This window comes from Gluconobacter albidus (genome assembly GCF_002723915.1).
Lineage (GTDB): Bacteria > Pseudomonadota > Alphaproteobacteria > Acetobacterales > Acetobacteraceae > Gluconobacter > Gluconobacter albidus.
Genome location: NZ_BEWL01000007.1, coordinates 1 through 57,671, shown reverse-complemented (window position 1 = coordinate 57,671; position 57,671 = coordinate 1). Strand labels below are relative to the sequence as shown.

Below are 57,671 nucleotides of genomic sequence, written 5' to 3'. Positions count from 1 at the left end.
CCGAAAATGAAGTCGCAGGCCTCAAGGAAGGTATGGCGACCATTTCAGGCCGCTCGGTTTTTGCCCGTCTGAAGTACGAATCCGGTGTGCATCGCGTTCAGCGTGTTCCGGCAACGGAAAGTCAGGGCCGCATCCATACCTCGACCGTGACTGTCGCCGTGCTGCCGGAAGCCGAAGATGTCGATGTCACGATCAATGACGACGATCTGCGGATTGACGTTTATCGCGCCTCTGGTGCCGGTGGTCAGCACGTTAACAAGACCGAGAGCGCGGTGCGCGTGACCCACATGCCCAGCGGCATTGTGGTGGCGATGCAGGAAGAGAAGAGCCAGCACAAAAACAAGGCCAAGGCCATGAAGATCCTGCGCGCCCGGCTCTATGAGCGCGAACGCGCGCAGCTCCATGCCACGCGGGCGGCGGACCGGAAATCACAGGTCGGGACCGGCGACCGTTCGGAGCGCATCCGGACGTATAACTTCCCACAGGGCCGCGTGACGGACCACCGGATCAACCTGACGCTCTATAAGATCGACCGGATCATGGGCGGCGAATTCGACGAGATCATCGACGCCCTGACGCGGGAAGAGCAGACCGAACTGCTCGCCGCTGCAGGGTTCTGAAACTCAGGTGTTCGGTGTGGCGCAGACGGCAGCGCGCCCATGCCGGTGCGTTGCAACGGCGGCATCGTCATAATCGACCAGAAAGAAATCGGTGAAATTGTTAGTCCCCACGGCATCAAGCGAATGGCCTTCCGGGTGGTGAAGCTGGCCTTCGCTGCTCACCTGATGGGTTTCCTGATGGCCGTTTCGCACAATGGTGATTTCCCCGCACAGGGCGTAATCCACATCTGAGCGGCCGACCGGAAGCGCAATCGTCTGCGTCTCATGTGCCTTGGCTAACCCGAGTCTGAACGTTGCAACCAGATTGCCATCCAGATAGAGGCGCGAGACTTCTGAAATTTCTTCAGGCGCACGCTCGTCCGTTACCGTAAAAGACGGGGGTAGTTCCTGCGACAGGTCTGACTGTGCCTGAACGGGTGTGAGGGTGCAGCCAAGCAGCAGAGCGGAAAAGAGGAGCGCACGTTTGGACTTCATGACACCAACTATAGCAGGTTCGCTTTAAGATGATGCCCAAAGATGATCTTTTGCGCGAGGCCTCACAGGCACTGGAGAAGGCCGGGATCGAAGATGCGCGCCGCGAGGCGCGGCTTCTGCTGGGCTGGGCGACAGGCCGGGATCTGGGCGGACTACTGTCTCTGGATGCTGTGGATGCGTCACAGAAAGCGCGATTCGCAGACGCTCTGAGGCGCAGACTGGGGCGGGAACCGCTGGCGTTCATCACGGGCGAGACAGGGTTCTGGACGCTGGATCTGGAGACGGGGCGTGACACTCTGATCCCCCGCGCCGACAGCGAGGCGCTGATCGAAGCGCTGCTGGATATCAGGCTAGATCGCAAGGCGCCGCTGTCCGTTCTGGATCTGGGGACCGGAACGGGCTGTCTGCTGCTAGCAGCCCTGTCTGAATATCCGCAGGCGACAGGCGTAGGTGTCGATCTTTCTCCTCAGGCCGCGGCTCTGGCGCGGCGGAACTCCGGGCGTACGGGGCTTGGGGGCCGGAGTGTCTTTCTGGCCGGAAGCTGGGCAGACGCGCTGAACGCCCGGTTCGATATCGTGTTGTCCAACCCGCCTTATATTGAGAGCGGAGATCTGTCGGGACTGATGCCTGAAGTCGTGCGCTATGAACCGGCGCGGGCCCTGGATGGTGGGGTGGACGGGCTTGAAGCGTATCGTGTCCTGTGCGCCGCCCTGCCGGATCTTCTGGTGCCGGGAGGTTATGCGATCCTTGAGATGGGGATCGGACAGATCGACGACGTCTCCGCACTGGGAGTGCAGAACGGTCTGCGGGAAGTGGCGCGCCGGAAGGATCTTGGCGGCGTGGAAAGAGCGCTCGTCCTGCAATTACCTAGATAAGGACGCAGTCAGGAGCGTCAGATGACGAAAAACCGTTGGCTTGACTGACGGAACTTGGTATGGCTAAAGCCAATGCATGCGATTTGAAAGTGCTTTACAGGCACTCTCAGGCGTATCTTTGCCCATCGTTCATGTCATCCTGCACTGACGATGGAAGACTGGCTGAGCCGGGTTCAGCCATAGCGGAACAGACAGACGTCTTTTTCGATAGCGGCGGTCGGAACTTTCTGCGGTTGCAGAACGGTCCACGTCATCATGAAAGTGCATCACGGGTCGATGAATATGAAGCGCATAAGAGGCCGGCATCATCGTGCGGGCAGTGGGCCGTCACGCAGCAGCAGTGCCCAGACACCTCTGAACCGCAACCATGTGTTTGACAGTAACGGGCCTGATCTGAGGGTCCGTGGTACGGCGCAGCAGCTGTTCGAGAAGTATCTCCAGCTCGGCCGCGACGCAACCGGAACTGGCGACCGCATTCTTGCAGAAGCCTATTTCCAGCACGCGGAGCATTATTTCCGTATTCTCAACGCCATGAATCAGGCGGCCGAGAAAAGCCAGCAGGAACGCACCGAGCGTCAGCAGCAGCGGCAGCGGGCCTATGAGGACCGTCGTGAACCGCGCGGTGAACGGGGCGAGGATGAGGCTCCGTCATCCGAGCAGGAGGCGGACTATGCTTCGGAGCGCCCCTCCGAGGAAAGCCACGATCGCCGTGCAGCGGAAGTGGAAGCAGAGTAAGGCTTTCAGTTTTCAGCGCATAAAAAAACCGGCCCTACAAGGAGCCGGTTTTTTTTATGCCTCAGACACGCGCCACAAAGCGGTCGGGCAGGCGCCAGAGCTCTGTCCCGCTCAGATGCAGGTCAAGGCGGTAGAGGTCGTGCAGGCGTGTCTGGGCGCTGTCCTCAACCTGCTGGCGCCAGTGCGTGAGGCGCTCGTCCCGGTTGTCGAGCGTGCTTTCCGTTCTGGGCAGCCCCGCCATTGCGAGCAGCATGTTTTTCCAGTCCATATTTTCGAGACGCTGATGGCGTCCGACATCTTCCGAGACCCAGGGCTGCCTGCGGGTCCGCTCCAGCCGTGCTAGGCCAGAGCCCAGATCGGCATAACGCAGATGGAAGAGAAAAAGGGGAGCGGCAAGACTGGGAACGGCTTCTTCGCAGCAGTGGAAACCGGGAGCCCAGGTGATGGGAATTCGGGTCAGGACCGGTTTGCACATCGCGCTCGAAAAGCGGAGATGGCGGCGCTGCAGGGAGAAGGGGCGGCTGTAGTCGAACGGGCCTTCCTCATCTGGAAGGTGGATGACGTCAAAGCCGGTCGCCGTGACTACGGTTCAGCAGCGCGAATTCCGTCAGGGACGGGACGAATGCCGGGTCCGCGAGGAGAATTTCGTCCACATCCGTATAGATGACGCTGTCATACCATTCGAGCAGACTGTCGCAGAATTTCCCGATGGCCCGGGTGCGGCGCTCATCGTCCTGGGGGGAGCGGGGAATCCGGACGACACTCACCTGTCCCAGATGGGCCGTACACCCGTCATCTGAGCCGTGATCAATGACGTAACAGGCGCTTTCCCCAACCTGTGCGCCATAATGACGCCGCCAGACCTGAAGATGCTCGGGCTCGTTGTAAACCATGGTCACGACGGCGAGGGGCTTTTTGATCATACCCCGCAGAATACAGGAAACAGACCTGCACAATAGAGACCGGTCACGACGATTTTTTATTTTTGGAAGAAAGAATGGTAGCGGTGGACGGATTTGAACCGCCGACCAAGGGATTATGATTCCCCTGCTCTACCACTGAGCTACACCGCCATCCTGCCGGTCGAACCGGCGTTGTGGCGGGGTTTTAAGGGGGATCTTTCCGGGTGTCAACACGTTAGGTTCAGGAAAATAGGACGTAAAATAAGATGTTTTTTACGGGTCGCATTCCTGCGGCTGCCCGTGGCATTTGAGGTATCACGGTTTTCCAATCAATCCGGCCTTCGGGGCGTTCTCAATTTCTCTCAATGCAAGGAGTCTTTCATCTGGTGACGCAACACTTCGTCAGCACCCTGTTTGCCATAAGATCCTATTTCACCTGGCTTCCGGCTTCTGTCGTCTCGGTGCTGATGCTTGTGATGGTGGGGGTGCTGGCGTTCTATTGCGGCAATCTTGTCACGACACAGCTTCTGAAAATTCCGGGATCGCGCAAGGCCGCGCTGATCCGGCGCATCGTCTCGTCCCTGCGCAGGCCAACGCGGCTGATGGTCGCTTTGCTGGCCATGCTGTCCGCAATCCCGGCGGCGACGGGTTTTACGGCGACGCAGGAAGAGGATCTTCAGCTTTTCTTCCTGTTCCTGCTGATCCTGACATTCGGATTTTCAGCGATCATGGTCTTTCGGATCATGACGGAGGTTTATCTCAACCGTCTGGCTGCGAGGGAAGAGACCGACGACATCATGATCCGTTCGCACCAGACGCAGATCCGTGTTCTGCGGCGTCTGACGGAGATCCTGGTGGGGATCGTGACGGTGGCATCGGCCCTGATGCTGTTCCCGTCCGTCAAGCAATACGGACTGTCACTGTTCGCTTCGGCGGGAGCGGCGTCCCTGATCGTCGGCCTGTCGGCACGTGGACTTCTGACGAACCTGATCGCAGGCGTACAGATCGCACTGACACAGCCGATCCGCATGGAGGACCTGATCATCATCAATGGTGACTGGTGCTGGGTGGAGGAAATCAACGCGACCTATGTGGTGCTGCGCGTCTGGGACTGGCGGCGGCATATCGTACCGATCTCGTATTTTCTGGAGAACCAGTTCGAGAACTGGACGCATAATTCCGCAGCCATCATCGGCGTTGTGTTTCTATGGGTCGATTATCAGGCGTCGATGGACAAGATCCGCGAGATGCTGAATGAGATCGTAAGGGGCTGTCCGTTATGGGACGGACGCGTGTTTGATGTGCAGGTGGCAGACTGCGACGCGCATGTCATGTCCATCCGTATCATCGCGAGTGCGCGGACGGCGCTTCAGAGCTGGGATTTGCGGTGCGATATCCGGGAGAAAATTATTGCACGGATCCGTGATGAGTGCCCCGAAGCATTGCCGCGTTCGCGTTTTTCCATGATGCCTCCAGGCGCAGGTGGTCAGGAACCGTGGGAGCGGATGGCGCCTCCGATCGGGCGCCCGCCACCGGGAAGCTATATGGGCCCGAGTGTGGGGCCAGGAATGGGACCCGGTAGTGCGTCAATGTCCTCAGACTGAGGGCAGCTCCGGGCGCATTTTCGAGTGCCTGCGTCCATAAAAAACGTAAGTGGCGATCCCGAGCGTCAGATAGGTCACCAGAAGGATGAGCGGAACAGGGTTTCCGCTGCTGACGGCATGGATCATGTCCGAAACCAGTGGAATGGTCATGACCAGACAGAACAGGATCCCAAGCGCAGGCGTGGTGCCGATCCAGATTCCCCGGATACGGATGCCGCCCAGTGGAACGCTGAAAGGACGGACGATATCGGGGCGTGTGTTGCGCTGCCAGATGACCGTGAAACAGACAATTCCGAAAGCAGCGGCCGTACCGATAGAAACGAGGTCGCTGATGATGTCGATCGGCAGTGTCGCAGTGATGAGCGCCACCACAAGGCCGAGCACGATCGTGCCGATCCACGGTGTGCGGAATTGCGGATGAATGACGCAGAACATCTGCGGGATCAGGCCGTCACGACTGATGGTCAACAGAACGCGCGACTGGGCGTACATCAGGCCCATGAGAACAGAGCAGAGGCCAATTGTCGCACCGACATTAACCAGCAGAGCCAGCCAAGGCGTATGCATGATTTTCACGGCAATGGCGAGCGGGTCGGGAACATCCAGTTCGCGATAGGGCACGATGCCGAGCAGGACAGTCGCGACGATCATGTAAACGACCGTGCAGATCACCAGACTGCCGATGATGCCGATCGGGACGTCGCGCGTTGGGTTGCGGGCTTCCGCAGAGGCCGTGGAGACGGCTTCGAACCCGACATAGGCAAAGAAGATAACCGATGCCGCACGGAAGATGCCGCGCACGCCATAATGAAATCCGCCTTCGCTGGGAGGAATGAACGGATGCCAGTTTGCCGGATTGATGGCACCGATACCGAACGCCACGAAGACGAACAGAACGCCGACCTTGAGTGCCACGATCATGGTGTTGATGCGCGCGGATTCCTCAACGCCACGGACCAGCAGTGCGGTTACAAGCAGTGTTGCTACAAAACCGATCAGGTCAAACCGCCACCCGGCACTGATCTGTGCACCGGCCGTGCCCGCGACAGGCTGGAGTGTGGCGTGGGTCAGGGCCGCAGGGATGTGCAGTCCGGTGATGCCCAGAAGGGAACTGGCATAGCCCGAAAGACCGGCGGCAACGGCGGAACATGAGATGCCGTACTCCAGAAGCAGCAGCCAGCCCACCATCCATGCCACTTTCTCGCCCATCGAGATATAGGCGTAGGAGTAGGCCGATCCCGAGACAGGCAGGGTCGAAGACAGCTCGCCGTAGGAAAACGCCGTGAACAGGCAGGCGAGGGCGGCGATGATGAAAGAGATCAGGACGGACGGACCGGCATATTCGGCAGCGGCCGTGCCGGTCATGACATAGATGCCAGCGCCGATCGTGGATCCGACGCCAAGAATGACCAGTTGGGTCGCCGTCAGGCTGCGCTTGAGGCCGTTCGTATCGTTTTCGAACAGGACCTGTTCAAGGGTCTTCCGGCGACCTGATCCGGAAACGTCAGGAGGAGATTGTATCGAAGCTGGCATGATCCGCAATGTGCCGCGAAAAACGGCGGCTGGAAAGTTCAGAGAAGGATGACGGCTGCGGAAAACGCCCCGGCCACGATGCAGTAGACGCCGAACGGTGTGAGCGCCCAGCCGTCATGGTTGCGGAAGAAACGCAGCATGAGGAGCGAGCAGATCAGCGCGGTTATCCCCGCGACGATGGCGCCTGCAACGCACTGCACCATGACATCATGTGAGATCGTCATGTGACGCATCTGCCAGGCTTCCCGGACCGTTGCGGCCAGCACAATCGGCTGGGCCATCAGTAGGGAGAAGCGCGCGGCCGTTTCATGGTCCAGCCCCCGCAGGAGACCGCCATTCATGGTGGCGCCGGAGCGCGACAGGCCGGGCAGAAGGGCAAGGCACTGCCAGACACCGATGATGGCAGCATCTTTCGGAGCGAGTGTCGAAATGGGTCGATGGTCGCGCTGGCCTTTCTGGCGGCGGAGCCACTCGGTAGCCATCAACAGGAATCCGTTGAGAATCAGGAAACCCGCCACCGCGATGGGAGAGCCGAAAACATTCCGCAGACGATGCTCCAGAAGCCAGCCGACCAGCACGGCGGGAATGGTGGCGATGACGAGGAGCACAAAGACCCGAATCGCATCCATCTGGGCGTGGCGGCCATGACGGCCCATCATTCCGGTCAGAATAGCTACCCAGTCTTTCCAGAACACACCCGCCAGTGCGACCAGCGTTCCGACGTGAAGCATGGTCAGGAACGGCAGGAACATCGGTGCGTGCTCATCCAGATCCCAGTGCAGAAGCGCGGGAAGGAGAACGGCATGACCAAGGCTGCTTACCGGAAAGGGTTCGGTAATTCCTTGGACGACGGCGAGAATGAGGGCTTGAAGAAGCGTCATGGAGCCTGTCTCGGTGAAGGCCTTCGTTTGCAAAGGCGGAAAAGAAATCACTTGCCCGATGGTTACAATCGACGCAACCACGGATGTAGCCTTGACCGGTCGGTCATGGGAGGACTAACTCCCGGTCTGTTCAAGATTTTCCGGAAGGCGAGGCTGGCATGCAGTCAACATTGAGCGGCCGCGGGGGCGCCATCCTAGCCAGTGGTCTGGTGCTGGCGATTGCCGGAACGTTCCTCGCCTACGGCAATGCCCTGCGCAAGGGGCCGGATTTTCAGGGCTCCGTCCTGCATGCTGCCTTTAATTCCGCGAACGGGCTTCATGCGGGGGCGAATGTCGATCTCGCGGGTGTTCCAGTCGGGCGCGTCGTGTCCATCACGCTCGACCCCAGAACGCAGATGGCGGATGTCGCCTTTACGGTGGACCAGCGCCTGCATCTTCCGGTGGATACGGCTGTGGGAATCGGTGCCCCGACCATGACGGCCGACAACGCCCTGCAGATCCAGCCGGGTCATTCCCGCACGACGCTCTCCAGCGAGGGCAAGATCACCGATACGCAGGATCAGCTCTCGCTAGAGCAGCAGGTCAGCAATTATATTTTCGGTGGTGGCAAGCTGGGCCAGTAAGGCCCGCGGCCCTTCAGTCGTTGAGCGGATAGGACGCCAGCAGGCGACGCTGTTTGCGCCAGGAATGCAGCATCGAGAACGCGCCTGACGTTTTCCAGCCCCGCGCCCGGTTGGCGGCACCGATCAGGAACGTCTGCCGGTAATGGGAGAACTGGGCGCGATAGGCTTCCCAGAGCGTCGTCCGCCGGTCCCAGATATGGGTGGCTTCAGACCCGACGCCGTTGATTTCAATAATCCGTAAATTCTCGCCACGCCGCAGATCCTCGATGGAGGCGGCTTTCACGTCCACGCGCCCGAAATGGAAATCCGGAATATCCTGCATGATGGCGTCCAGACGAGCCGTCAGCGCGTCGGTCGTATCGGCGTGGCCATCCCGGAAGACGGACCCCTTGCAGTGATTGCCCGCGAAGACCAGCGACATCTCTTCTCCCTTGGCAAGTATGTTCTTTTCCCGCCCGGCAAGGCGGGGCAGATAGATCTGCGGGACGAGACTCATGCGCGCGTCCCTCAGGACCAGTTCCTCGATTGTGGAAACGCCATCACCTGTCAGGACCGGTGCTTCCTTGTAGGTAATGGAGGTGATGCGGCCATGCGGTTCATCGGGGTGGCGGATGTAGAACAGTCCGGCCTCGACGGGATAGGTGATGAGTTCCTGCACCAGCATGTCCACGTCATCAGGAAACTGGGGCAGAACCGTTTCAAGTTGCTCACGGGAGTGGACGAGTTTCACGCCAGTCCCATTACAGCCGATATCGGGCTTGATGACGACGGGAAAGGACAGGCCCTTGCGCGTCATGGCATCCAGCGCACGGTGGTCCGCCCCTTTGCCGCTGCGGAAGACGGCATAGGGCGCGATAAAGGACTGTGCCGTGGCGCCTCCCATGTCGAGAATGGACGATTTGCTCTCACCACACAGGCCACCCGTTTCGATGCGCGGATTGGCGGCGGTCGAGATGCTGAGATCACGGTATTTGATCCCCATGACGATCCAGTACAGGACGATGGGCGTGTAGAAGATGGAACCGGGCCAGAACTCGAAGAGGGAAAGCGGGTTCTGATCGGCTTCTGGCTTGGACATTGCTGTTATTGGCTCACGGTCTGGAGACGGGCGATCAGACGCCCGACGACGACGATACACAGGACAAAACCCGCCAGTCCGGCCCAGCGCCAGCCGCCCTGATGGGCAAGAAGCCAGCCGCCGACCCGCATGGCGAGCAGAAAAAGACATGTCGTCCACACCAGCGTAGCCAGAACTGCCGTCAGGGCAAAGCGCAGGAAGGGCGCGCGGAAAAAACCGCAGGCCGTATAGAGCGGAAGCCGGGCACCGGGCACGAAGCGGGAGATGGCGACGATGCGGATGACATTGGCGCTGAACCAGTCCTGTGTGCGTTCGCGCTTGGGGAGCGTCAGGAAGCGCCTGAGGTAAGGCCAGCGTGCACCGGCGGCCCCAAGGCCGTACAGGCCAAGGTCTCCGACCGCCACGCCGAAATAGAGCGCCATCAGAGCCAGCGGAATACTGACCTCGCCGGCACGGGCCGCGACAGCGGAAAGCACTGTGGCCACGTCTTCAAGGATGAAGGTGCCCACAATGATGGTGGCTGCCTTCAGCCATGCTGGCTGCGAGGCCATGGCGGGGCCGATGGCGATCACGAGTGGGGAGGGTCCATGAACATTCAGTCGCCGGTTTCGCACGCCAGCGCGCCCGCGACAATCTTGCCGTGCCATATTTCGGCGCGAATGCTCTGCCAAGGTCCTGAGAGAGTTCTGGCGAGGCTGGCGGTCCGGGCTGCGGATTGCTAGCGTGTGCCCTATCATTTCTCCCTGCAAGGGACTGGTCCTGACCGTGCTTCAAAGACGTCATCTGCTTGCCACCCTGACCTCCGTTGCCGGTTCGGCCGCAATGGGGCTTTCCTCTGCCAGAGCGCAGGCTGCGGCCCAGACTTCGGCGCAGAGTTACGCAGCTTTTCTCGACAGCGTCCGGACGCAGGCTCTGACACAGGGGATTGTGCCGTCGATTGTCTCACAGGCGCTCGCTCTGACCCGCACCCCCAATGCCTCCGTCCTCAAGCTGGACCGCCACCAGCCGGAGTTCACCCTGACCTGGGCGCAGTACCGGGACCGCGTCCTGCCGGAGTCGCGTTTTGCGAAGGGGCGGAGTGTCTATGGCGCCCAGCAGTCCGTGATGTCTCCCGTAAGTGCGCGCTTTGGATGCGACGACCGTGCCGTCATGGGGATCTGGGGGCTCGAGTCGGGTTTTGGCGCCCATGACGGGACATATTCCGTCATCGATGCGCTTGCGACGCTGGCTTATGACGGACGACGCTCGGCATTTTTCCGCAACGAGCTCATGAAAGCGCTCCAGATCCTCAATGACGGCGATATCGCGCCTGCGGCCATGATCGGCAGCTATGCCGGGGCCATGGGGCAGGCGCAGTTCATGCCCAGCGCCTATCTGCGCTATGCGGCGGACGGAGACGGAGACGGCAAGCGCAATATCTGGACGTCGGAAGCAGATGTGTTCGCATCCATCGCCAATTATCTCGGCAAGTGCGGCTGGCAGGTCAACGAACCCTGGGGGCAGGAAATCACTCTCGCCAAAACACTCGACAAGACCGAGATCGGCCGGACCCGTCAGCGGACGCTGGCTGAATGGATGGCGCTGGGCGTGCGCCGTGCGGACGGGACGGCGTTCTCGCGCCGGGACGTGAAGGGCGCTGTCGTGCAGCCCGATGGTCCGGGAACGCAGGCGTTCATGGTTTATCACAACTTCAACGTGATCCGCCGGTACAACCCGTCGGACTACTATGCTCTGGGCGTCGGACTTCTGGGGACGGGCATTGTTTCTGCGTAACTGCGGGGCCGTTCTGGCCCTTCTGCCGGTTCTGGGCGCGTGTCATCGCGATGAACCCGCGCCTGTTGCACATCCGCATTACGAACTGGGCGCTGCTTGGCATGGCGCACAGGGATGGTTCTACCCCGGCGAGCAGTTTGACTACCGCATGACAGGCCTGGCAACGCGTCAAAACGCGCCTGCCTCGGGCCTGACCGCCGATGGGGAGATCTGGTCCGCAGAGGGAATGACTGGCGCACACCAGACGCTCCAGCTTCCGGCGATCGTTAGCGTCCGCAATCTGCTGAACGGGCGGATCGTGCGCATCCGCCTGACGGATCGTGGACCACAGGGGCAGGGGCGCATCATCGCACTTTCCCCAAAAGCGGCTGACCTGCTGGGTATGACGGCAGACACGCCTGTCGAAGTCATGGAAGACGAGGTTGCCAGTCGTACACTGGCGGAAGGACTGGGTGGCAGACCCGCCGCACAGAGCATTTCTGCCGCTCCGGTGGGCGAAGTGCGCGAAACATCGCTGAGTGACGGGTCCTCGCACGTCTATGGCAACGACTCGTCCGCTGCGGCGACGTCCGTGGCCGTAGGGCCATTGCCCGTAACATGGATGCAGGGCAGTCCGGGGCCAGCGGGGCTGTATGTGCTGATGGGAATATTTTCCGGTCATGCGGCGGCGGCAGGTGTCGCCCTGCGCTGTAGCGGTACGGTTCTGCATGCCTCCGAAGGTGCTGGACTTGAGTGGCGTGTTCTTGGTGGACCCTTTGCTGACATCGCACAGGCGGATGCGGCACTGGACCACACCCGCCTGTGCGGGGTAGAGGGCGCGCGGATCATTGTGGAATGACGGCCCGTTGTCTGAAGGCCGTGGAACTGGGGACGAACGTGCGGACTAGACGCTCTCTTTTCGGTGGGGTGGCAGGCATTGCGGCCTGTGCTTCTTTTGCGGGACCCCTGAAGGCGTTTGCCCGCCCGCACCACCATGCGGCCCACGCCGCGAAAGCTGCTGCGGCTCCTGCGGCAGACGCGCCGGCTGGAACGCCCGCGAACACGCCGATCGGCCCGTTCGATACCGTGGCGCGTTGGGCCTATGTCGTGGATTATGACACGGGCGCCGTCCTGCTCGACAAGGCGTCTGACGAGCGTATGGCTCCGTCTTCGCTTACGAAGATGATGACGGCCTATATCGTGTTCGGCATGCTGGCGACGGGCCGTATCCGTCTGGAACAGAGCCTGCCGGTCAGCGAGAAGGCCTGGCGTACGCAGGGCTCCAAGATGTTCGTGCCGCTGGGCCAGAGCGTTCTGGTGTCCGACCTGATCCAGGGTATGCTGATCCAGTCCGGCAATGATGCCTGCATTGTGCTCGCCGAAGGCATCGCCGGGTCCGAAGAGCGCTTCGTCGCGATGATGAACGAGGAAGCGCCGAAGCTCGGCATGATGAACTCGCACTTCCTCAACGTGACGGGCCTTCCGGCGGACGGGCACTACATGACGGCCCGCGATGTCGCGACCGTGGCCTCGCATCTGATCCGCGATTTCCCGCAGTACTACCATTACTTCGGCGAACTTGAGTTCACCTACAATCACATCCGTCAGGGCAACCGGAACGTCCTGGTGGACAAGGGCCTTGCTGACGGCCTGAAGACCGGTCACACCGATGCGGGCGGTTTTGGTCTCTGTGCCAGTTCCAAGCGCAACGGCAACCGCGTGATCGTCGTCATCAACGGCACGGCGTCGAGCAACGAGCGCGCCCATGAAGGCGAGCGTCTGATGTCCTGGGCGTTTGCGAATTTCGAGAACGCCACGGTGTTCCGTCGCGGGCAGGTCGTGGACTCCGTACCTGTGTGGATGGGCGAACACCGTCAGGTTCCGCTGGTTGCCGGGGCCGATATCGTCATGACTCTGCCCGTCGGCTGGCAGCAGCGCTCTCATATCGCCGTGGATTACGCGTCGCCGGTTATCGCACCGGTGACGAAGGGGCAGGTTTGTGGAGCTCTCGTGATTTCCGCGCCGAACATGGCCGATATCCGTGTGCCGCTTGAAGCCGGCGAATCGGTTGCGAAACTTGGACTGGTCGCCCGTGCCATGACCCGTCTGGGCCATGGCCCCGCGCAGTAAGGGCATGGCTGGAACAGGACTGTTCATTACGCTTGAAGGCGGCGAGGGCGCCGGGAAATCAACCCAGGCCCGCCTTCTGGCCGAAGCCCTGCGTGCGGAGGGACACGATGTCCTTCTGACGCGGGAACCCGGTGGCACGCAGGGCGCGGAAGAAATCCGCAACCTGCTGCTGTTCGGGAAGGTCGATCTCTCTTGGCGGGCGGAAATCCTGATGCATATGGCTGCCCGGTCGGACAATCTGGACAATGCCATTCTTCCGGCACTGAGGCGTGGTGAGATCGTAGTGTGCGATCGCTTCCATGATTCGACGCTGGCCTATCAGGGCCATGGTGTCGGTCAGGGTGCACCTGAGGTTCTGGCGTTCCTGAATGGTGCGCGCAAACTCGTGAATTTCGAGCCCGATCTGACACTCATGCTGGAACTCCCCCGGACGCAGGCGCTTGCGCGTCTTAACGCCCGCGGCGGTCAGACGGACCGTTACGAAGGTCAGGCGGAAGCGTTTCACGAGCGCGTTCTGGCCGGGTTCGAGGCCATTGCATCTTCTGACCCGGCGCGTGTGAAACGCGTGGATGCGGGACAGACGCCGGAAGCCGTCAGTGCAGCTCTTCTGCGGGCGGTGCAGAACCACCTGACGGTTCAGGGCGTGTGAGCGATCCGCGTCATACTCTGGGTCTGTACGGTCACGGCGAAGCAGAAGCGACGTTCCGGCAGGCTCTGGCCGGCGGCAAGCTCCATCATGCCTGGCTGATCTGCGGTCCGGCGGGAATTGGCAAAGCGACGCTGGCCTTCCGTCTGGCCCGACTGCTGCTGAATGCGGAAAATCCGGACTTGGCGCAGGCACGGCGCATTGCGGCGGGCACGCACGGGGACCTGCTGGAAATTTCGCGGGCCGTTGACGAGAAAAAAGGCCGTCTGCGTGGGGAGATCACGGCGGCGGATGTCCGCCCGGTGCAAACCTTCCTGCATCACACGGCGACCGAAGGCGGTTGGCGCGTGGTGATCGTGGACGGGGCGGAATATCTGAACCGGTTCGCAGCTAACGCCCTGCTCAAGATCCTTGAAGAGCCCCCCCCACGCTGCGTCCTGCTGCTGACGACGTCTTCTCCGGGCGCGCTCCTGCCCACGATCCGCAGCCGGTGCCGGATGCTCACGCTGTCCGCGCTTTCGGATGCGGATATGCGGGCTGCACTGCCCGGCATCTCTGCGGATGTGCTGGCACGGGCCCACGGATCGCCGGGCCGGGCACTCTTTCTCTCGCATGACAGGGATGGTGCGATTGCGTCATTTGTGGCGGAAATCCTTGGCGGACAGGTGCGTGCTTCGGAAACCATGGCCCTGAGCGAACGTATTGCGAGAGAGGCTGAAGGTTTCGCATTGCTCTGCGATTTGCTAGGCGAGGGACTGGCAGACCGTGCGCGCTCGGCAGCGCGGCGCGGGGATCTTGCAAAGGCCGATCTGGCGGCGCGGCAGTGTTCCGAACTGGACACGCTGAGGCGTCAGACCGAAGGCTTAAACCTGGATAAGGCCCAGGCCATCCGTCAGGCAGCGGAACTCGCTGTCGGCAGCTGAGATGGTCCGGGCGTTATGAAACGAGTGGACATGACGCGGCGCTTCACCATCACGACCCCGATCTTCTATGTGAACGGCGCTCCGCATATCGGGCATGCCTATACCTCCATCGCGGCCGACGTTCTGGCCCGCTTCCATCGCCTGAACGGCGAAGAGGTCCTGTTCGTCAGCGGGACGGATGAGCATGGCCAGAAGGTCGAGCAGACCGCCGTCGCCAAGGGCATGGACCCGCAGGCCTACGCCGATGAGGTTTCGGCCTCCTTCCGCCAGATGCAGAAGGATATGGCGATTTCGACCGACGAGTTCATCCGCACCACCGAGGAGCGCCACAAGGGCGCGGCCAAAGCACTGTGGGAGAAGGTTGCGGCAAACGGGCATATCTATCTGGGCGCCTATGAGGGCTGGTATTCCACGCGCGATGAAGCGTTCATCGGCGAGGACGAACTGGTCAAGAAGCCCGACGGAACGTTCGTGGCCCCGTCCGGTGCGCCGGTCGAACGCGTCAAGGAGCCGTCCTACTTCTTCCGTCTGTCCGATTTTCAGGACCGGCTCCTGAAGCTGTACGAAGACAATTCCGACTTCATCGGCCCCGTCGGCCCGCGTCGTGAGATCGAAAGCTTCGTGCGTCAGGGTCTGCGCGACCTGTCCGTCAGTCGCACGAGCTTCAAATGGGGCGTACCGGTTCCAAACGATCCGGACCATGTCATGTATGTTTGGTTCGATGCACTGGCGAACTATCTAACGGCCGTGGGCTACCCCGATCTCAACGATCCGCGGGCGAAGTTCTGGCCGGCGGATGTGCATGTCGTGGGCAAGGAAATCGCACGCTTCCACTGCGTGTACTGGCCAGCGTTCCTGATGGCGGCGGGCATTGATCTGCCGAAGAGCGTGTTTGCCCATGGTTGGTGGACGGTCGAGGGCGAGAAGATGAGCAAGTCTCTCGGCAATGTCCTTGATCCGAAGGCGTTGGCCGACGAATTCGGGCTGGATGCGCTGCGCTTCTTCCTGATGCGCGAAGTGCCGTTCGGCGGCGATTCCAATTTCAGCCGCCGCTCCATGATCACGCGCACGAATGTCGAGCTGGCGAATGATCTCGGCAATCTGTGCCAGCGTACGCTGAGCCAGGTGGCCCGTAATCTGGGCGGCGTTCTGCCCGAGCGTGGCACGCTGACCGAAGACGATCAAGCCATGCTGGCGATGGTGACGCTGCTGCCGACGATCATGTCCGAACAGATCGAGCGCAAGGCGATTACCGATGCGCTGGAAGAAGTCTGGAAGGTCATTCGCGCCGCCAATTCCTATATCGACCGTCAGGCCCCTTGGGCGCTGAAAAAGACCGATCCGGAGCGGATGGCGGATGTGCTGCGGGTTCTCGTGGATATGATCCGCGGGATCGCAACCATGCTTCAGCCTTTCATGCCGGACACAATGGACAAGATGCTGGTCCAGCTCGGTGTGCAGGACGACGAACGGACATTCGCCGCTCTTGAAACCCTGCTTCCGGCTGGCCGGACGCTCCCCAAACCCGAAGGCCTGTTTCCCCGCTTTGTCGAGGAAGAGGCATGACAGGATTGATTGACACGCACTGTCATCTGGACAAGTTCGACGACCTTGCGCCCGCTTTCGCGCAGGCGCGGGAAGCGGGTCTGTCCGGAATGATCACGATCGGGACACGGTTTTCAAAAGCAGATACGCAGATTGCCCTGACGCAGCATGACACGCCGGATCTTCGGATCTGGTGTGCAATCGGCATTCACCCGGATTATGCGAGTGAGGAGCGCCTACCATCGGTTGAAGAGCTTGTTGCCAAGACCGCAGCGCCTTCCGTCGTGGCGATTGGGGAAACGGGGCTGGATTATTTCCATAGCGGCGATAAGGCTAAACCGGCCCAGCATGCTGCGTTTCGCACCCATATCGCGGCTGCGCGCCAGACGGACCTGCCAATCGTCATCCACACACGCAATGCCGATGACGACATGATAGCCATCCTGCGCGAAGAGCATGCGAAGGGCGCGTTTCCGTTCCTGATCCACTGCTTCGCATCTGGTCCGAAACTGGCAGAAGCCGCTCTGGAACTGGGGGGTTATATCAGCTTCTCTGGCCTGCTGACCTTTCCGAAATGCGAGGAAATCCGCGAAGTCGCAAGGATGGTGCCGGAAGATCGTCTTCTGGTTGAGACGGACAGCCCGTATCTTGCGCCTGTCCCGAAACGCGGAAAGCCCAACACGCCGGGTTACGTCGCCCATACGGCGGCACGTCTGGCAGAGGAGCGCGGCGTTTCTCTCGACGAGATCACACGGATCACGACCGAAAATGCCCGACGTCTCTTCACGAGGATCGCTGCATGAAGGTGACGATCCTTGGATGTGGAGGTTCCGCTGGGGTTCCCATGATCGGGGGCGAAGAGGGACCACAGACGGGGATCTGGGGTGCGTGTGATCCTACGGAGCCGCGTAACCGTCGGACGCGCTCCTCAGTTGTGATCGAAGGCGAGGGCGGCTTTCGGCTTCTGGTAGATTCAGGGCCGGATTTCCGCGATCAGATGCTGAACTGTGGCCTGAGTCACGTTCATGCGGTCCTCTACACGCATCCGCATAGCGATCATATTGGTGGTCTGGATGAATTGCGGGCCATCAACCGCGTGATCGGAACGCCACTGCCACTTCTCGGCACGCAGGACGTGCTTGAGGAACTACGCTTGCGCTATGCCTATGCGTTCGCGCCCTGGAAAGGCCCGGACTTCTATCGGCCGGTTTTTGATGAACGGATCGTGCAGACTGGGGAGACAGTTTTGTTCCCCGGATTGAATGCTCAGATTTTCGAACAGCGCCACGGGCGGATCACATCTCTGGGCGTACGGTGCGGAAACTTTGCCTACAGCACAGATGTCGAAACGCTTTCAGATGAGGCGCTGTTGCTGCTCGAAGGGGTTCAGACCTGGATTGTGGACTGCTTCCAGTATGATCCTCACCCCGCCCATGCCTGGCTCGAACGCGTGCTGGAATGGCGCAAGCGTCTTGGCGTGAAGCATGTGATTCTGACCCATATGGGCCCGGACATGGATTACCAGACCTTGTGCAAGACGCTGCCCGAGGGTGTTGAGCCTGCCTATGACGGGATGGTTCTCAAGATTTAAATGATGGGAAAAAGGATTGAAATGAGCTCTGGAAGTCTTCCTTTTGATCCTGAAACCCTCCGGTATTATGCAGAATCGTCCCCGTCCTATGTCGCAAGCGGGAAGGGTGGTCAGAACCGCTATCTAGACCGTTTTCTGCAAAAGCTTGAATCCGGCGCGCATATTCTCGATCTGGGATGTGGCGGCGCGATTGATGCGCGTGCCATGCTGGAGCAGGGATTTTCAGTGGAGGCCGTTGAAGCCTCACCGTCTCTGGCTGCGAATGCCGCACAGATGCTCGGGAAACCGGTTCAGGTCATCCGGTTTGACGAATTGCAGGCTGCTGATGCTTACGATGCTGTCTGGGCAAGCGCGAGCCTGATCCATGTTCCAAGGGCTGCCCTGTCAGGCATTCTTGCAAAGGTCCATGCGGCGCTCAAACCGGGGGGGGTGGCACCTCGCAACTTACAAATCGGGTGGCCAGGAAGGCCGCGATAGCGTCGGACGATATTACAATTACCCGTCTGCCGAAGAAATCCGGAACTTCTACGAGTTGGCCGCATGTTGGAGAGCCATCTCGGTCGAATGCTATACCGGCGGCGGCTTTGAAAACGGGCAGGGACCGTGGGTCATGGTTGAGGTCCGGCGTTAGCGCACGCCCTAATCTGAAAGCCCAGACAGGGTTAAAGACCTGTCTGGGATGGGAATCGATATCAGAACGTCATCATCGCACCGGCCGACATCGTGTGGTCGCTCTCATGAGCAATCCCGTGGGCATCGGATTCCGTATGAGCGTATTCGCCCACGAGCGTGAACCAGTCCGTCAGGTTGTAATAGATTGCTCCGACTTCTGACTGGTTGCGGCGAACCATGGATGGATTGTCTTCACCCGGTGCCTGATAGAGATTGCTGACACCATAGCTTCCGACAATCTTGAGCCTTGGCAGGATCTTGTAGGCCGCCTGAACATAGTAGCCTTCCGAATTGCGCTTGCGCCCTTCGGCGGAAACGCCATCAAAAAACAGACCCGTCGTGCCGAGGCCACTGCCGTAATAGTAATAGGCCACGCCTTCAAACGGTCCGCGCGAAAGCTTTACGCCTACATCTCCGGCTTCAACGGTCGTACCTTTACGGCTGCTACTACCCAGGGTTGCACTGGTCAGGTTCTGCTGGTGCTGAACGAGGAAGCTGCTCCAGAAGCGTGTCGTGAAGCCCGCGATATTGCCATCATACGTGACCTTGCCCTGAAGCATGGGAGAACTGTGCTGGGTGGTGGTCGCAGAAAGTCCGCCGCCTGCGAAGTTAAATTCGTCAAGCGGTGTCATGACACCGACCGAGGCCTGAAAGCCTTTCCACTTCGGCGAGATATAGGTGATCTGCGGAAGCCAGTCAGTATAGACGTAACCGACGCCGATACGGCCCAGAGACGTATTGGCGGGATTGGCGTTGCTTCCGGTGCTGCCAACGCTGAGAAGCGTGGCGTCGTTGAGGATGGCATCCGAAGCAAACAGCGCGATATCGCGACCGAGCTTGACCGTACCGAGTTCGTCGGTTCCCGCAGTCATGAAGACCTGACGGAAATCGAGGCCAGCGGTTCCGAGACCCACCGGGCTGCCGCCGGAATTGGCATTGAAAGTGCTGGGATCGTTGTTGTTGATGCCAGGATACATCCCAAAGACGGCACCCAGTTTGATTCCTTCCTGCACCGTATTCAGTTTGAGGATCAGACCACCCGGCAGAAGGCCGTTACGGACGGACGAGGAATCGAATCCGCTGCTGCCGGTCGAAACGCCGCCTGCGACAGGGCGACCGCCGCTGGGGCTGTTATAGGTGTAATAGGCGTTCACGAAGCCCGAGATGTTGATGTCGATCTGGCCTGCCTGGATCGTAACGCCTTTGCCCGCAACATAGGGCTTCACGCGCACGATACTGTCCGGATTATACGTCCTGCGTGCTTCCATCAGGGAATTGCGAGCATCCTGTGCGCTCGCCGAGGCTTCCATTGCAGCGCGGCGCGCTGCGGAAACAGCGGCAATCGTCGTTACGTCCGGAGGAGCATCGAGGCTGCTGCCTTCGTTCTGGGGCCCATAGCGCATGTAACGGTTGCGATGGCGTGCGGGTGCCGGGGATGTCCCGTCGTCGTCACGTTGCAGCGAGGGGTGCGCGTGATGCTGGTGATGTGACAGCAGTACGTTGTATTCCGAACGGCTCAGGCTGCCTTTGGCGCGAAGGATGTCGAGCAGTTCCGTATAATCATCAGCCCGTGCGATGGTCGGGAGGGCGGAGAGAACAGCAACGCAGAATGTGCTTCCCAGAAGACTCAGGCGGCACAGGGACATAGATGACATATAAACAGCCGCTCCCGCGGATATACCGGTGATCGAGTATGTGCTCTCACCGGCAGAATGGACTACACCGCTTTTCCTAGCGCGAATGGAGACATTCTTCGCAACAATAGGATGTGTTCTCACAAAAAAGTCAGAAATTTAGAGTTTTCGAGCCCATAAGTTGGCATAATATATCTTATACGACATACGTGTGCTCGAGATCCCGCTTCTTATCCATGTCCGGATCCTCAAAATGTGGCATTTTGCCATGTTTAAGGATTTATCCCGGTTTTCGGCTCTTTTGAGCCGGATTTTGAGTCGTAGATCACACGTCAGATGATAAATTCAGACCTGTGGCAAAATGCCATGACTACGGTGATTGGCATTTTGCCATACTCATCTCTCCCCTTTACCCCTGTGGGTTTCTGCCGTTACGCAGGATCTTCCTCCCCTGCGTCACTGAGGCTGCATGACCGAGATCCTTCCTACTTCCCCCCTCATCGAACCGTTTGTCTCCACAAAGCAGCGTGAACTCTGGGGGCATCCCATCGGGTTGTGGGTTCTAACGCTGACGGAAGGCTGGGTCGGGTTTTCTCTTTATGGCATGCAGGCCATCCTCGCGCTTTATCTGACCGACCATCTGCTCCAGCCGGACCATTCCGGGCATGTATTTGGGCTGGCACCGCTAGAGACGTTTGTTTCGGCTTTGTATGCGCCGGTTGGGCCGAGGGCCATGGCCGGCGCCATTACGGGGCTGTTTCTGGCCTTGATCTATGCCACCCCTCTCCTCGGCGGTTTCTTGGCAGACCGCGTGCTCGGCCAGACAAGAACCATTCTGCTCGGGGCTGTTCTGATGACGGCAGGCCACTTCCTGCTGTCATTTGACTGGAGTTTCGTGCTGGCGCTGGGGTTCCTGCTGGCAGGTCTGGGCATGGCAGGAGGATTGCGGGCGCAGGTTGGTGCACTCTATGCCCTGGGCGACCGAAGACGTTCGGATGCCTACCAGATTTACATGATGGGGCTTCAGGTTGCTGTCATCGTATCTCCGGTGCTGTGTGGAAGTCTTGCGCAGATCGACTGGCACTGGGGATTTCTGGCTGCTGGCGTCGGCATGCTGATCGGGCTTGTCGTCTATCTTTTCGGGCGCCGCTGGCTTCCTGCATCAGAAATGGCAGTGCGTGAGACGCCGGATGCCCTGGACGTTTTAAAGCCCACGCGCCCTGCCCTGACATCTCAGGAAAAAAAGACGATCCTGCTCCTTCTGGCGCTTGTTCCGGTCATGGCTGTTGGCGCTATCCCGAATTCGGAAATTTTTGACGGGTATCTGCTCTGGGGGCGCGAGCATTTCCAGCTTCGTCTTCTGGGACACGAGATGCCAGTGAGCGACCTGATCTCCCTGGACGGTTTCATCAGCACCCTGTGTGCCGTGGCAGTCCTCTGGTTTTGGAAGGCCTATTCCCGACGGCGGCAGGATCTTTCCGAAATTGCCAAGGTCGCACTGGGAACGTTTATCGCGGCGTTTGGCCCCCTGATGCTGGCTTTGGGGTCATGGATCAGCCCGGGGCCGCATGAGGTCAGCCTGCTCTGGGGGCTGGCGTTTCACATCATCAATGACATCGGGTTTGCGATGAATTACGCGATCGGAATGGCGCTTTTCTCACGGGCCGCTCCTGTGAGCGTCAATACCATTCTCGTGGCCTGCTTTTCACTGCATCTGTTCCTCTCCAATCTGCTGATTGGAAAGCTTGCGACGCTTCTGGGGCGTATTTCCGATGTTTCGTTCTGGCTGCTGCACTCGGAAGCGGCGCTGCTGGCGGCGGCCATTCTTTGTTTTTGTGCGCTCCGATTCCGCGGCCTGCTTGCTCCCGAAAAAGAGACATCGTCTCCAGATCTTTAAGGAGGCGAAACCAGATGGCGCATCTCTGAGGCGGAAGCCGTGGAGACGGCGTCCCCGTCCAACGTGCGAACCGTGACAGGCATCAGCAGCCCATCCGCTCTTTTCTGGCTACGCTGAATAATCAGACGCTGAACGATCGGGTAATCCCGGATCAGCTTCTCGAAAACCGGTCGCGGAATGGCCAGTAAATGGCTGAACTGAAGGGAGCGGACGGTGCCGGGCATCGTGTCGTTGCGGATGACGGACGCCGCACCGATCAGATCCCCGCTCCCGAACAGGATTTCCTGCTCGGCCAGATTGACCTCAGCCAGTCCCGCGACCTGGGCATACACGACACGGACGCGCTGTCCGCGTTTGAACAGCACCTCTCCCGGAGAAACGAAATGCATCGAAACCTTGGCTGACAGTTTTTGCAATACAGTGTCGGGAACGCCGTTGAATGCAGGGAACGCTCGGAGACGCTGTTCGATGCCACTCTTGAGATTGAAGCGTAGCGGAGCGTCCAGCCGGGCACGCTGGCGTTCGATCTCACGGTGCAGTTCGCGATGAAGCTCTTCGGAAATCAGGCTGTCGGCTTCAAGGGCATCGTATTCCTCGTCCTCAAGACGCAGGGCGATCTGCCGCAGGATGCGACTTTCCAGAGCTTCGGAATAACCTGAATAATGCAGGCGAAGAGTCTCCAGCGCATCGTCCAGCAGCTTGCGCTGGCGGCCGAGCACTTCCGACACGATTTCCGTGATGCGCGGGCCAAGCGTAGGTTCCATACGCTGGCGAACAAAGCGCTGAAGCGAAAGCGAGACGAGATGCGCGATGATGAGCATCTCAAAGCGCTCCATCATGCAGTTCGTCAGGGGCTCATCAATATGCAGGCGGCTGTGAAGTTCCTGCGCGATGCGAAATCGCAGGGAGGGTTGAAGGCGCCGCTTGAGCGCGCGCACATAGCCGTAGCGCCCTTCCAGTCTGGCACCATCCGCCATGGATTCCGCTGTTCTCAGCAGTGTTTCCATCACACGCCGTGACAGTCCCTGAATTCGGAACAGGTCCAGCAGGAGGGAGCGTTCCTGATTGGCGATGGTAATCAGGGCGATGTTGACGCGGTTACGGTCGCTCAGGGCAGATTCGAAATTATTGGCCGCCCTCTCCTTCTCGGCGCGACGCTCGAGACGGCTGATGACACCCGCACGGGTCTGCTCGCTGAAGCCAAGCTCTTCGGACAGTTCCCGCGTTCGTTCGGCAACCTCACCCAATCCAATTCCCACGATCTGCTGGCGGATGGCCTGATCAATGGGCGAAAGCTGATCCAGCTTGAAAAACAGGACCAGAGCCCGCAGCGTCGTGCCGTTGATCAGAAGCGTGATGAGCACGAAGCCGGTGGCGATGATACCGACGAAATGGGCTACAGGGCTTGAAACGCTCTGGTTCTCTGTTACCGCAAGGGCAAGAGCAAGCGTGATGGCGCCGCGGATGCCACCCCAGGCCATCGTGGCCTTAAAGGGGTTGGGAACAGGCGGCGACAGTTTCGTGATGGCCAGAAGAGGCAGCATGCCGAAAATCACGGCCGAGCGCGCGATCAGACCAGCCACACTTGCGATCAGGATCAGCACGAAATCCCATTTCGTCATGCCGATCAGCAGGCGCGGAACCAGCATGGCCGCCAGAAGAAACACGAGCGAACCGGCCCAGAAAACGAGCTGCTCCCACATCTCGTTCAGAAAACGCCAGACCTGTGGGCGGAAGGTTGAGGGCCCGTAAGCGGAAACGGTCAGACCCGCAGCAGCCGTCGCAACTACTCCCGAAAAGCCGAGCATCTCATCACACAGGATATAAACGGCATAGGGGAGCGCCAGCGTCAGTGTGACTTCCGAAGCAGCAGACCCGCCCAAGCCCGCAATCAGCAGCAATGTCAGTCGCGCCAGACAGACGCCAACCACAATGGCCCCGATGAAGGCCGTCAGAAAGTCCATCAGGGCTTCGGTGGGGTGGATCTGATGATGGGATGTGACGGCGGCGAGCAGGATTGAGAAGATCGAAATGGCCGCGGCATCGTTCAGGAGTGCCTCTCCCTCGACGAGGCGTGTCAGGCGTGACGCCGCGCCGATCTCGCGGAAAATTCCGGCCACGGCGGATGGATCGGTCGTGGCGACGATGGAGCCCAGAAGAAGGCAGACGACAAGGCTCTGTTTGGCAAAAGGATAAAGCGCAAAGCCGATTGTTGCCGTGGACACAATGACCGCCACGACCGCCAGAAGAAGGACCGTCGCCGTCTCATGGGCCAGACGGCGCACATCAATGGCCATTGCGCCCTGGAAAACCAGCACGGGCAGAAAAATCAGCAGAAAGGCTTCGCTGTTAACTGGAAAATAGATCAGCGCTTCCGCCGCGCCGTCCAGAAGATCGGTCGCAGACGACCGGACGATCAGAGACGCAACCAGCCCCAGCCCGATCCCGGTCAGGGCCAGCAGGACAGCCTCTGAAATTTCAAGACGTTTCGCGAGAGGCTGAATGATGCTGACAAGCGTGAGCAGGAACGCGAGCGCTAGGAGTACGGCTGCAAGTCCTGTCACCATCATCGTTGTCTCGGCTCTTTCATCAGATCGTCCGCAGACGAGGTGGCATGTTTCAAGTTGGTGTGGCTTCTTCGGAAGTGGCGTTCATCCAGCGCTGGACCTGTCCTTCCGGATCGGAATGGGCGATGAAATCGCTCATCACAGCCACCGTATCCGCTCCGGCTTCAAGGCACTCCGACAGCCGCGGCACCGTAATGCCACCGATCGCTACGAGCGGAACATCGCCGCACAGCTCCCGCCACTCCGCCAGCTGCTTCAGGCCCCTGCCCGTCAGCTTTACGCCCCGAAGCTCCGTGGACCAGACAGGACCAAAGGAAATATAATCCGGCTTGCAGGCCAAAGCCGTTTCCAGCTCCTGCCGGGTATGGGTCGAGATACCAAATCTGATACCTGCGGTCCGGATGGCCTCCAGATCAGCGGTTTCCAGATCTTCCGGACCAAGGTGCAACCACTCATAGCCCAGTTCGATGGCAGTTTGCCAGTAGCGGTTCAGGGCGAGTGACACATTGAAACGGACCGCAAGTTCCTGAGCCAGGAGAGCCTGCGCACGGACGTCCTCTTCAGACAGATCCCGGAGATACAATTCGATGAAGCGCAGTCCGGCTCCACCAAGCCGCTCCACCCATCGGGGCTGGTCAACAACGGCGTAGATCCGGGATGGAAGGGACGACATGACGTTCATACTCCACAGGGCCCGCAGGCAAGGCCGTACCTCTTGAGATCGGGCAACACTGTTACAGTTTGGACCCTACGCGTCCAGAGGCGTGACATCGTTATCAACGCCCTGTTTTCACAAGCGTTCCTGCAAAACGGAAATCAGTGTTTCTGCGGGATGGGACGGACGGATTCCGGCCATGCGCTCGGTCTGGCAGCGGCAGGAAAAACCGGTCGCAAGAACCGGCATCTCAACTTTTCTGGCCCAGTTCTGCTCAAACATATCTCGCGACATCTTGGCATGTTCCGTCTGATGACCGAACAGCCCGGCCATTCCGCAGCAGCCTGCTTTCCCGGCATCTGCCGGAACGCCAAAGTGTCGGAGAATAAAGGCCCAGTCCCCTGCACTCTCCGGTCGGGCAGCCTGTTCCGTACAATGCGAAATCACAGTCATGCCAGAATTTTCGCTGCTGGCCGAAACAGGTTGGAGCGTTCCCTTGACAATCTGCTGCCGGAGAAAAGTCTCCAGTGGAAGAACTGCCGGTATGGGCTGAGCGCCTGCTATGTCCCGGTATTCCTGCGTGAACATGAGGCCGGTGGCGGCATCCAGAGAAACAACAGGAATATCGAACGCGGCCAGTGCCCTGAGTTTCTTCAGGGTTAAGCGTGCCGTCACCCCAAAGCCTTTGCGAAATCCAAGAACATGGCGCGCCTTGCCGTTGTCCCAGACTGGGGTGAGTTTTGCATCGAACCCAAGCTGCGTCAGAAGCGCATGAATCTTCTCGACAAGAACACCATCAAAACTGCCGGTGAAGGAGTCCTGAACCACAATAACAGCGCGGGAATTGCCGCGGTTGCGGCGCAGCCATGAACGGCTGACCTGACTGCCCGTTTTCAGTCGCGCCGGTCTCAGATGCGGCAGATCCACCAGCCCCAGACGGGAGAGAATGGCTTGCGATGCAGGACTGTGCATCAGGAGATTGGCGAGCTTGGGGGCCAATCGCCCTGCCGCCAGAAGCGGTTCCAGCCAGTAGACAAGGTAATCCCTGACAGGCCTGCGGTTCTCACGAAAGTATGTTGAAAGAAATTTGGAACGCATGGACGGAATATCCACGCGGATCGGACATTGCGTGGCGCAGGCTTTGCACGACAGACACGTATCCAGCGAGGCCTTGAGTTCTTCTGTCAGAACGGGAAGCATAGCCCGGTCTGGAGCATCTTCCGGCAGGGAGCGCAGTCTGGTCCAGCTTCGAAGCAGCAGGGCGCGGCCTTTCGGAGACTGCGAGCGGTCTTTTGTGACCTTGTAAGACGGGCACATGGCCATGTCCGGCTCACGATTGAAACAGGCACCGTTGCCGTTGCAACTTACGGACCGGCCGTAAGGTTCACGCAGTGCCGGTGTGATCTCTTCGTCGAACTCGCCCTTAAAAGGGATGCCATCAATCCGGTCAACCGAATAACCCGCACCACCTGGAGCCAGTTTGCCACGATTGAAAATATCTTTGGGATCAAAGACATCCTTGATCCGGCAAAGCTCTGCAAAAAGCGTTTCTCCAAAAAACAGTGGCGAAAACTCCCCGCGGAATCCCCGACCGTGTTCCCCCCAGAGCAGACCGCCATGACGCTTCGTCAACTCAGCCACCGCGTCTGAGATTGGACGGATCAGCGACCGGTCTTCGGCCTTCAGCATGTCCAGAAATGGGCGCACATGCAGGCACCCGACATCCGCATGACCGAACATGCCGTAGGACAGCCCGTAACCGTCCAGAATGTTACGGAACTCGCTGACATATTCTGGCAGGACTTCAGGAGGGACAGCCGTATCTTCTACGAAGGGAACACCCTGCCTGTGACCGTCCGGACGCCCGAGCAGCCCTACGGATTTTTCCCGGAGCGTCCAGAGATTCGCAATGATTTCCGGATCAGAAACTGCTTTATGATCAATGGGTTTGTGAGAGGAGCTCTCAAGGAGCATGATAGCATGAGCCATCTGCACCTTCAGGATTTCCAGATTGTCTCCCACGAACTCGACGAAGCTCATTCCCTTGACCGGAAGGGCTGACGTGTTGCCCAGGACGCGTTCAAGAGCATGCCATGTCACGTCCTGCTGGGCCTTGGCGAGTACTCGGTCATCCAGCACTTCAACGGCTGAAGGGTTGGCAGGCAGAAGTGTCTGGACGTCCTGAAGAGTATCATTGAAGCTGGCATAGCGGACGACGATAAGCTGACGGTATTTCGGTAATCGTCTGACGCGCAGAACGACTTTTTTGGTCAGGGCAAGCGTGCCTTCCGATCCCGCCAGCAGTCGTGCGAGATGAAAGCTTCCGTCTTCGAGCAGGACATTCTGCAGATTGTATCCGGTCAGACCACGGTTCATGTCCGGGAAAACGCGCCGGATTTCGTCCGCACGTTCCGTAACAACCCGGTGGACCTCGCGGTAGGCCTGTGCTGCAAGCCCCGCCCCGTTCATCGCTTCTTTCAGTTTTTCAGCAGTCAGTTGGCCGACTGAAAGATCGCTTCCATCCGCAAGAACGACATCCAGCGTCTCGATATAATCGGATGTCCTTCCATAGATCCGGGACCCTTTGCCTGAGGCATCCGTCGCAATCATGCCTCCGATCGTCGCTCGGGTGGCGGTTGAGACGGTTGGCGGGAAGAAAAAACCATGTGGCTTCAGAAAGGCGTTGAGTCGGGCCAGAATAACGCCCGGCTCAACGGTGACTGTGCCTGTTTCGGCATCGAAATCGAGGATCCGGTCCAGATGGCGTGAGACGTCAACCACGACGCCATCGGTCAGGGACTGGCCGTTGGTGCCTGTTCCACCGCCCCGGATTGCGAGCGTCAGATCACCTTCAGAAGCCGCTTGCACGGCCCGGTTGAGGTCTTCGCCAGTGCGGGGATGAATGACGGCAGCCGGGAGGCGCTGGTAAATGCTGTTATCGGTAGAAGAAACCAGCCGCGAGGAGACCCGCAGGTCGATATCACCTTCAAAGCCCTGCTCGTTCAGCCTTCTGACGAAAGCTTCGCGCAGGACGATTTCGGGGGCGCTGGGGGAAAGGCCTGAATTTCCGGCTGGTGTTCCGGATATTGCGTCTCCACCCATCTCTACGTCCCTTTTAGTGTTTCATGGTCCATACCGTGATAATGAATGAAAAATAAGCTTTCCGGACAGGAAAATTCTTCACTCGACCGTCACGGATTTCGCAAGATTGCGCGGCTGATCCACATCCGTGCCTTTCAGAAGGGCAACTTCATAGGCCAGCATCTGAACGGGAATGGCGTAAAGGATCGGCACGACGAAAGCGTCCACATCAGGCATGATGACGATCTGTTCCGCCACGCCTTCCAGACGTTTGGCCCCTGCGGTATCCGTGAAAACAAGGATGCGCCCGCCACGCGCTTTTGCTTCCTGAAGATTGGACAGGGTCTTGTCGAACAGGATCGTGGAGGGTGCAATGGCGACGACCGGAACGGTCTGGTCAATCAGGCTGATCGGTCCATGCTTCAGCTCACCCGCAGCATAAGCTTCCGCATGGATGTAGCTGATTTCCTTTAATTTTAATGCACCTTCAAAGGCAATCGGCGTGCAGATTCCGCGCCCCAGATACAGGACGTCGCGCGCCTGCGCCACGACGCCAGCCATGGCTTGAATATCCTTGGTCCGGGTGAAGACTTCCGCTGCACGGGACGGCAGATCCAGTAGGCTGGCTGTCAGACGTTCTTCGTGGGCCTGATCCATGGTCCCGCGGGCACGGGCGAATTCGATCGCCAGCGCCGCCAGAACAGAGAGTTGCGCAGTGAAGGCCTTGGTGGAGGCAACGGAAATTTCCGGTCCTGCATCCATGCCCAGTACGAGATCGCTCTCCCGCCCGATTGTGGAGTGTTCGACATTCAGGACCGAGACGATGCTCTGACCGGCCTTTTTGAGGCTGCGCAGAACACCCAGCGTATCCGCAGTCTCGCCGGACTGTGAAATCAGCAGCGCCATACCTTTGTCCGGCTGGGGCGGCTCGCGGTAGCGCATTTCGGATGCGACGTCGATTTCAACCGGAATGCGCGCCAGGGATTCCAGCCAGTACCGCCCAACCATCCCGGCATAATAGGCGGACCCGCAGGCCGTGATCGTGACACGCGGAACCTGTGCCAGATCGAAAGGCATGGGTGGCAGCGTGATGCGCTTTGATGCGGGATCGGTGATCCGCTTCAGCGTCTGGCCGATAGCGACCGGATGTTCATGGAGTTCCTTCTCCATGTAGTGCCGGTAGCCATCCTTGCCGACCTGCCCTGCCATGAAGGTAAGATCCTGAACTGGACGGCTGACTTCAGCACCGGTCATGTCGAAAATTCTGACATTATCGGTCGTGAGTTCGCACCAGTCCCCGTCTTCGAGATAGGTCATTTTCCGGGCCATGGGCGCCAGTGCAATGCTGTCTGAGCCCAGGAACATCTCGCCATTGCCGTAACCGACAGCAAGCGGCGCGCCATGACGGGCGCCAATCAGCAGACCTTCATGATCCTTGAAGATCATGGCGATTGCATAGGCCCCTTCCAGCCGCTTGATGGCCGCAAACGCCGCCTCCCGCGGGTCCAGCCCCTGTCCCAGATAGTCATCGACCAGATGGGCGACGGTTTCTGAATCCGTTTCGGTCCGAAACACGCGGCCTTTCGCTTCCAGCTCTTCCTTGAGGGCCGAGAAGTTTTCGATAATCCCATTATGGACGATTGCGACACGCCCGGCTTCGTGGGGGTGAGCATTGTTTTCAGTGGGAGCACCATGCGTCGCCCAACGGGTGTGCCCGATGGCCGTGGTGCCGTGTAGCGGATGCTCTTTGAGAACGCGCTCCAGATTGTCGAGCTTTCCGGCAGCTCGGCGGCGTTCGATATCGCCGGACGCCGTCAGGGTTGCGATCCCGGCAGAATCATATCCCCGATACTCCAGGCGTCGCAGCGCCTCGAATGCGATCGGGCTGGCAGGCTTGTGTCCGACAATACCGCAGATACCGCACATCAGCCCTGTTCCTTCCGAGCTTTGAGAGACTGTTTGATCTGAAGGCCGCGTCCGGATTTCAGTGTTTGGCGCGTCCGGCCCAGAGCCAGGTCACCGGCAGGCACATCATCCGTAATCACACTGCCCGCGGCCACGAGCGCATCGTCTCCGATGGTCACAGGTGCCACGAGAATGGCGTCTGACCCGACGAAAACCCGCTCCCCGATGACAGTCCGGTGTTTGAAAACGCCATCATAATTGCAGGTGATTGTCCCTGCCCCGACATTGGTGCCGCGTCCGACCGAAGCGTCGCCCAGATAGGTCAGATGGTTGGCCTTTGCGCCCTCGCCCAACTCCACGTTCTTGAGCTCGACGAAATTGCCAACATGCGTGTGTGCAGCACAGACCGTTCCGGGACGGAGCCTGGCATAGGGGCCGATCATCGCGCCTTCACCCACCGTGCAACCTTCAAGATGCGAAAAAGCGCGGATCAGTGCGCCTGAATGGACTGTCACACCCGGCCCGAAAAAGACGTTCGGTTCGACTGTTACATCCGCTTCAAGGACAGTGTCTGTGCTGAAAAAGACGGTGTCCGGTGCAACGAGCGTCACTCCGGCATCCATCGCCGCGTTTCGCAGGCGCGTCTGGAGGGTCGCTTCAGCACGCGCGAGTTCAGAGCGGGAATTGACGCCAGCCAGTTCGTCTTCAGGTGCTTCCACGCAAACAACCGAACCGGCTTTAGCTGCCATTTCAACGACGTCCGTCAAGTAATATTCGCCCTGGGCGTTTTCGTTGCGAACTTCTTCCAGCCAGTTGCGGAAGTCCTCTGCTCCGGCGCACATGACGCCGGCATTGCACAGCGTGATGCCGCGTTCGTCTTCGCTTGCGTCCTTGAACTCGACGATTTTCACAACCTTGCCGTGATCTTCGATAATCCTGCCATAACGTCCCGGTACAGCCGGACGCATTCCCAGCAACGCCAGACTGGCCCCCTGTCTGCGGGCCGCGAGCAGGCGTTCCATGGTCTCTGCGGTAATCAGCGGATTATCGGCATAAAGAACAGCGATATCCCCATCCCCAAACAGGTCCCGCGCTGCATTGGCCGCATGGGCCGTGCCGAGCCGTTGAGTCTGCGTGGCAGTCCTGAACGGACGAACAGCCTGTTCGAGTTCCGGCATGTCCGGTCCCGTGACGACGACCACATCGTCGAAGACCTGCCGGGCGGTTGTGATGAGATGGTTGATCATGGGCTGGTTGCCCAGACGATGAAGTGCCTTTGGCAGGCTGGATTTCATGCGTGTGCCGAGGCCCGCAGCAAGAATGATGGCGGTGGTGCAATGGGTTGTGTCGGTCATGTCCTGCCCGGGGTATCCAAACCACGGGTTCGCGTCAAATGAAGCCCGCAGACTGTGTCATCACTTCGAATTGCCGATTATTGCAATTCGTTCGAGTACTCGCTCACGGAGCCACGGCATGCTGCATGACGACCATGACGTGACCGAGTTTGGGATGATTGAACTCGATCCGCACCGGAACAATTCCCAGACCGTCGATCTTTCTGAACCAGACAGCACCTGGCTGGGGAGCAGCCAGTTTTTCCCTGTTCGGAGAGTCCTTGATGAACCCTGCAACCTGGCGACCAACGAAATCGCACCGCATGGCCTGACCGGAATAGGCTTCGTCCTGACCCTGCGGGATATCGACCATGACGGGGCCGTGCACCACCATCTGTGTCAGTCGGAGGCCATCGAAAATGACCTGCGAGCCATCGCATTTTCCTGTTGTCGCAAGGGAATGTAGCAGATGCGCCATGCCGCTCAAGGTATCGACCGTGTGAGGCAGCAAATCTGCAGGAATAGGTTCGCGATCGGTTTCCGGTGGCTGGAGGTCCACCACCTTCGGAGTATCGTTCGAGAACTCCAGCCGGACATGCCTGTTTTTGCCGCGCGAAATGCCACCGCTGTCAAACAGCACCGGTTGCACATTGCCGTCCGGAATGAATTGCCCCTGCACATGCGACGTCACATCCATCGTTACGAACCAGCTGATCAGGCCTGCCGGCTTGATCTGGGTGCTGCCGCCATAGCCCCAAGGCTGGAGCTGATAGGACGTCTTGGCGTTCAGAACGTGAAAGCCCTTGATATAGACAGCATAAGTCGCGTTGACCTGCGGCTCAGCTCGGGCTGAACCACAAGCCAGTCCCGTCATCAGGGCAAGGCTGACTGCGACTGCAAAAGCCTTAAACGTCAAGATTGGCAACTTTCAGGGCATTACCGACGATAAAGTCCCTGCGCGGCTCCACGACATCCCCCATCAGCGTCGAGAAAACCTGACCGGCATCTTCGACATCCCCGATCCTGACCTGCAACAGGGTCCGCGTCGAAGGATCGAGCGTTGTGTGCCACAGCTGCTCGTCATTCATCTCGCCCAGTCCCTTGAACCGGTTGATGGTCAGTCCGCGACGTCCCTGAAGCAAAATACGCTCCATGACAGCTGCGGGACCGAACAGTTCGTAGGACGTGGGATCAAGTGTCAGGGTGACGGGTTTTGCAAAATCACGGGCCAGACGCTCCCATTCCGAAACCAGCCAGCGGGATTCCACCGAGCGCAGGAGCGAAGGCTCGATGCGGTACACTTCGCCCACGCCGCGGACGGAACGCGCGCATTCCAGGCCGGTTTCTGAAATGGAGACTTTCCAGCCGCGTTCGTTGGGCAGTGAGGCACCATCAAGCCGCTGCTGGAATTCCGCCATGCGCGAGGTCGCCACAGCGATATTGCTGTCCAAAACGCCGGAAATGGCTGCCTGCTCCATGACCCAGACCGGCACCTTGGAGGCAATGCTCTGAAGGCGACGGGCCGCAGTCGACATGAATGTGATTTCTTCGGCCAGCGCCTCGCCCGTAAGTTCCCGACCGACAGCAAAACGCAAGGTTGCATTCGTCAGCGCCTTGTCCAGAAGGTACTGTTCAAGAGCGGCGTCATCCTTGAGGTAGCGCTCTTCCTGACCACGCTTGGCGCGATAGAGCGGTGGCTGGGCAATGTAGAGATAGCCCTGCTCGATCAGTTCCGGCATCTGGCGGAAGAAGAACGTCAGCAGCAGTGTACGGATATGCGAGCCGTCGACGTCAGCATCGGTCATGATAACGATCTTGTGGTAACGCAGCTTTTCGGCCGAGAAACCACCCTGATCAACTTCACCGCGGCCAATGCCGGTGCCAAGAGCCGTAATCAGCGTACCGATTTCCGCAGAGCCCAGCATCCGGTCAAAGCGCGCGCGTTCTACGTTCAGGATCTTGCCACGCAGCGGCAGGATGGCCTGGAAGCGACGGTCCCGGCCCTGCTTGGCCGTGCCGCCTGCAGAGTCACCCTCGACGATGAAGATTTCAGCCTTGGACGCATCGCGCTCCTGACAGTCCGCGAGCTTTCCCGGAAGCGACGAAACATCCAGCACGCCCTTGCGGCGCGTCAGTTCACGCGCACGACGGGCGGCCTCACGGGCGCTGGCGGCGTCGATGATTTTGGCGACGATCGCCTTGGCTTCCTTGGGATGGGTCTCGAACCAGTGAGAGATCGCATCCGAGGCAGCTGCGTGCACAACGGGCTGGACTTCGGACGAGACCAGCTTGTCCTTCGTCTGGGACGAGAACTTCGGATCCGGTACCTTGACGGACAGCACGGCTGTCATGCCTTCACGCATGTCTTCGCCCGTCAGCGAGCCCGCCTCACGCTTGGCCACCCCTTCGGCATACTTGCCCACAACGCGGGTCAGAGCCTGACGGAAGCCCGCCAGATGCGTACCGCCATCGCGCTGTGGGATGTTGTTCGTGAAGCACAGCATCGTCTCGTGATAGCTGTCGTTCCAGGTTAGTGCGAACTCGACGCGAATGCCGCTTTCCGGATTGTCGATCTCGCCCACGATCGGTGGCGTGACGATGGAAGTTTTTGAAGAATCAAGCCATTCCGCGAAAGCGCTCAGGCCGCCTTCATAATGAAAACGCAGTTCCTTTGGCTCTGCATGACGCTCATCGCGCAGGATGATCAGCATGCCGGAGTTCAGGAACGCCAGTTCGCGGACACGGCGTTCAAGAATGGAGAGTTCGAAATCGACCTTCGTAAAGGTCTGCTTGCTGGGTTTGAACGTGACCAGAGTGCCACGGTCTTCCGTGGACGGACCGATGACGTGCAGGGCTTCATCGCGTTCGCCATGCTGAAAGCGGATCTTGTGCTCCAGACCATTGCGCCAGATGAGCACCTCCATCCATTCGGACAGGGCATTCACCACGGCCGCACCCACGCCATGCAAACCGCCGGAAACCTTGTAGGAATTCTGATTGAACTTGCCGCCCGCATGGAGCTTGGTCAGCACGACCTCAGCCGCGCTGATGCCCTCTTCAGGATGCAGATCGGTAGGAATACCACGGCCATTGTCGCGGACCGAGACGGAACCATCGCCGTTCAGGGTCAGGATGCAGTATGTCGCGTGCCCGGCCTGGGCTTCATCGACGGCATTGTCGATGATCTCGAAAACCATGTGGTGCAGGCCCGAGCCATCGTCCGTGTCGCCGATATACATGCCCGGACGTTTGCGGACGGCATCCAGCCCCTTGAGTACCGAAATGGACGACGCGCCGTAATCTTCACCGTCTGCGCCTGGGGTCTCGGGCTGGTTCTGGGTCTCTGACATGCGCGTGACGGTCTCCGTGGTACTCTGAAAAACTGTTGGGTCAGTATAGCCTGCGCCGGACGGTTAGACCAGCGGTGGGCATGCGTCAGGCCGGAGATATGCTTCCGTTTCTGACCGAAAAAAACTGGGCCCGGCCTTCTAGTGCTGCAAAAGGCGCGTGGTCCGTGCCGGTGATCAGAACGGGCGCGCGCAGTTTCTCAAGACTGTCGAGAAGGGCATGGCGGCGGGTTTCGTCCAGATGGACCAGAGGTTCATCCAGAAGGATGGCCGGAGCATGGCCCCGTTCCTGCGTCATCAGCCGCGCATGGGACAGAACTGTGCCGGTCAGCATGACTTTCTGCTGACCGCTGCTGGAGAGTTCTGCAGGACGTCCCGTAACGGTGTCCGAAAGGGTGAAATCGGCCCTGTGCGCCCCGATGGACGTGGTGGCGCGTTGCCGGTCTTCGGTGCGGGACTGCTGAAGACTGCCTCTGATCCAGTCCTCGACGTCCAGTGCGGGCTGACAGGCCAGACGGGTGGAAATGGCGCAGTCCAGATGGAGGGTGCTGGAAGAAAATCCAGCATTTTCAAACGGATGAACGTTCATGCTCTCAACGAGTGCGAGGCGCGCAGCAGACGCCGCAACTGCATGACGGGCGATGGAATCTTCAATGGATGTAAGCCACGCCGTCTCGGTCGGGCGGTCGGCCAGAACCCTGTTGCGGCTGACAACCGAGCGATCATGGGCGGCAATCTGGCGACCATGATCGGGAGAAAGGGCCATGACCAGCCGATCCAGAAAGCGCCGCCGACCGCTGGACCCTTCCTGAAAAAGCCGATCCATCTGCGGGGTCAGCCAGACGCAGGAAAACCTCTGGCCGATCGCGGCCTGAGAGCGGATGTTCTCCCCATCGAGGCGGAATGTACGACGCTGTTTTTCGTTTAACTCACTTCCTGTTCCGATCCGGAATTCATCCAGACCGGACTGGAGCGTCGCCGCAACGCCCCACCGCTCGGCGCCAGTGCGACACAGTGCGGGAAGTGGCGCGCCTCTTAATCCACGCCCTGGAGCCAGCAGCGAAACGGCTTCCAGCAGATTGGTCTTTCCGGACCCGTTTTCTCCCGTCAGGACCAGAATGGAAGCATCCGGGGTCCAGACGGCATGGGTGTAATTCCGGAAATCCGTCAGCGCGAGCCGGGTCAGTTTCAATCGCGGCTCGTGTTCAGACCCGCATGGGCATCAGGACATACAGCGCCGAAGGCGATGCCGTGTCACGAACGATGGTGGGCGCAGAGCTGTCGGAAAATGCGAATTCCACTTCCACGTCGATCTGGTCGGTAATGTCAGTGAGGTAACGCGCCTGAAAGCCGATCTCGATCGGAGCGGCATCGTAGGAGACGGCGTTTTCGTCCAGCTCCTCATGAGCCACGCCCTGATCGGGGCTGGTGGCGGAGAGGTTCAGCATATTCTGCGTGACAGACAGCTTGACCGGGCGCGAGCGTTCCTGGCTGATGGCCGCAACGCGGCCGACAGCCGCTGCGAAATCACGCTTGCCGACACGTAGGATGCGATCATTGCCCTTGGGGATGACGCGCTCATATTCCGGGAAGGTTCCGTCAATCAGCTTGGAGGTCAGAAGGACGGGGCCAGCCTGGAACTGGATCCGTGTGTCAGACAGGGAGACTTCCAGATCAGCCGCCCCTTCGTCCAGAAGCTTGCGCAGTTCGTTGACGGTCTTGCGGGGAATGATGACGCCGGGCATGCCGCGTGCACCTTCGGGCAGGTCCGTTTCAACGCGTGCCAGACGGTGACCGTCCGTGGCGACGGCTCGCAGCATCGGAGTGGCCCCGTTTTCTGCAACATGCAGATAGATGCCGTTCAGGTAGTAGCGCGTTTCTTCGTTTGAAATGGCGAATTTGGTGCGGTCGATCAGACCGCGAAGCGTTGCTGCAGGCAGCGAGAAACGGTGCGGCAGATCTCCGGCGACCATGGCCGGGAAATCATCGACCGGCAGAACGTTTAGGCTGGTGGCATAACGGCCCGCACGCAGGGCCAGCGGTGCTTCGCTGTCCTGATGATCGAACTCAAGTGCGACACCATCCGGCAGTTTGCGGACAATTTCGAAAAGTACCGCGGCAGGCACGGTGGTGGAGCCAGAGCGCTCGCCCGTGGCGGGAACGTCTTCCACGACGGCAATTTCCATATCCGTGGCCGTGAGGCGCAGAACATCGTTCTCAAAGCTCATCAGAACGTTGGCCAGAATGGGAATGGTATTCCGCTTTTCCGCAACGCCATGAATATGCGCCAGAGCCCGTTGCAGCAGGGTACGGTCAACCTTGAATTTCATTCCGGGCCTCAGGAAGATCTTGAATTAATTGAGAGAACCTAGCAGACCCCCGCCCCTCGGGAAAGAGAGGGATCGGGGGCTGGCAGAGGTCAGCCTTCGAGCATCCGGCGCAGCAGTTCCACGTCCTCGGCAAAGGACGCGTCCTGATCCATCAACTCGGTCACGCGGTTGACGGCATGCATGACCGTCGTGTGGTCGCGGTTGCCGAATTTACGTCCGATTTCTGGAAGCGAGCGGCTCGTCAACTGTTTGGCCAGATACATGGCGACCTGACGCGGGCGAGCGACGGCGCGCGCGCGTCGGGCAGAGGACATGTCCGTCAGGCGGATATTCCAGTGCTCGGAAACCTTGCGCTGGATTTCCTCAATCGTGACGCGGCGATCGTGGGCCTTCAGCATGTCCTTGAGAACATCCTGCGTCGTATCGAGCGTAACCGGGCGACCCACGAGATCGGCATGCGCGATCAGGCGATTGAGCGCCCCTTCAAGTTCACGAACATTGGTCGTGATCTTGTGCGCGAGATATTCCAGAACCTTGGATGGAACATGCGTCCCCGAAGCCTTGGCCTTGGCTTCCAGAATGGAAATACGCAGCTCGAAGGTCGTAGCATGGATATCCGCGACCATTCCGCAGCCCAGGCGGGTCCGCAGGCGGTCTTCAAGACCCGAAAGGTCGGACGGGCTCTTGTCGGCACTGACGATGATCTGACGGCCTGCATCCACGAGAGCATTGAACGTGTGGAAGAATTCTTCCTGCGTGTTGTCCTTGCCGATCAGGAACTGAAGATCGTCAATCATCAGCACGTCAACGGAACGGAGCTGTTCCTTGAACTCCATTGTGGACTGCGAGCGGATGGCCGCGATGAAGCGGTACATGAATTTTTCCGCAGACATATAGGCCACGGAGACTTTGCCTGTCCGGGTCAGCTCCGTTCCGATGGCATGCATCAGATGCGTTTTACCCAGTCCGACACCGCCATACAGGAAAAGCGGGTTGAAACCGGGGCTTGAAGGCTTCTCGGCCACGCGGCGTGCGCAGGCATAGGCAAATTCGTTCGGCTTGCCGACGATGAAGGTGTCGAACGTGAAGCGCGGATCAAGCGGTACAGCCAGATCGCTGCGGCTCTCGGACACAACGCTTTGCGGCGTACTGTCGCTGGAGGGGCCGGTTGCGTCCTCTGTATCTTCAGCATCGTCCGCGGGGACCTCGGGCAGCCCCCGCTTGACCTGGAGCTCCACGCCCTTGATGTCTTCGCGTTCAGTACGCCAGAGCGTCTGAAGGCGCTCCTCATACTGGCTGCGAACCCAGTCGCGCAGGAATCGCGTGGGCAGATAGAGTGTCAGTTCATCTTCGTCGAGTGGCCCCAGAACGATCTGCCGGAGCCATGTCCGGTATTCGACCTCGCCAACCTCACTCTTCAGTTTCTCACGAACGCGGACCCAGGCGGTCTCAAGCGGTGTCGTCGAACCGGGGGCGGAGGCGCTGGCGTCCAGATACTGAGCGTTTTCCACCATTGTACCCCCTTTCATGTCCAGTCCCGCAGCAGGCGGGCATCAGTTGTGGTTCCCTGCGCGCAGGGCGGTTGTGCTCTCGACAGAAAATCCGCAGCAGAAACGCAGGAGAATTTCCGGAGAGCCGGGCATCCGATACTTTTTTGTCGAACGCTCAGGATAGGCGCCCGCTCTGCCCGAAGCAAGCTGGAACACGAAGGGTTCAGCGGGATGTCATGAGGGTGTTCCCCATAAGCAACCCAAAGTCAGACGCTTGGGGAAAGTTCTGGGATGCGGTCAAAAAAGAACGCGCTCCCGGATGGGAGCGCGTTCTTCAGTTCCAACCCGAAGGTGAAGCTCAGGCGGTTGCCAGAGCCTTCACGCGGGCGGACAGACGGGACAGCTTGCGGCTGATCGTGTTCTTTGCGATCACGCCCTTGCCTGCTGCGCGCTGCATTTCCGGCTGTGCAACCTTGAAGGCTTCCGCAGCAGCGGATTTGTCGCCGGACTGGATGGCGAGTTCGACCTTCTTGATGAACGTACGCATTCGGGACATGCGGGCAACGTTGCGCTCACGGCGACGTTCATTCTGACGGATGCGCTTGCGGGCAGAAGCTGTGTTTGCCATGGATCTTTCGGTTCACTTTGCGTTTTGGTCGCGTAAATGGTTGGCGCCCTCTACTCCCCCGGACGGGTCCCGTCAAGCGTTTTGCACATTTTACACAGGATGGGGGCATCTTTCCGCGCCTGGTTATTTCTGACAGGTCGGGCAGAAGAACGTCGAACGACCCGCCTGTGTGATGCGCCGGATCGGGCTGGCTTCTCCACAATTGGGGCATGGAGCCCCTTCCCGCCCATAGACGAGGTGCAGGTCCTGAAACCCGCCTTTGGTGCCGTCAGCCTGCACGTAGTCGCGCAGGGACGACCCTCCGGAGGCGATGGCCTGTTCCAGAATTTGCGGGATGGCCTCTGAAAGCGCTGCGGTCTCCGGATCGGTCAGGGTACAGGCCTGCCGTTCAGGATGGATGCCGCAGCGGAACAGCGCCTCACACACATAGATGTTGCCAAGCCCGGCAATCAGTTTCTGGTCCAGCAGGGCGGATTTCACTGGTGTACGCCTGTTCCGGAACAGTGCCGTCAGTGCTTGTCCCGTCATCGTGGGAGAAAGAGGCTCCATGCCCAGATGCGCGAGAAGGCGGTGATCGTCCTCGCCGGATGTCCGCACAAGATCGACCATTCCGAAGCGGCGGGGATCGACAAGCCCTGCCCGCGCACCGCTGTCCGTCTCCAGAACCAGATGTTCGTGGGCTGGCGGAGTCGCATTCGTCCATGCCCTGCCGATCGTGAGCCGGCCCGACATGCCCAGGTGCAGCAGCATGCTCCATCCGCTCTCAAGACGCATGAGAATATACTTCGCGCGCCTGCGGAACGAGAGAACGCGCCGGCCTTCCAGCTTCTCCCGCAGATCTGCGGGAAACGGCCATCGAAGGTCCGGGCGGTTGACAGAAATATGGCTAATTCGATGCCCTTCAAAGGCATCACGAAACCCGCGCATGACGGTTTCGACTTCTGGAAGCTCTGGCATGGCTGGCCTCAACGATATATCGGTTGCCTCATGACCGATAGCGCAGAACACAACGCCTCGCCCTTCCAGTCCTCCGCCCAGGCCGAGGACACCATTGATTTCGGCTACCGCAATGTCCCGCGTGGCCAGAAAAAGACGATGGTCCGGGAGGTGTTCGAGAGCGTCGCCGGGAAATACGACATCATGAATGACGTGATGTCGCTGGGAATCCACCGCGTCTGGAAGCGCATTTTTGTGGGCATGCTCAATCCGCGCCCCAACATGAAGCTGCTGGATCTGGCAGGCGGTACGGGCGACATCACGTTTGGCTGGCTGCGTGCCGGGGGTGGCCCGGCTATCCTGTCCGACATTAATGCTGCCATGCTGTCCGTGGGCCGTGACCGCGCCATCAAGGCCGGGTTGATCGGCAAGATCGAGGTCTGTGTCGTAGACGCGGAAGCCATCCCCCTCCCCGACTGCTCCGTTGATCGCGTGACGATTGCCTTTGGCCTGCGCAACTGCACGGACAAGTCGGCTGTCCTGCGCGAGGCACGTCGCGTTCTCAAGCCGGGCGGACGCTTTTTCTGCCTCGAATTCTCGCAAGTCGAGATCGCGGCTCTCGCACCGATTTATGACCTGTGGTCCTTCCAGGTTCTGCCCAAGATGGGACAGATCATCGCCAAGGATTCCGAGAGCTACCAGTATCTCGCCGAGAGCATCCGCATGTTCCCCGATCAGGAAACGCTGGCCCAGATGATGCGCGATGCCGGTTTGGAGCAGGTCCAGTACCGCAATCTGTCCGGTGGTATTGCCGCTATCCATTCCGGCTGGCGTCTGTAAAACCATGCGCCGCGTCTTGCTGATCGTCTCGGGAGGGATCGCGGCGTTCCGGGCGCTCGAACTCGTGCGCCTGCTGCGGGCGGATGGCATTGCCGTCACGCCCGTGATGACCGAAGCTGCCAAGGCCTTCGTCACGCCGCTCAGTCTCGAGACACTGGCAGGCGAGCGTGTGCATGACGCGCTGTTCGAACCCACGCAGGAAAGCGAAATCGGCCATATTGCCCTGGCCCGGAGTGCTGATCTGGCGGTGGTCTGCCCCGCCACAGCCAACATCATGGCCCGCATGGCCCATGGGCTCGCGGATGATCTGCCGACTACATTGCTTCTCGCGACTACCTCCCCCATTCTGCTGGCCCCGGCCATGAATGTGCGGATGTGGGAGCATCCCGCCACACAGGCCAATCTGAAACTGCTTGAGGCGCGGGGTGTCTCCGTCATTGGTCCCGATGTGGGCAGCATGGCCTGTGGTGAAGTCGGCGCCGGACGTCTGAGCGAACCTCCGGTGATCCGCGACGCCATTCTGCGTCACCTGAAGCCTGACCGCTCTCTGGCGGGGCGTCACGTTCTGGTGACGGCGGGCCCGACGGTGGAGCCGCTCGATCCCGTGCGTTTTCTGTCGAACCATTCTTCGGGCCGTCAGGGTTATGCCATCGCGGCGGCTCTGGCGAAGCGTGGCGCGGATGTCACGCTGGTTAGCGGACCGGTCTCGATTCCTGTCCCAGAGGGCGTGCGCCGCATCCCGGTCCAGACGGCGCGGGACATGCTGGCCGCCTGTGAAGCCGCTCTGCCGGCTGATGCCGCGATCTGCACGGCGGCCGTCAGCGACTGGCGTGCAAAAGACGTCGCTCCTGGCAAGATCAAGAAAACCGGCGATGGGCCGCCCACGCTCGAACTGGTGGAAAACCCGGACATTCTGGCAACGCTCTGCCACGCATCTCAACGCCCGCGCCTTGTCGTAGGGTTTGCGGCCGAAACGGATGATGTGCTGCACAACGCGCAGGCCAAGCGTCTGCGCAAGGGATGTGACTGGCTGGTGGCCAATGATGTCCGCCATGGGGTATTCGGTGCCATGCGCAATACCGTCAGCCTGATTGACGATCATGGCCTTCAGAACTGGCCGGAAATGGATAAGACGGACGTTGCGGAACAGCTCGTTCAGCGTATTGCAGCGTTCTTTGTCAATCCGCCTTCATAGGGCGCGCAATCCGGGGTAAGACAGAGGCCATGACGACAGACCTGATTGATGTGCGCATCACGCGCCTGCCTCATTCCGAGGGGCTTCCCCTCCCTGCCTACGCCACAGCCGGTGCCGCGGGTTTCGACTTCCTGGCCGCAGTGGATGCGCCCATGACGATCGCTCCGGGCGAGCGCGTTCTCGTTCCAACGGGCCTGTGTATCGCTCTGCCCGCGGCTTATGAGCTTCAGGTCCGTCCGCGCTCAGGCCTGGCGCTCAAGCACGGCATCACCCTGCCCAATTCGCCCGGCACTATCGACGAAGACTATCGTGGCGAGCTTCGCATCATCGTCATGAACGCGGGGACCGAACCCTTTACGATTGAGCGTGGCACCCGGATCGCGCAGGGCGTTCTGGCCCCGGTTTCGCGCCTGCGCTGGTCGGAAGTCGAGACGCTGGACGAGACGGTTCGTGGCCACAGCGGTTTTGGCAGCACCGGTCACTGATTCCTCAACGACCTCAGAATTTTTCCTGGCATGCAGAAAACACTTGAGACTTCCAGAGGTCTCTTTTTAACCTCTGGTTTCCATCAGGAACGGGGACAGCACTCACCATGACGGGCAGCCCGATGGCCATGCCCTTGCGGATCATGCATCGCTGGCGCCAGCGCATGAGTGGCGTTGAACTCTCGATCCTGTTCTGTGTAACCGCAGTCGCGCTTCTTGTCGTCCGGCATTCTCCGGCCGTGCCTGTCGTGACGGGAGCGTTACCGGGTGTCTCTGTGGGACTCTGGGTCATCGCAGCCCTGACCCTGCTGCATGTTGCGCTGTCGCTCATGACCGTCGTGGCGGCGTCCCTGCTCGTGGCAGGAGGCGCATGCCAGTGGCCGCGTTTCAGGGCCTTCCTGATCCCGGCCCTCTCGGTTGCTCGCGCTGTCCCCGGCCTTGGCCTGATCGGGATCTGTGCGGCTGTTTTTCCTGCTTCTGTGACCATCGTTCTGGTTGCGGCCTCCAGCATGATCTGGCGGATCGTAACAGCAGTTCTGGATGCGGAAGATACCCTTTCGCCTGCGCTTGACGAAGTGGCGACTGGCCTGCGGATGACGGGATGGCAGCGTTTCTGGCGCTTGCAGATTCCCGTCGCAGTGCCGCTGACAACCTTCAGGGCCATGCAGGCCATGCCGGCGTTCTGGGTGCGCCTGCTGGCTGCGGAAGGTCTGATGATGCTGATGAGCCATCAGACGAACGAAGGATGTGGCGCAGCGGTCCTGCACGCCATGCTGGATCACCATCCGCTCAGGATCGTTGAAATATCGCTTGTCATTCTTCTGCTAATCCTCCTCGTCGATCAGGGCGTCATGCGCCCGGTTCTGGGCTGGGCGCAGCGCTATCGACCGGAAGGCCCGATTGAGGAGCGCCCGCGTCCCCAGTCATGGCTTCTGACGATCTGGCGACGGACAAAGCCGATGCTCTGGCTCAGCGGAATGGTGGGGGAAGCTCTCACCTGGATCGGAAACTGGCGCATCGGCCGCCCTCGGAGCATTCTTCCCGAACAGGACAGCGGCGCTTCCCCGGAACTCCCCAGAGCGCTCCTGCCCGGCATTTCGCTGCTTCTGCTCATTTATGCGGTCTACCATGCCGGTCTTCTGCGGCTTGTTCCGTCGGATCTGGCCCAGAGCATCCTGACCCTGTCGCATGTGTGTGAAACGCTGGTTCTGTGTCTTCTGGTCTGGGTGCCGCTGGGCCTGCTGATCAGCGAACGCAAACCCGCCTTACGGAATCTGTGCCGGAGTGCCGTGGCGGCCTGCGCTCTTTTCCCCGCCGTGCTTCTCTATCCCCTGTGCCGGGAACTGGGGCTCAACTCCGCAGTCGTGCTCCTTTTTCTGGGCGCGCATTGGCTGGTCGGGATCGTCGTGCTGGATGCGGCAAAGGCCATCCCCTCAGGTCTGCGACAAGTCGCCACCGGCCTGAGGCTGCGCGGCTTTCTGCTGTGGCGCAGGCTGCTTCTGCCCGCCATCGCCCCAGAACTTTGCGGCGGTCTGCTGACCGCGGTCGTTCCGGTCTGGAATGCCGTAATGGTGGCGGAGGCTTTCGTGCCATCCGACAGCGGGCTCGGTGCTACGCTGCTTTCCGAAGTGCTCGGCGGTGCCGTGGGCGCGCAGATCCTTGCGCTGATGCTGCTGACGCTTTTGTCCATGCTGCTGGATCGTCTGGTCCTGCAACCCCTCGCCGTGAACGCGGCCCAGAAATATACCATCTGAACCTCAGGCTGAAATCCGCAGATCCATGAAATCCCTCCTGTCCCTTCGCGAATGTCGCCAGACCTATCTCAAGGAGAGCAGCACGGATCTGATCGTCCTTGATCACATCAGCTTTGATGTGAGAACGGGAGAAATCCTTGGCCTTCTTGGGCGCTCGGGTTCCGGAAAATCCTCCCTGCTGCGGATCATGGCCGGGCTGACGCCGCCGGTGTCGGGAGAGGTGCTCTGGCAGGGCGCGCCAGTGACAGGCCCGCTGGATGGCGTGGCGACCGTCTTTCAGTCCGGCGCACTGTTCCCCTGGCTGACACTGAGACAGAACGTGGCTCTGGGTCTGGAAATGCGCCGTCTGCCCCGTGCCGAGCGCGAGTCCATGACGGACGCCGCCATTGCGGTCATGGGGCTTGAGGGCTACGAAAACGCCTATCCAAAGGAACTCTCAGACGCCCTCAGTCAGCGTGTCTCCTTTGCCCGTGCGCTGGCCCTTCAGCCCTCGCTGCTGCTGCTGGACGAGCCGTTTTCTGCGCTGGACATGCTGAGTGCGGAAAACCTGCGGACCGACCTGATCGAACTGTGGGACGAAAAGCGCCTGCCGCTCAAGGCCATGCTTCTGGCCACGCACGGGATTGAGGAGGCAGTTCTGATGTGTGACCGGATCCTCATTTTCTCGTCCAGCCCCGGGCGCGTGACACATGAAATCGCGGTGCCCTTTCCCCATCCGCGCAATCGCGAGGACGAGGATTTCCGCCGTTTCGTGGACCAGATCTATACGCTCATGACACGCCGTGCCCCGATCGTGTCCGAAGCCGACCCCGTCCAGCAGGCCTCTGCCTCTGGCATGACCCTCCCGCCATTTTCCATCGTGCTCCCCGATCTTGCGGTCGAGGTTCTGGTCGGGTTGATGGAAGTTCTGCAAAGTGAACCGCTGTCAGGCCGTGCGGATCTGCCCGAACTGGCGCAGCGCCTTCAGATGACGCTCGATGACCTGTTGCCGCTCGGAGAATCGCTCCAGCTTCTGGATCTGGCGGAACTGGAAGACGGCGATATCTTGCTCACGCCCGATGGCCAGGCGTTCGTCGAAGGCGATTCCGACACCCGCAAGGACCTGATGCGGACGGCATTGCTGCATCACCTGCCCCTGCTCCGCTCCATCCGTGGCACGCTGGACGAGCGTTCGAGCCATGTCGTTGATGCCGCACGCTTCCGTAAGGCGATGGAAGAGAGTATGTCGCCCGATTACGCACGCCAGACCCTCACCACAGCGATCGGCTGGGCCCGTTACGCCGAACTCTTCGACTATGACGAAGAGTCCGACCGCTTCCATCTGGAGAACGAGGAGTAAGCTCCACCCTCAGGCGCAGCAGACGCGCTTGTCCGCAATTGCCTGCGTGAAGGCTTTCCAGTCCTTTTCGCTCTGATCGGCGTAGTGAACCGCGAAATCGGCAATGGCGCGGGCAAAGGAATGACCCTTCCCCAGATAGCCGGCCAGCAGCGGAAGATCAGCGGAACGACCATGCGACCGCCCAAGCGTGCGTCCACACAACGCCGCGTATTCAGGCAGAAGACCGTTTTCGATTTTCTCGCCGATCATGGCCAGCCGCACGTCTTTGGTCTGGCGGACATAAAAATCCCGCCCGCCACCCGCCTTGCGGCCGGTCTGGGCCGTCGTGCGCTTGCCGCTGGTATGGGTCCAGCCCAGAAACGTGTCCGAACTGGCCTGCATGATGCGTTGCCCCGTCACGACGCGTTCGCCATGATTGGTCATGTCCACGGCACCCTGAAAAGGTTCGAGCACAGATGTCTGGGCTTCCTTGATCTGAAGGATCAGCGGCTCGTGATCGGCTGTCGTGAACAGCCCGAGCGCACAGAACGTCCCGACGCTGCCAATCCCTACGACCTTGAACAGGACATCCTGCAGCGCATAGCGTTCCAGCACGATCCTGCGCTCGGGCGGCATGTCGCTGACATAGCGGGCGAAGGCCCCACGGACGATATCGTTATGTTGCGGCAGGCGCGTGACGAAAGGCGGATGTTCTTTCAGGCGCACCGAAGATTTGGGGTCGATCATTCCGAAATGACCGGAAATTGCCCCCAGTTCGGACTGGATTTTCTCCATCATGCCCGTGCGCGTCGTGTCGTCCTTGATGCCGTCTATGACCGCACGCAGATCAATCCGCACGTTCCAGGCCTGAAGCGGCGGCAGTTCCGACAGACGGGCAATTTCCTCGACATAATGTCGGACCGCGGAAACCGCCAGACGACGACAGTGCTTTTCAGGCAGAGACGCTTCGCGTCCGGCCAGCACAAGGCTGGTTGCCAGACGTTTTAGATCCCATTCGAATGTCGCGGGTGCCGTTTCGTCGAAATCATTGATATCGAAAACCGGCAGCCCTTCCGGAGACGGATAGCACCCGAAATTATCCAGATGGCAGTCCCCACAGGATTGGACGCGTATCCCGGTCGCAGGCGTAAAAGACAGGTCCGAGGCCATGACCGCCGCCGCCCCGCGCAGGAATGCAAAGGGCGAGGCTTTCATGCGCTGATGGCGGATGGGAAGCAGGTCCGCAATCCGGCTCTTCCCCTGCTCCAGCAGAATTCCAATCGGATCAGGCCGTTTGGCTGGAGCCGTCCAGAGAGCGTGACTGCTACGCTTGACGGTTTGGCGCAGTGCGACGCCCGCTGCGTAACGGGCCTGACGGGTGCGGAGCGTGGGAAAGACGGGTGCTTTTGTCATGGTTTGTCACGTTATCCGAAAAACGCTCTCTGACAAAGCACCCTACGCTCTTCAGTCAGGCTGTTTGAGACGATCCCGATAGAGCTTGCGCGCCTTGGCAACCTTGGGAGCCACAACGGCTGCACAATAGGCCGTTTGCGGGTTGCGGGCGAAATAATCGTGATGCTTTTCTTCGGCTGGCCAGAAATGGGCCACGCCTTCAATGGACGTGACGATCGGCTCCGGCCAGAGGCCTTCCGCCGTAATTTCTTCCAGAACCTTGCTGGCTGTCTCCTGCTGATCGTCATCTCCGAAAATGACGGATCTGTACTGCGTCCCGATATCGTTGCCCTGGCGGTTGAGCTGTGTGGGGTCGTGCGTCGTGAAAAATACGCGCAGTACGTCCTCCAGCCCGATCTCGGCCGGATCGAACACGACTTTCACAACTTCGGCATGGCCCGTCCGACCTGTGCAGACGGCTTCGTAGCTGGGGTGATCGACGCTGCCGCCAGCGTAACCCGGCTCAGCCGAGACAATGCCGCGCAGACCTGTAAAGACAGCCTCGACACACCAGAAGCAGCCTGCGCCAAGGAGAATGGAGGACAGGTTGGAAGACGGGGTCGTCATGATGATGCTCCATTAAAAGGACAGCCTCCCCATATGGGGAGGCTGAACCTGTCTGACGAGTTTCAGGCTGGATTTTATGGGGCTGCCGTGACGATCGGGAGCCACACGGCGCTGGCATGGTCGCCACCCCGGTGGATGGTCTGCGTGGCCGAATGGTAATCCGGTGCCTTGGCGTCGAAGATATTCGGCACGAAGGTCTGCGGATTGCGGTCATAGAGCGGAAACCAGCTCGACTGGATCTGGATCATGATCCGGTGTCCCTTGAGGAACACATGGTTCATGGCCGGAAGCGTGAAGTGGTATTCCTGCACCTGCCCCGCCGGAATAGCGGACGGATGGGCAAAATTCTGCCGGTAGCGGCCCCGGAAAATATCCATGGACATCGGCAGTTCATAGCCGCCCATTTTGGGATTGTCCGGCGTGTGTCCCGGCTGGACGTCGATGATCTTCACAACCCAGTCCGCATCCGTCCCGGTGGTCGTGGCGAACAGATCCGCAGTCGGTACGCCAGACACCCGAACCGGCGCATCGAGAACGGGGGTCTCGTAGGTCAGGACATCTGGACGGCTTTCGGCGAAACGCTGATCCGACACCAGCCAGGGCTTCCAGCGCGGATCTCCGTCCATCATGTAAGGACGCTCGACAAACGGCACCGGATGCGCCGGATCAGCCACATAGCTGTCCGTTCCGGGCAAGGTCCGCTTGAACGCGAGGCCGTGATCAGGCTGGAGGTACAGGCGCTCGCCCTTCTGCATGCACGACGTGCCGCAGTCGCTCAGCCAGTTGCGGAAGTGATCCCAGTGGTTCTCGCCGGTATTGTAAATGATGGCTTCGTCCAGATGCGGATCCGGCGCGTTCTTCAGATAGTGGTCAAAGAACGGGCGCATGACATTGGCGCGATACCACAGCGCCGTGTCGCCATTGAAATGCAGCGGACCAAGCGTGGAACCATCATAGTTCACGCCGCTATGGCGCCACGGCCCCATGACGAGAATGTTCGGAACCTGCGTATGGTGCGCCTTGAGGTTCATCCAGGAATGGATTGCCCCCCACATGTCTTCCTGGTCCCACAGCCCCTGTTCCCAGATGGTCGGAACCTTGAGCGGCTTTTTTACGATCAGCTGATCCAGCGCCTGATCCTGCCAGAAGGCGTCGTAGGCCGGATGCGCTTTCGTACGGCGCCACCAGGGGAACTGGTCCAGCCCGGCTTTCGTCGCGAAATTGCCGGTGGAAACATCCGCAAGGAACGTCGTGTAGTCGTCCTCATCAGGACGGTCGAGAGAGACGCCGGAACCCGCCGCAGCCATCTGTCCGGCAAAATAGTCCAGACTGGGCTGGCGGAATGCGCCGTAATGGAACCAGTCATCGCCCATCCAGCCATCAACCATCGGGCTTTCCGGAGACGCGACCTTCAGGGCCGGATGGGGATCCAGCAGCGCCATGACGACCGTCCAGCCCTCATAGGACGATCCAGTCATGCCGACGCGGCCATTTCCCTGCGGTACGTTCTTGACCAGCCAGTCGACCGTATCCCAGGCGTCGGTTGTATCATCCGTCTTCGTCGGGTTCAGCGGACCGATCGGGGGCCGCGTCATCACGTAATCCCCCTGTGAGCCGTATTTGCCGCGGATGTCCTGAAAAACGCGGATATAGCCCCCGTCCACGAACACGTCGTCTCCCTGCGGCAGGAGCGCACGCATGGTTTTCGCATCGGCATCGCGGCTGGCGCGCTTGCTGGCATTGTAGGGCGTGCGCGTCAGCAGCATCGGCGCGTTTTTGGCATCTTTGGGAATGACGATGACGGTATGGAGCTTGATACCGTCGCGCATCGGAATCATGACGTCGCGCTTGATGTAGTCGCGCTCGACCGGTGGCATGCTGACATGGGCAGGGATGTCGCTGCCGGTCTGGATCATGTCGGGCGTGACCGGCAGGCTGGAAGTGGGTTCGGCGGCGTGCGCTGCATACAGGCAGGTTACGGCCAGAGCTGTGCCGAGGCTCAGAAAATGACGTCTCACGAAGGGCTCCTGATCTTTATCCAGAGTTTGGACCGGAGGGCGACATCGGGGCAAGAGGAGCAGGCTCCGGTTTTCATATCTTTCCTGCACTGGCTTCTGCGCGTCTGATTCGCTATGGATCAGGGCCTTCTTCCGTCATGAAAGTCTGTTCCATGCCTGCCTATCGCTCCCGCACCACCACTCACGGCCGCAACATGGCTGGCGCCCGTGCGCTCTGGCGGGCGACGGGTATGAAGGATGGCGATTTCGGCAAACCCATTATCGCCATTGCCAATTCCTTCACGCAGTTCGTCCCGGGCCATGTCCATCTGAAGGACATGGGTAGTCTGGTGGCGTCCGCGATCGAGGAAGTCGGCGGAATTGCCAAGGAATTCAACACGATTGCAGTCGATGACGGCATCGCGATGGGCCATGGCGGCATGCTGTATTCCCTGCCATCGCGGGAGCTGATCGCGGATTCCGTGGAATATATGGTCAATGCGCACTGCGCTGACGCCATCGTCTGCATCAGCAACTGCGACAAGATCACGCCCGGCATGCTGATGGCGTCCATGCGCCTGAACATCCCCGTCGTGTTCGTCTCCGGCGGCCCGATGGAGGCCGGCAAAATCAACGGCCCCGGTGTGACGCGCAAGCTGGACCTGATTGACTCCATGGTCGCGGCCGCCAATCCTGACGTGTCCGACAGCGAGTCCGAACAGATCGAACGCTCCGCCTGCCCGACCTGCGGTTCGTGCTCGGGTATGTTCACGGCCAATTCCATGAACTGCCTGACCGAAGCGCTGGGACTGTCCCTGCCCGGCAACGGTTCGCTGCTGGCCACACACAGCGACCGCCGCGAACTGTTCCTGAACGCTGGTCGTCTGGTCGTGGAACTCGCACGCCGCTGGTACGAACAGGACGACGCCTCCGCCCTGCCCCGCAGCATAGCAACCCGCGCGGCCTTCGAGAACGCCATGACGCTCGACATCGCCATGGGTGGCTCGACCAACACGGTCCTGCATCTTCTGGCCGCCGCCCGCGAAGGTGACGTCGATTTCCACATGCACGACATTGACCGCCTCTCGCGTGGCGTCCCCAATCTGTGCAAAGTGGCCCCGGCCAAGAATGATGTGCACATGGAAGACGTCCATCGCGCAGGCGGCATCCCGGCCATTCTGGGTGAACTGAACCGCGCAGGCCTGATTCACACGGATGTTCCCACTGTTCACGCGCCCACACTCGGCGATGCACTGAAGAAATGGGACATCCTGAGCGGGGATGAGGAAGCCGCCCATATGTTCAAGGCCGCGCCAGGCAACGTCCGCACGGTCCACGCTTTCTCGCAGTCCAGCCGCTATCATGAACTGGATCAGGACCGTGAAGCCGGAGTGCTGCGCGACAAGGCCCATGCCTTCTCGCAGGATGGCGGACTGGCCGTGCTGTACGGCAACCTCGCCGAAGATGGCGCCATCGTCAAAACGGCCGGTGTCGAAGCCAGCATCCTGACCTTTACGGGAACGGCACGCGTGTTTGAAAGCCAGGATGACGCCGTAGCCGCGATCCTTGGCAACCGTATTGTGGCCGGAGACGTCGTGGTCATCCGCTACGAAGGCCCCAAGGGTGGCCCCGGCATGCAGGAAATGCTGTATCCGACGAGCTATCTGAAATCGAAGGGTCTGGGCAAGGTTTGCGCCCTCATCACGGATGGCCGCTTCTCAGGCGGAAGCTCGGGTCTTTCCATCGGTCACATGTCTCCCGAAGCTGCCGAAGGCGGCCTGATCGGACTGGTCGAGGACGGCGATCGTATTGAGATCGACATCCCCAGGCGCGGCCTGCATCTCGCCGTTTCGGATGCCGACATCGCCGATCGGCGGGAGCGGATGAATGCGCGTGGCGTAGATGCGTGGAAGCCCAACCGGGAGCGCGTGGTCTCGAAAGCCCTTCAGGCCTATGCCGCCATGACCACGAGTGCCGCCCATGGCGCCGTCCGCGACCTGTCACAGATCATCGTGAAGACGCGGACCTGATTGCACTCTCGACGGCGTCCTGCAATTCGGCGGACGCCAGCATTTTGGCGGAAGCATGTCCCGTTGCCGGAACAAGGGTAATCGTCCAGCCAAACGGAACATTGAGCTTGTCGGCCTGCTCCCGGGCCTGCGCATAGGCCCACTGTCCCCGCTCAAGACGGTTGCGCCCCTGTTCCGTCGCGGCGGCCAGATGTTCCGTCGCCGAAGAGGTTTCCGTATCTTCCGCGCCCAGAATGACGGCAATATTGCTTGAAAGATAGCGCCGGAGGTCCGGCAGGCTGGCCGCTTCGGGCCAGTTGCGGAAGCCGTAAGGAACGGCCGTATTCGTCTCGGGTTCGACATAGGTGGAGGGGTTCATGATGATCGTCATGACCTCTTCTCCCGGAGCATAAGCTGCAACCCGTTCCAGATACTGGGCTCCTGCAGAATGCCCTACCAGAATGATCGGCACGTGGGGCTCGTCGGAAACGTTGCGGGCCCACTGTTCCAGCGGCCTCATATACAGGGCGGCAGGAACCATGCTCTGTGCCGAGGCTGGAAACCCCCCGCGCTGATACTGCTGGACGGGAAAACGGGATATGGAAAAATAAGGCGCAAACACCAGACTGCATTCATGTCTGGCCAGCGGAATGGCGTCGTCACGATATGTCGCGCTGTTCCGCTCTTTTCCTGCCAGAACGATCAGGATGGCCCGGATCTGGCAGGACGCAGGCCGAAAGACCGAAACATCGAGATGCTCGCCCGCTATGACGGCATTCTCAAGGCTTCGGCCTTCCGGCAGTGCCCGGGCTGCGGCCGTTCCTGCCATGACAGCAAGAATGACCGCGCCAAGGCAGGCAGAGGTTTTTAAGTCAGGCAAGACGCCCCAGAGCCGCCTTGAGACGGGCCAGATCGCTCTGAAAGGATGCCAGACGCCCCCGGTTCTCTTCCACCACTTCCGGCTTGGCGCGGGCAACGAAATCCGCGTTATCCAGCTTGCGCGTCACTTTAAGGATCTCACCTTCGATCCGCGCAGCTTCCTTGGCAAGACGGGCCCGCTCCGCATCAAGATCAATCAGTCCTTCAAGCGGGATGAAAACGGTCGCCTCATCAAGCACGATCTGTGCGGCGTTACGGGGCGCATCGTCACCCACCACGCCAACCTCGGACACACGTGCCATCCGTCCAATGGCCTCAGCCCAGGTCTGGGCGCGAGCCAGATTTTCCGCAGTCGCATCGCGCAGCAGAAGCGGCGCTTTCTGCGAAGGCGGAATGTTCATTTCCGAGCGCACGGTCCGGACATCACTGATCAGGCGAATGACCCAGTCCAGCTCTGAACGGGCCGCGTCTGCCTGATCAACATTCATCCGTTCCGGCCAGCGGCTGTTTTCAAAAGCCCCCGCATAGCCCAGTTCTTTCCACAGCGTGGCCGTCACAAACGGAATAACCGGCTGCATAAGCCGCAGGATCAGCCCCAGGACATGCGCGCTGACAGCCCGCAATTCGAGGGTTTCCTCGTTCTCAGCCGCAAAGACGGGCTTCGAGAACTCCACGAACCAGTCACAGAACCGGCTCCAGACGAAACGGTAGCAGCAGTTGGCATATTCATCGAAACGATACGCCGAAAGAGCGCGTCCAGCTTCCGCCACCGCGTCATTTGCTTCCGTCAGGATCCAGCGCCCAAGCGCAGTTTTGACGCTTGCCGGATCAAAGCCTTCTGTTGGCTTCGCCCCGTTCATTTCAAGGAAACGCGCCGCATTCCAGAGTTTTGTAATGAACGCGCGATGTTCTTCGACGCGCTTGCGCCCGAGCTTGATATCCCGCCCCGGCCCCGTTCCTGCACAGATCGCAAGACGCGTGGCATCTGCCCCGAACTCGGCAACAAGGTCCAGCGGGTCCAGGCCATTGCCCTTGGACTTGGACATTTTCTGCCCTTTTTCGTCCCGGACCAGCCCATGAATCAGGACAGTCCGGAACGGAACATCATCCATGAAGTGCAGCCCCATCATCATCATCCGGGCGACCCAGAAGAAAATGATGTCAAAGCCCGTGATGAGCACACTGGTCGGATAATAGCGGGCGAGTTCTTCCGTCTTGTCCGGCCAGCCGAGCGTGGTGAATGGCCAGAGCGCGGAACTGAACCAGGTGTCCAGAACGTCTTCATCCTGTGAGAGCGTTATGCCTTCACCGGCCTGAGCCTGAGCCTCCTGCTCGTTTTCGGCAACATAGACCTTGCCGTCCGTCCCGTACCAGGCCGGAATGCGATGTCCCCACCAGAGCTGACGGCTGATGCACCAAGGCTGGATATCACGCATCCAGGCATGGAACGTATTTTCCCACTGGCGAGGTTCAAACGTGATTTTCCCGCTCTCAACCGCTTCAACCGCAGGGCCGGAGAGCGTTTTGGCATCGCAGTACCACTGGAGCGTCAGTCGTGGCTCAACGATGGCCCCGCCGCGTTCTGCATGCGGCACCTGAAGCTTGTGCGGCTCGATCTTTTCCAGCCATTCCAGACGTTCAAGCTCTGCGACGACCTGCCTGCGGCCTTCTTCACGGCTCAGGCCGTTCAGGGTTTCGACGAATGCGACCGAAGCCAGCCCCTCAATATCCCGCAGCTCAGGACGTATTTCTTCGATCCACAGACAGGCGGTTTCATCGAGAACCGTGGGAGCCGGCAGATCGTGACGCTTGCCGACTTCAAAATCGTTGAAATCGTGGGCAGGCGTGATTTTGACGGCGCCTGTGCCTTTTTCCGGATCGGAATGGAGATCCGCGACAACAGGGATGCGTCGTCCTGTCAGCGGTAGGGTTACGCTCTTGCCGATCATGTCGGCGTAGCGTTCGTCCTCGGGATGGACAGCGACCGCGACGTCGCCGAGCATTGTTTCCGGACGTGTCGTGGCAACGGTGATGGTCCGGCCATCATCCAGCGGATAGCGGATGTACCACATGGACCCCTTGGTCTCGTGGTTTTCCACTTCCAGATCCGATATGGCTGAGCGGAATTTCGGATCCCAGTTGACCAGACGGCGGTCCCGATAAATCAGCCCTTCCTTGTAAAGGGTGACAAAAACCTTGCGGACCGCGCGGGACAGTCCATCGTCCATCGTGAAACGTTCACGTTCCCAGTCCGCTGACGCGCCGAGTTTGCGAAGCTGCTGGACGATGGTGCCACCGTACTCATGCTTCCACTCCCAGACGCGTTCGAGAAAGCCTTCGCGTCCCAGAGCGGTTCTGCTGGTACCTTCCTTGTCCAGGGCACGTTCGACAACCATCTGCGTCGCAATGCCGGCATGGTCCGTTCCGGGTTGCCAGAGAACGTTGAACCCTTCCTGCCGTTTCCAGCGGATCAGCATGTCCTGAAGGACGAAGTTCAGCGAATGTCCGAGGTGAAGCGTTCCCGTGACATTCGGTGGGGGAAACATGATCGAAAAAGGCTCACCGGGTTTGTCGGGGTGAGCCCGGAAAGCGCCGCTTTTCTCCCACGCATCGTAGAGGGCGTTTTCATGGTCGGCGGGGACGAAGCTTTTTTCGAGCATGGTTATCCAAGACAGTCAGTACAGCAGGTGGAAGAATTCTCTTCCACCTCCCTTCTTACTCTCGTGGACGCAGACGAGCAATTTCTGCACGGACAAGAATTTCAACCAGTGACGGCAGATGGGCGTCCAGCCATGTCCGGACCATGCTGCGGACTTCGCTGCGAACCATGTCTTCGATCGTCAGGCCGCTTCCACGGCTGATGACGGTATCGGATGCCAGGGGCGTCGTGCCGCTGAATGCCGCATGCAACTCATCGAGAGAGCGCTCCGCCGCTGCGACGGTCTGGGCGTTCATAAGATCATTCCGGCTCTGCTCGGTTTCTGCGGAAGGTGCAGTCGTCCCGTCTCCTGTTGAAGGAGCGGCTTCCGGAGTGGATATGGTTGCTGCGGAGGGTGCAGGCGAGGCGACCATCATGGAACTGTCAAGGGTCAGTTCTTCTGCCTGATGTGGCATGCTCTGTGTCTCCTCGGTTGTCGCAGCCGGGGCGGGATCGTCGTGAAGAATACGCCTGATGGAACTCAGGACGTCCGTCATGTCTTCGCCGTCGTGATGTTCATGCTGGTTCAAATCAGAAGTGGTCATGGATGTCGGATATTCCGTTTTGCTTGAAATTAGCGACCGGGCTGGTTGATCGCGTAGTCGCTCATGCCCCAGAGCTTGTTCTTGACGGCGTTGTAATAGGCTTTTTCATCATAAAGCGGGACGCCCAGCTTGAGGTCCACTGCTGTCAGTCGTCCGATCGAGGCTGCAACAGAGTATGAAGATGTCACGAGGTTCGAAAGGTGCTGAACGAGCGTTCTCTGGGACTGTAGCAGGGTCTGCTGCTGCTGAAGAACCGCGAGCGTAGTACTCGTTCCGAGGAGGGCCTGCCGTTCGACGCCATCCAGTGCAATCACGTTTGCGGAAATCGCCATACGATCGCTGGAAATGGACTGTTTGTAGGCCACCATCTGCTGCCAGCTGGATGCTGCCTTCTGCAGAGCTGTTCTACGCTGTACATCGACTTCCCGATGGGCAGCCTGAGCATCCTGACGGGCGCCCCGGATGGAAGCATATTCCGATCCGCCCTGATAAAGAGGAACGGAAAATTCGATTTCGCCGAATTTGTTATCCTGAAGGGAATCACCGTAAGCCTGATTGACAGAGCGCTGATAGTTCAGGCTTGCCGAAACCTTGGGCATGATCTGGGAGATCTGGACGGAAATGTTGTCTTTGCGCTGCGCTTCGGTGAAGAGTGCATTCACGACCTGAGGATTGTTCTGGACTGCGACGGCAACGGCTTCCTGTTCGCTGTGTACCGGCAGATTAAGCGGCTGGGGCGCTTCCAGATTGGGAGAAGCTGCGATCCCAACGACCTGAAGATACGTTGCCTGAGCACTCTGGAGCGTACCTTCGGCCTGCTGCCGTTCAGCCGTGGCGCTTGCAAGGGCGGCCTGCGCCTGTGCTACGTCGGTCCGGGTGATTTCACCAACGTGAAAACGTTCCTGGGTTGCCTCGACCTGCTGTTGCAGGACGTGCTCGTTGTTGATTGCGATCTGGAGTAGCTGTTCGTCTTCAATAAGGCCGACATAAGCGTTGACAACATCGGTGAAGACCTCCTGCTCCGTCTGGATCAGATGGGCACGTTCAGCCATGATCTGGTTTGTTGCGGCGTGAACGCTGGCGACGGTCTTCCCACCCTGATAGAGCGGCTGTGTAATGGTGACGCTTCCCATGTAACCAGGCGTCTGATAGCGCCGGGAACTTCCGAGATAGCCGCCGCTTGAAGCATAGTTCGTGCTTCCGTCGTAGTAAGTAAGATTCATGCTCGTCTGAACAGTCGGACGCCAGCCTGCAAGTGCGGTAGGCACCTGCTCGTCGGTTGCCCGCAAATGCGCGCGTTCTTCACGAAGTGTCGGATTGGTCAGATATGCTGTTGAGAGAGCTTCCTGCAGCGTATGTGGAATGAAATTTGGTGAGCCACTGCCATCATATTTCTGGGCAAGAGCAGTTCCGCTCAGGAGAAGCGACAGTAGACCGAGCCCGAGCGGGGCCGTCAGTTTCGTCGCGCCATTGCACCCTGAAGTCATGAGATTTCCTGCTCTTGAAGTCTGCATCATATCACAACGTTATGTGAATGAGTTCTT

General features: G+C 59.8%; 48 protein-coding genes and 1 tRNA gene (1 of these 49 running past the window's edge). 21 read left to right on the top strand and 28 right to left on the bottom strand.

The annotated features are described in order from the left end of the window. Positions 1-620 carry the 3' portion of a peptide chain release factor 1 gene (prfA, locus tag GAL01_RS09500; protein ID WP_062031446.1) on the top strand. It extends 442 nt beyond the left edge of the window, so the window shows 620 of its 1,062 coding nt (coding positions 443-1,062); its start codon lies off the left edge, out of view; it ends in the stop codon at positions 618-620. Positions 621-623: 3 nt separating this feature from the next. Here prfA and GAL01_RS09495 read toward each other — a convergent pair whose 3' ends face one another. Next, positions 624-1,094, bottom strand: a complete 471-nt coding sequence (locus GAL01_RS09495) for a hypothetical protein (RefSeq protein ID WP_062031443.1) — start codon at positions 1,092-1,094, stop codon at positions 624-626. 29 nt (positions 1,095-1,123) lie between these two features. Between GAL01_RS09495 and prmC the strand changes: the two genes are divergently transcribed. Continuing rightward, positions 1,124-1,969 carry a peptide chain release factor N(5)-glutamine methyltransferase gene (prmC, locus tag GAL01_RS09490; RefSeq protein WP_062031441.1) on the top strand — a complete coding sequence of 282 codons (846 nt, stop codon included), beginning with the start codon at positions 1,124-1,126 and terminating at the stop codon, positions 1,967-1,969. A gap of 276 nt (positions 1,970-2,245) precedes the next feature. Next, positions 2,246-2,704, top strand: a complete 459-nt coding sequence (locus tag GAL01_RS09485; RefSeq protein WP_062031565.1) for a DUF4167 domain-containing protein — start codon at positions 2,246-2,248, stop codon at positions 2,702-2,704. Positions 2,705-2,765: 61 nt separating this feature from the next. Here GAL01_RS09485 and GAL01_RS15995 read toward each other — a convergent pair whose 3' ends face one another. From GAL01_RS15995 to GAL01_RS09475, 3 genes are all read right to left on the bottom strand, one after another. Next, positions 2,766-3,179: a hypothetical protein gene (locus tag GAL01_RS15995; RefSeq protein ID WP_231865390.1), complete on the bottom strand. Its 414-nt coding sequence runs from the start codon at positions 3,177-3,179 to the stop codon at positions 2,766-2,768. 88 nt (positions 3,180-3,267) lie between these two features. Continuing rightward, positions 3,268-3,627, bottom strand: coding sequence for a glycosyltransferase family 2 protein (locus GAL01_RS15990; RefSeq protein ID WP_231865389.1), 360 nt, complete (start codon positions 3,625-3,627; stop codon positions 3,268-3,270). Positions 3,628-3,702: 75 nt separating this feature from the next. Then, a tRNA-Met gene (locus GAL01_RS09475) sits at positions 3,703-3,777 on the bottom strand. A gap of 215 nt (positions 3,778-3,992) precedes the next feature. Here GAL01_RS09475 and GAL01_RS09470 point away from each other — a divergent pair. Beyond that, positions 3,993-5,210 carry a mechanosensitive ion channel family protein gene (locus tag GAL01_RS09470; RefSeq protein ID WP_082790765.1) on the top strand — a complete coding sequence of 406 codons (1,218 nt, stop codon included), beginning with the start codon at positions 3,993-3,995 and terminating at the stop codon, positions 5,208-5,210. Here GAL01_RS09470 and GAL01_RS09465 read toward each other — a convergent pair. Together GAL01_RS09465 and GAL01_RS09460 are read right to left on the bottom strand one after the other, a co-directional pair. Further along, positions 5,202-6,743 (bottom strand): APC family permease, encoded by a 1,542-nt coding sequence (locus tag GAL01_RS09465; RefSeq protein ID WP_062031434.1) that lies wholly within the window; start codon positions 6,741-6,743, stop codon positions 5,202-5,204. The genes GAL01_RS09470 and GAL01_RS09465 overlap by 9 nt on opposite strands. A 38-nt stretch (positions 6,744-6,781) precedes the next feature. After that, positions 6,782-7,624, bottom strand: coding sequence for an undecaprenyl-diphosphate phosphatase (locus GAL01_RS09460; protein ID WP_062031561.1), 843 nt, complete (start codon positions 7,622-7,624; stop codon positions 6,782-6,784). A 158-nt stretch (positions 7,625-7,782) separates the two neighbouring features. Here GAL01_RS09460 and GAL01_RS09455 point away from each other — a divergent pair, with 158 nt between their 5' ends. After that, positions 7,783-8,247 (top strand): MlaD family protein, encoded by a 465-nt coding sequence (locus GAL01_RS09455; protein ID WP_062031429.1) that lies wholly within the window; start codon positions 7,783-7,785, stop codon positions 8,245-8,247. A gap of 13 nt (positions 8,248-8,260) precedes the next feature. Here the strand turns inward: GAL01_RS09455 and GAL01_RS09450 are convergent, their stop codons facing one another. Together GAL01_RS09450 and GAL01_RS09445 are read right to left on the bottom strand one after the other, a co-directional pair. Continuing rightward, the gene (locus GAL01_RS09450; RefSeq protein ID WP_062031426.1) at positions 8,261-9,325 is read right to left on the bottom strand and encodes an ATP-grasp domain-containing protein; all 1,065 of its coding nucleotides are present in this window, start codon (positions 9,323-9,325) and stop codon (positions 8,261-8,263) included. Positions 9,326-9,330: 5 nt separating this feature from the next. Beyond that, positions 9,331-9,897: a DedA family protein gene (locus GAL01_RS09445; protein WP_077802952.1), complete on the bottom strand. Its 567-nt coding sequence runs from the start codon at positions 9,895-9,897 to the stop codon at positions 9,331-9,333. Positions 9,898-10,090: 193 nt separating this feature from the next. Between GAL01_RS09445 and GAL01_RS09440 the strand changes: the two genes are divergently transcribed. From GAL01_RS09440 to GAL01_RS09400, 9 genes are read left to right on the top strand one after another with little or no spacing between them, the layout of a single operon-like run. Next, a complete protein-coding gene (locus GAL01_RS09440) occupies positions 10,091-11,098 on the top strand; it encodes a lytic murein transglycosylase (protein ID WP_062031553.1) in 1,008 nt (335 codons plus the stop codon). Next, positions 11,085-11,936: a septal ring lytic transglycosylase RlpA family protein gene (locus tag GAL01_RS09435; protein ID WP_062031422.1), complete on the top strand. Its 852-nt coding sequence runs from the start codon at positions 11,085-11,087 to the stop codon at positions 11,934-11,936. The genes GAL01_RS09440 and GAL01_RS09435 overlap by 14 nt, the downstream gene beginning before the upstream one ends. After that, positions 11,933-13,207, top strand: a complete 1,275-nt coding sequence (locus tag GAL01_RS09430) for a D-alanyl-D-alanine carboxypeptidase family protein (protein WP_062031418.1) — start codon at positions 11,933-11,935, stop codon at positions 13,205-13,207. Before GAL01_RS09435 ends, GAL01_RS09430 begins: the two co-directional genes overlap by 4 nt. A 4-nt stretch (positions 13,208-13,211) precedes the next feature. Continuing rightward, the gene (gene tmk, locus GAL01_RS09425) at positions 13,212-13,856 is read left to right on the top strand and encodes a dTMP kinase (RefSeq protein ID WP_099253233.1); all 645 of its coding nucleotides are present in this window, start codon (positions 13,212-13,214) and stop codon (positions 13,854-13,856) included. Then, the gene (locus GAL01_RS09420) at positions 13,853-14,776 is read left to right on the top strand and encodes a DNA polymerase III subunit delta' (RefSeq protein ID WP_062031409.1); all 924 of its coding nucleotides are present in this window, start codon (positions 13,853-13,855) and stop codon (positions 14,774-14,776) included. The genes tmk and GAL01_RS09420 overlap by 4 nt, the downstream gene beginning before the upstream one ends. A 30-nt stretch (positions 14,777-14,806) precedes the next feature. Next, complete coding sequence (gene metG / locus GAL01_RS09415; protein ID WP_062031406.1) at positions 14,807-16,342, top strand: methionine--tRNA ligase; 1,536 nt, start codon at positions 14,807-14,809, stop codon at positions 16,340-16,342. Next, the gene (locus tag GAL01_RS09410) at positions 16,339-17,124 is read left to right on the top strand and encodes a TatD family hydrolase (RefSeq protein WP_062031403.1); all 786 of its coding nucleotides are present in this window, start codon (positions 16,339-16,341) and stop codon (positions 17,122-17,124) included. The genes metG and GAL01_RS09410 overlap by 4 nt, the downstream gene beginning before the upstream one ends. Beyond that, positions 17,121-17,912 carry an MBL fold metallo-hydrolase gene (locus GAL01_RS09405; RefSeq protein ID WP_062031400.1) on the top strand — a complete coding sequence of 264 codons (792 nt, stop codon included), beginning with the start codon at positions 17,121-17,123 and terminating at the stop codon, positions 17,910-17,912. The genes GAL01_RS09410 and GAL01_RS09405 overlap by 4 nt, the downstream gene beginning before the upstream one ends. A 21-nt stretch (positions 17,913-17,933) precedes the next feature. Further along, complete coding sequence (locus GAL01_RS09400) at positions 17,934-18,389, top strand: class I SAM-dependent methyltransferase (protein WP_169926417.1); 456 nt, start codon at positions 17,934-17,936, stop codon at positions 18,387-18,389. 215 nt (positions 18,390-18,604) lie between these two features. On the opposite strand, the gene GAL01_RS15985 is transcribed toward GAL01_RS09400, so the two are convergent. Then, on the bottom strand, positions 18,605-20,230 hold the full coding sequence (locus GAL01_RS15985) for a porin family protein (protein WP_062031394.1): 1,626 nt from the start codon (positions 20,228-20,230) through the stop codon (positions 18,605-18,607). A 457-nt stretch (positions 20,231-20,687) separates the two neighbouring features. Here GAL01_RS15985 and GAL01_RS09390 point away from each other — a divergent pair, with 457 nt between their 5' ends. Continuing rightward, entirely contained in the window at positions 20,688-22,115 is a 1,428-nt protein-coding gene (locus GAL01_RS09390) for a peptide MFS transporter (RefSeq protein WP_062031391.1), read from the top strand. Here GAL01_RS09390 and GAL01_RS09385 read toward each other — a convergent pair. The 12 genes from GAL01_RS09385 to mutM form a co-directional block, all read right to left on the bottom strand. Then, entirely contained in the window at positions 22,112-24,685 is a 2,574-nt protein-coding gene (locus GAL01_RS09385) for a cation:proton antiporter (protein WP_062031388.1), read from the bottom strand. The genes GAL01_RS09390 and GAL01_RS09385 overlap by 4 nt on opposite strands. Positions 24,686-24,734: 49 nt before the next feature. Then, the gene (locus tag GAL01_RS09380; RefSeq protein ID WP_062031548.1) at positions 24,735-25,355 is read right to left on the bottom strand and encodes a thiamine phosphate synthase; all 621 of its coding nucleotides are present in this window, start codon (positions 25,353-25,355) and stop codon (positions 24,735-24,737) included. A gap of 117 nt (positions 25,356-25,472) precedes the next feature. Next, a complete protein-coding gene (locus GAL01_RS09375) occupies positions 25,473-28,439 on the bottom strand; it encodes an FAD-binding and (Fe-S)-binding domain-containing protein (protein WP_062031383.1) in 2,967 nt (988 codons plus the stop codon). A 78-nt stretch (positions 28,440-28,517) separates the two neighbouring features. Continuing rightward, positions 28,518-30,344 (bottom strand): glutamine--fructose-6-phosphate transaminase (isomerizing), encoded by a 1,827-nt coding sequence (gene glmS / locus GAL01_RS09370; RefSeq protein ID WP_062031380.1) that lies wholly within the window; start codon positions 30,342-30,344, stop codon positions 28,518-28,520. Continuing rightward, positions 30,344-31,678: a bifunctional UDP-N-acetylglucosamine diphosphorylase/glucosamine-1-phosphate N-acetyltransferase GlmU gene (glmU, locus tag GAL01_RS09365; protein ID WP_062031376.1), complete on the bottom strand. Its 1,335-nt coding sequence runs from the start codon at positions 31,676-31,678 to the stop codon at positions 30,344-30,346. The genes glmS and glmU overlap by 1 nt, the downstream gene beginning before the upstream one ends. A 103-nt stretch (positions 31,679-31,781) precedes the next feature. Continuing rightward, the gene (locus GAL01_RS09360; RefSeq protein ID WP_062031372.1) at positions 31,782-32,573 is read right to left on the bottom strand and encodes a DUF3108 domain-containing protein; all 792 of its coding nucleotides are present in this window, start codon (positions 32,571-32,573) and stop codon (positions 31,782-31,784) included. Continuing rightward, positions 32,563-35,007, bottom strand: a complete 2,445-nt coding sequence (gene gyrB, locus GAL01_RS09355; protein ID WP_062031368.1) for a DNA topoisomerase (ATP-hydrolyzing) subunit B — start codon at positions 35,005-35,007, stop codon at positions 32,563-32,565. Before gyrB ends, GAL01_RS09360 begins: the two co-directional genes overlap by 11 nt. A gap of 85 nt (positions 35,008-35,092) precedes the next feature. Then, a complete protein-coding gene (gene recF / locus GAL01_RS09350; RefSeq protein WP_062031365.1) occupies positions 35,093-36,196 on the bottom strand; it encodes a DNA replication/repair protein RecF in 1,104 nt (367 codons plus the stop codon). Between the two features lie 13 nt (positions 36,197-36,209). Beyond that, positions 36,210-37,334 carry a DNA polymerase III subunit beta gene (gene dnaN / locus GAL01_RS09345; protein WP_062031361.1) on the bottom strand — a complete coding sequence of 375 codons (1,125 nt, stop codon included), beginning with the start codon at positions 37,332-37,334 and terminating at the stop codon, positions 36,210-36,212. An 89-nt stretch (positions 37,335-37,423) separates the two neighbouring features. After that, complete coding sequence (gene dnaA / locus GAL01_RS09340) at positions 37,424-38,863, bottom strand: chromosomal replication initiator protein DnaA (RefSeq protein WP_408735590.1); 1,440 nt, start codon at positions 38,861-38,863, stop codon at positions 37,424-37,426. A 319-nt stretch (positions 38,864-39,182) separates the two neighbouring features. Beyond that, complete coding sequence (rpsT, locus tag GAL01_RS09335) at positions 39,183-39,452, bottom strand: 30S ribosomal protein S20 (protein WP_062031354.1); 270 nt, start codon at positions 39,450-39,452, stop codon at positions 39,183-39,185. Between the two features lie 123 nt (positions 39,453-39,575). After that, complete coding sequence (mutM, locus tag GAL01_RS09330; protein ID WP_062031349.1) at positions 39,576-40,409, bottom strand: bifunctional DNA-formamidopyrimidine glycosylase/DNA-(apurinic or apyrimidinic site) lyase; 834 nt, start codon at positions 40,407-40,409, stop codon at positions 39,576-39,578. Between the two features lie 30 nt (positions 40,410-40,439). Between mutM and GAL01_RS09325 the strand changes: the two genes are divergently transcribed. The 5 genes from GAL01_RS09325 to GAL01_RS09305 all read left to right on the top strand — a co-directional run bounded on the left by GAL01_RS09325 (position 40,440) and on the right by GAL01_RS09305 (position 46,001). After that, the gene (locus GAL01_RS09325; protein ID WP_062031345.1) at positions 40,440-41,228 is read left to right on the top strand and encodes a class I SAM-dependent methyltransferase; all 789 of its coding nucleotides are present in this window, start codon (positions 40,440-40,442) and stop codon (positions 41,226-41,228) included. A gap of 4 nt (positions 41,229-41,232) precedes the next feature. Beyond that, complete coding sequence (coaBC, locus tag GAL01_RS09320; protein ID WP_062031341.1) at positions 41,233-42,423, top strand: bifunctional phosphopantothenoylcysteine decarboxylase/phosphopantothenate--cysteine ligase CoaBC; 1,191 nt, start codon at positions 41,233-41,235, stop codon at positions 42,421-42,423. Positions 42,424-42,452: 29 nt separating this feature from the next. After that, positions 42,453-42,908 carry a dUTP diphosphatase gene (dut, locus tag GAL01_RS09315; RefSeq protein ID WP_062031336.1) on the top strand — a complete coding sequence of 152 codons (456 nt, stop codon included), beginning with the start codon at positions 42,453-42,455 and terminating at the stop codon, positions 42,906-42,908. Positions 42,909-43,015: 107 nt separating this feature from the next. After that, positions 43,016-44,662, top strand: coding sequence for an ABC transporter permease subunit (locus GAL01_RS09310; protein WP_062031332.1), 1,647 nt, complete (start codon positions 43,016-43,018; stop codon positions 44,660-44,662). A gap of 25 nt (positions 44,663-44,687) precedes the next feature. Next, a complete protein-coding gene (locus tag GAL01_RS09305) occupies positions 44,688-46,001 on the top strand; it encodes an ABC transporter ATP-binding protein (RefSeq protein ID WP_062031329.1) in 1,314 nt (437 codons plus the stop codon). 9 nt (positions 46,002-46,010) lie between these two features. Here the strand turns inward: GAL01_RS09305 and GAL01_RS09300 are convergent, their stop codons facing one another. From GAL01_RS09300 to GAL01_RS09290, 3 genes are all read right to left on the bottom strand, one after another. Next, on the bottom strand, positions 46,011-47,393 hold the full coding sequence (locus GAL01_RS09300) for a DUF2252 domain-containing protein (RefSeq protein WP_062031326.1): 1,383 nt from the start codon (positions 47,391-47,393) through the stop codon (positions 46,011-46,013). A gap of 51 nt (positions 47,394-47,444) precedes the next feature. Further along, positions 47,445-47,999 carry a peptide-methionine (S)-S-oxide reductase MsrA gene (gene msrA, locus GAL01_RS09295; protein ID WP_062031323.1) on the bottom strand — a complete coding sequence of 185 codons (555 nt, stop codon included), beginning with the start codon at positions 47,997-47,999 and terminating at the stop codon, positions 47,445-47,447. A 74-nt stretch (positions 48,000-48,073) separates the two neighbouring features. Then, a complete protein-coding gene (locus GAL01_RS09290; RefSeq protein WP_062031320.1) occupies positions 48,074-50,017 on the bottom strand; it encodes a CocE/NonD family hydrolase in 1,944 nt (647 codons plus the stop codon). 152 nt (positions 50,018-50,169) lie between these two features. Here GAL01_RS09290 and ilvD point away from each other — a divergent pair, with 152 nt between their 5' ends. Then, positions 50,170-52,026 carry a dihydroxy-acid dehydratase gene (ilvD, locus tag GAL01_RS09285; protein WP_062031316.1) on the top strand — a complete coding sequence of 619 codons (1,857 nt, stop codon included), beginning with the start codon at positions 50,170-50,172 and terminating at the stop codon, positions 52,024-52,026. Here ilvD and GAL01_RS09280 read toward each other — a convergent pair. The 4 genes from GAL01_RS09280 to GAL01_RS09265 are packed head-to-tail and all read right to left on the bottom strand — an operon-like array spanning position 52,004 to position 57,614. Beyond that, the gene (locus GAL01_RS09280) at positions 52,004-52,885 is read right to left on the bottom strand and encodes a hypothetical protein (RefSeq protein ID WP_077802926.1); all 882 of its coding nucleotides are present in this window, start codon (positions 52,883-52,885) and stop codon (positions 52,004-52,006) included. The genes ilvD and GAL01_RS09280 overlap by 23 nt on opposite strands. Continuing rightward, the gene (locus tag GAL01_RS09275) at positions 52,878-55,544 is read right to left on the bottom strand and encodes a valine--tRNA ligase (protein ID WP_062031313.1); all 2,667 of its coding nucleotides are present in this window, start codon (positions 55,542-55,544) and stop codon (positions 52,878-52,880) included. The genes GAL01_RS09280 and GAL01_RS09275 overlap by 8 nt, the downstream gene beginning before the upstream one ends. Before the next feature lie 55 nt (positions 55,545-55,599). Then, a complete protein-coding gene (locus GAL01_RS09270) occupies positions 55,600-56,127 on the bottom strand; it encodes a DUF2497 domain-containing protein (protein WP_062031310.1) in 528 nt (175 codons plus the stop codon). A 29-nt stretch (positions 56,128-56,156) separates the two neighbouring features. Next, a complete protein-coding gene (locus GAL01_RS09265) occupies positions 56,157-57,614 on the bottom strand; it encodes a TolC family outer membrane protein (protein WP_062031306.1) in 1,458 nt (485 codons plus the stop codon). Between the last annotated feature and the right edge of the window lie 57 nt (positions 57,615-57,671).

Coding starts and splice junctions, on each gene's coding strand:
- GAL01_RS09495 (WP_062031443.1), bottom strand. CDS start 1,094: ATGAAGTCCAAACGTGCGCTCCTCTTTTCCGCTCTGCTGCTTGGCTGC.
- prmC (WP_062031441.1), top strand. CDS start 1,124: ATGATGCCCAAAGATGATCTTTTGCGCGAGGCCTCACAGGCACTGGAG.
- GAL01_RS09485 (WP_062031565.1), top strand. CDS start 2,246: ATGAATATGAAGCGCATAAGAGGCCGGCATCATCGTGCGGGCAGTGGG.
- GAL01_RS15995 (WP_231865390.1), bottom strand. CDS start 3,179: ATGTGCAAACCGGTCCTGACCCGAATTCCCATCACCTGGGCTCCCGGT.
- GAL01_RS15990 (WP_231865389.1), bottom strand. CDS start 3,627: ATGATCAAAAAGCCCCTCGCCGTCGTGACCATGGTTTACAACGAGCCC.
- GAL01_RS09465 (WP_062031434.1), bottom strand. CDS start 6,743: ATGCCAGCTTCGATACAATCTCCTCCTGACGTTTCCGGATCAGGTCGC.
- GAL01_RS09460 (WP_062031561.1), bottom strand. CDS start 7,624: ATGACGCTTCTTCAAGCCCTCATTCTCGCCGTCGTCCAAGGAATTACC.
- GAL01_RS09455 (WP_062031429.1), top strand. CDS start 7,783: ATGCAGTCAACATTGAGCGGCCGCGGGGGCGCCATCCTAGCCAGTGGT.
- GAL01_RS09450 (WP_062031426.1), bottom strand. CDS start 9,325: ATGTCCAAGCCAGAAGCCGATCAGAACCCGCTTTCCCTCTTCGAGTTC.
- GAL01_RS09430 (WP_062031418.1), top strand. CDS start 11,933: ATGACGGCCCGTTGTCTGAAGGCCGTGGAACTGGGGACGAACGTGCGG.
- tmk (WP_099253233.1), top strand. CDS start 13,212: ATGGCTGGAACAGGACTGTTCATTACGCTTGAAGGCGGCGAGGGCGCC.
- metG (WP_062031406.1), top strand. CDS start 14,807: ATGACGCGGCGCTTCACCATCACGACCCCGATCTTCTATGTGAACGGC.
- GAL01_RS09410 (WP_062031403.1), top strand. CDS start 16,339: ATGACAGGATTGATTGACACGCACTGTCATCTGGACAAGTTCGACGAC.
- GAL01_RS09405 (WP_062031400.1), top strand. CDS start 17,121: ATGAAGGTGACGATCCTTGGATGTGGAGGTTCCGCTGGGGTTCCCATG.
- GAL01_RS09400 (WP_169926417.1), top strand. CDS start 17,934: ATGAGCTCTGGAAGTCTTCCTTTTGATCCTGAAACCCTCCGGTATTAT.
- GAL01_RS15985 (WP_062031394.1), bottom strand. CDS start 20,230: ATGTCCCTGTGCCGCCTGAGTCTTCTGGGAAGCACATTCTGCGTTGCT.
- GAL01_RS09390 (WP_062031391.1), top strand. CDS start 20,688: ATGACCGAGATCCTTCCTACTTCCCCCCTCATCGAACCGTTTGTCTCC.
- GAL01_RS09385 (WP_062031388.1), bottom strand. CDS start 24,685: ATGATGGTGACAGGACTTGCAGCCGTACTCCTAGCGCTCGCGTTCCTG.
- GAL01_RS09380 (WP_062031548.1), bottom strand. CDS start 25,355: ATGTCGTCCCTTCCATCCCGGATCTACGCCGTTGTTGACCAGCCCCGA.
- GAL01_RS09375 (WP_062031383.1), bottom strand. CDS start 28,439: ATGGGTGGAGACGCAATATCCGGAACACCAGCCGGAAATTCAGGCCTT.
- glmS (WP_062031380.1), bottom strand. CDS start 30,344: ATGTGCGGTATCTGCGGTATTGTCGGACACAAGCCTGCCAGCCCGATC.
- glmU (WP_062031376.1), bottom strand. CDS start 31,678: ATGACCGACACAACCCATTGCACCACCGCCATCATTCTTGCTGCGGGC.
- gyrB (WP_062031368.1), bottom strand. CDS start 35,007: ATGTCAGAGACCCAGAACCAGCCCGAGACCCCAGGCGCAGACGGTGAA.
- dnaN (WP_062031361.1), bottom strand. CDS start 37,334: ATGAAATTCAAGGTTGACCGTACCCTGCTGCAACGGGCTCTGGCGCAT.
- dnaA (WP_408735590.1), bottom strand. CDS start 38,863: ATGAAAGGGGGTACAATGGTGGAAAACGCTCAGTATCTGGACGCCAGC.
- rpsT (WP_062031354.1), bottom strand. CDS start 39,452: ATGGCAAACACAGCTTCTGCCCGCAAGCGCATCCGTCAGAATGAACGT.
- mutM (WP_062031349.1), bottom strand. CDS start 40,409: ATGCCAGAGCTTCCAGAAGTCGAAACCGTCATGCGCGGGTTTCGTGAT.
- GAL01_RS09325 (WP_062031345.1), top strand. CDS start 40,440: ATGACCGATAGCGCAGAACACAACGCCTCGCCCTTCCAGTCCTCCGCC.
- coaBC (WP_062031341.1), top strand. CDS start 41,233: ATGCGCCGCGTCTTGCTGATCGTCTCGGGAGGGATCGCGGCGTTCCGG.
- dut (WP_062031336.1), top strand. CDS start 42,453: ATGACGACAGACCTGATTGATGTGCGCATCACGCGCCTGCCTCATTCC.
- GAL01_RS09310 (WP_062031332.1), top strand. CDS start 43,016: ATGACGGGCAGCCCGATGGCCATGCCCTTGCGGATCATGCATCGCTGG.
- GAL01_RS09305 (WP_062031329.1), top strand. CDS start 44,688: ATGAAATCCCTCCTGTCCCTTCGCGAATGTCGCCAGACCTATCTCAAG.
- GAL01_RS09300 (WP_062031326.1), bottom strand. CDS start 47,393: ATGACAAAAGCACCCGTCTTTCCCACGCTCCGCACCCGTCAGGCCCGT.
- msrA (WP_062031323.1), bottom strand. CDS start 47,999: ATGACGACCCCGTCTTCCAACCTGTCCTCCATTCTCCTTGGCGCAGGC.
- ilvD (WP_062031316.1), top strand. CDS start 50,170: ATGCCTGCCTATCGCTCCCGCACCACCACTCACGGCCGCAACATGGCT.
- GAL01_RS09275 (WP_062031313.1), bottom strand. CDS start 55,544: ATGCTCGAAAAAAGCTTCGTCCCCGCCGACCATGAAAACGCCCTCTAC.
- GAL01_RS09270 (WP_062031310.1), bottom strand. CDS start 56,127: ATGACCACTTCTGATTTGAACCAGCATGAACATCACGACGGCGAAGAC.
- GAL01_RS09265 (WP_062031306.1), bottom strand. CDS start 57,614: ATGACTTCAGGGTGCAATGGCGCGACGAAACTGACGGCCCCGCTCGGG.